The sequence below is a fragment of the Ruminococcus sp. RTP21484sp1_RTP21277st1_D2_RTP21277_210401 genome, assembly GCF_040924225.1.
In the GTDB taxonomy this organism is placed as follows: Bacteria; Bacillota; Clostridia; order Lachnospirales; family Lachnospiraceae; genus Blautia_A; species Blautia_A faecis.
Map to the genome: position 1 here is coordinate 1 of NZ_JBCOMJ010000035.1, position 57,305 is coordinate 57,305.

The following is a 57,305-nucleotide window of genomic DNA, read 5'->3' on the forward strand; positions in this document are numbered from 1 at the left end:
TCAATATAACAAGCCCCAGCAAAAAGCCGGGGCTAATACTTCAATTATTTTAGGACATTTTCAAAAACGCTTGACACAGTAAATATTTCATCTTTTTGCGTAAAATTTTACCTTGAAAAATCCAGCAAAGAAAGGTAACTTATAGAGTAGAATACTTTCGGAACCGGTATCAGTTTTTATAGATTACTGTGCCAGATTTCTGAGAAAGAACGAAGGGAGAATATATTATGTTAAAAGGAATTCCAGAAATACTTTCACCACAGCTTTTAAAAGTTTTATGCGAGATGGGACACAGCGACCGCATCGTTATCGCGGACGGCAACTTCCCAGTAGAATCAATGGGTAAAGATGCAATTGTTGTTCGCTGCGACGGACATGGAGTTCCAGAACTTCTGGACGCTATCCTTACTGTTATCCCTCTTGATTCTTATGTAGAGAAACCAGTTACCCTGATGGAAGTTATGCCTGGCGATCCGGTAAAAACTCCAATCTGGGATACATACAAAGAGATTGTTTCCAAACATGATGAACGTGGCGCCGAGGCAGTTGGAAATATCGAGCGTTTCGCATTTTATGAGGAAGCAAAGAAAGCATATTGTATTATCGCTACAGGTGAGAAAGCTGTTTACGCAAACGTTATGCTTCAGAAAGGTGTTGTTATCAACAAATAATTTTTTATTTCAGCTAAAAAGCTCCGTCGGATTCCCGGCGGAGCTTTTATTATTCCTGTTTATTATGATTCACTATTTTTTCCTTTTTTCTTAAGGAGCCAGATTACCACTGCGATACCAATGATAATAACTACAACCAGAATCCAGATAGCAGAACTCATTCCTTTATCTGTGCTCTCCACATTTTCGCTGGACGCTTCCTGTTCTGCACTTTCTGAAGGAGCAACTGTTACTGCTGCCTCTTCTGTAGGCGCCATAGTCTCACTTAGCTCCGGGATAGGCGTACTTGTCTCAGTCGGCTCCGGGGCAGGCGTGCTCGTCTCAGTCGGCTCCGGGGTAGGCGTACTTGTCTCAGTTGGCTCCGGGGCAGGCGTACTTGTCTCAGTCGGTTCTGAAGCTGCAGTTGCTTTCTTAGTAGGTTCTGGTACAGGAGTACTCGTCTCGGTTGGCTTCGGAGTAGGAGTACTTGTCTTCTCAGGCTTCGAGGTAGGAGTGCCTGTTGGCTCTGCCTCCGCATCACCGATATCTTTGCCTTCGGTACCTGCTTTTCCAACTTCAGAAGTATTCTCTCCAGCCTGAACAGATTGGGAACCGTCTTCCGCTTCTTTCTCAGTTTCAGGAACAAGTTCTACTGTACTCTCTTCCGTATTGGTGGCTTCTGCAATATTTACCCAGCCAGAAACATCACCAGCCTCTGTGTGTCCCCAGATACCATCTTTACCAGTATCTACTTCTGTATCAATATATAACTTCTCACCATTCGCTATATTACATCCTCCGGAAACTGTGCCGTACTTTTTTCCAGGTCCTTTATACAGGCAAACGGAACCGTCTTCCTTAGCATTGACTGTAATACTGTAATTCGCATCCTTGCTTCCGTATAAAACAAGCTCTGATGCCACTGCCTCGGCAAGAGTAGCCGGCTTCAGATAATTCTCTTCCAGGAAACCAAACATGCCATGAAGCTGAGCATATACCCATACCTTTCCAGCTTCATCTGTGGTCTCTCCTTCTACATGGATCGCAGTTCCATTAGGAATCAGCTCATCATTCAGCTTCGGGCTGGAAGCATCTGCCTCTGAATACATGTCAACACCGCCATCAGGCGATTCTACAATCATATAGTAATCTGTTTTATAATCAACCTGCTGTGTCTTTCCTGCATCTGCAAAAACTCCCACAGTCATGCAAAAAGTAAGAAGCACAGCCAGCAACATTCCCAGCTTTTTCTTCATATATATCCTCTTTTCCCTCTTGTATACATTTTTCGTTACTGTTTACTGATAACATTCCGCGAGGTATTTTGTGAACGGAATGAGCAGTAACCATTTTTCTGCTTTTCATTGTAACACACCAGGAAAAACTTGCAACCATTTTTCTCATATTTTCCCATTATTTTACAGCAACAGTTACTATTCACCGGAAATGTTCCGCGAGGTGTTTTTATAAACAATTTCACAGAAAAATCGGGAATCCGGGCGTGAAATCATGCGAATGTATGTCCGATAAAGAGCCCCAGACAATAAAAGAGCGAGACAAAAGTCCCGCTCTCTCAGCTTTCCTTCATTGTCCTGGGGGAGTGAAAGAAAGCAGTTAAATTATAAAAAGCTAATTATTTATAAAGAGGTCCATAGTTCTTGCAAGCTCTGAAATCTGCACCCTCTTTATCCATTCCAAATGCATTCCAAGCAGCCGGACGATAGATATCTTTCTCCGGAACGTTATGCATGGATACCGGGATACGAAGCATAGAGCACATTGTGATCAGGTCAGCTCCGATATGTCCGTAGGAGATAGCACCGTGGTTAGCTCCCCAGTTGTTCATTACATCATAAGCTGTCTTGAACGGTCCCTCTTTGCCATCGCATCTTGGAGCAAACCATGTACATGGCCATGTGTAGTCTGTACGTTTCCAAAGTTTGTCAGATACTTCTGCTGGAAGAGCAACTGTCCATCCTTCAGCAATCTGCAGAACCGGTCCAAGTCCTTTAACAAGGTTCAAACGGATCATTGTTGCAGGCATCTGAGCTTTTGTTTCATAACGGCTGGAGTATCCGCCTCCACGGAAGTATCCGTTGTCAGCCATACACCATTCAGTGTTTTCCATGATAGCTTTCTGGTCTTCTTCTGTGATATCCCACCACTGTTTCATAACAGCATTGCCGTTTTCATCTTTAGCTTCGCCGTTAGCGTCAAGGCAAGCAGCACCGGAGTTGATCAGGTGAAGGAATCCGCCAGCTTCTTTAGCTACGCCTTCAAGGTCATATCCTGTAGCTTTCTTAACAGCCTCTGGGCTCCAGTATGTACGAACATCAGCGAAGATCTGAGCTCTGTTTGTAAGAAGTTTCATGAACATCATTCCAAGTCCGTTGAGAACGTCATTCTCTGTAGCGAGGATGTATGGCTCACGAGCTCCGTTCCAGTCGAAGGATGTGTTCAGCATAGCTTCTGCAAAGTCACCGTTTGGATAGAAATCTGTCCACTGTCTCTGTCCCTGGAAACCAGCTGCCAGAGCGTTGTGTCCGATTGCTTCCTCGGAGAATGCAGGATCAAGGTTATCGCAGCCGTTCATCAGCTCTTTGATGATAACTGCCATTTTAACTACGAACTCAAACTGCTCTTCTTTCTTCTCTGGGGAGAACTGCAGTTCTTCAGGGTTCTTGTCCCAACCAATCTTACAGGTCTCTTTCGCCCATTTGAGAGCTTTCTCAAATTCTGCGTGATCGTAGATGCCTTCTGTCATACGACGGATGATTTCTACCTCATCAACGGATTCAACACGCATTCCAAGATAGGATTCGATGAAATCGGAATCAATGATAGATCCGCCGATACCCATTGTAACGGAACCGATCTGCAGATAGGATTTGCCTCTCATGGAAGCAGCTGCAACTGCTGCACGTCCGAATCTGAGTAATTTCTCTTCAACGTCTGCCGGGATAGATGTGTCATCAGCTTCCTGAACATCATGTCCATAGATACCGAATGCCGGAAGACCTTTCTGTGCATGTGTAGCAAGAACGGATGCAAGGTAAACTGCTCCTGGTCTTTCTGTTCCGTTGAAGCCCCATACAGCTTTGATTGTCTGAGGATCCATATCCATTGTCTCTGCGCCATAGCACCAGCACGGTGTAACAGTAAGTGTGATGTCTACACCTTCTTTACGGAATTTGTCAGCACATGCAGCACTTTCACCTACACGTCCGATTGTTGTATCAGCGATAACAACTTTAACAGGCTCACCGTTGGAATATCTCAGGTTTTCTTCAAAAAGTTTCGCAGCGGATTTAGCCATATTCATTGTCTGCTCTTCAAGAGATCCTCTGACATCGAGTGCTCCTCTACGTCCGTCGATTGTTGGTCTGATACCGATAACCGGATAGCTGCCTACTAATCTGCTCTTTGCCATGATTCATTACCTCCATAATAAATATATTCTTTTTTAAGAGGTTTCACTAAAAAACCTCCCTGTTTCCTATAGTTCATAGTATACAATTGCCAAACCGTAATTACTTGTGATATAATGGCAAAAAATAGTACAATATTCACTTTTTTGATCATTTTGTAAAAAATCCATCAAATTAACTTAAGGAGGAATTTATTTTGCAGGATCTGGACCATAATGAAGACCGTTTAAGGGGAACATATGATTTTCCTTTTGAATTTCATCATATTGATCAGGCTCATCCGCGCTATGTAATGTCCTATCACTGGCATGTAGAATATGAAATCATTCGTATTCTTGAGGGCTCTCTCACTGTCACTTTAGACGAAAAAAGTTTCATTGCAACAGCTGGAGACATCATTTTTGTACATAGTGGAATTCTTCACAGTGGAATTCCTGATAATTGTCTTTATCAGTGCATTGTTTTCGACGGAAATGTTTTCCTCAAAAATAATTCTGTTTGTGCAGGATATATGCAGAAGATTATTCATCAGGAAATTCTGATCTATCATCATTTTACACCAAAGCATATAGAAATCTGCAATACAATAAACAGTCTTTTTGATTCTCTTTGGAAAAGAGAACCTGGCTACGAGCTCACTGTAATTGGACAATTTTACCACTTTTTCGGCATTATTTTTAGTAATCATTACTATCTTGAAAGTATAACACGCGCAAGACGTGATTATAAGAGAATTTTACAGCTGAAACAGGTACTTGATTTCATTGAGCACAACTATACGGGGGCTCTGACACTAAAACAGCTTTCGGCCTCCGTATCCATGTCACCCAAATACTTTTGCCGTTTTTTCTCCGAAATGACCCATCAGACTCCCATGGATTATCTGAACAGGCAGCGCATTGAGAGAGCCTGCTATGAAATCTCCACAACCGATGATTCTATTACAGATATTGCATATCGAAATGGATTTAATGATCTGAGCTATTTTATACGTACATTTAAAAAATACAAAGGAACTACACCAGGAAAATATAAGAAAAGCTGATTAGGAGGGCGAGCATTGGCCGGATGCCCGCCCACAAAAAAAGAATTGACTTCTTTTTCTCTTATTTCTCAGATATGCTAAAGATGTGATTTTTTTCGTCGTAAGAAAAACGACAGAGAATCATTCCTGTATTTTTTACAGGCTACGTTGACGCATTTTATGCGTTTTCTTTTGCTGTTAAGACTCGAAAAAAGCCATAGCTTATTCTTGTTTTCGCTATATATGCCATTTTTCCAGAATGGTCTCTTATTCCAGGACCCTTATGTAGCAGGTTTTCAAGTAACCGGATGATGGAATTGCTGCTGATCAGGCAGATTAGCCCATGGCAGAAAACTGTCCGCACATACTGCTGCAGAACGCCGCAGAAAATCAGAAATTGTTTTTCTCTTTCGTTTCTTTTATTCTAACAAAAGCCGGTTGCCATTACAACGAAATTCGGTCGTAAAATTCTCACATAATTCGACACTTAAATGATAAATTTTATCTGTAACTGAAGTTTTCTTTTTTCTGAAACGTGCTATAATATTTTCAATTAGAAGCAACTAACATAAGTATGACGAAAGGAAGCTGTTGAATCATGGGAAGATGTTATCATTTATCAAAAACTGTTACGGAAGACCTGGCAAATGAAATCATAAAAGAACTGACAGAGCGAGGCGATGTAAAACACGCCAGAATCTCCGCTGACGGACGTTATCTTCATGTGGATACTATTGACGGAGAATTTTCCGTGGTAATGTATTCAGCAGTAAATATCTGCAGCCGTATTGCAAACTGCGAGCTGTCCTTTGTGAAATTTGATTACACAGCTTAGAGCGTGTTTGAAAACATACCGCCAGGACATTTATGGCAAATCTATTAAAAAAGGGAGATTAAATTATGCAGCAGATTACATTAAAAATAGACGGAATGATGTGTGGAATGTGTGAATCCCACATTAACGAAAGTATTCGTAATAACTTTTCTGTAAAAAAAGTCACCTCATCCCATACAAAAGGAGAGACGATTATCCTTACAGAAAATGATCTTGATGAAGCAAAACTGAAAGAGACTATTGATAAAACAGGTTATAAACTGCTTTCTGTCTCAAAAGCTCCGTACGAAAAAAAGAAAGGCTTTTTCTCTTTCCTGAAAAAATAGCCTTTCCCTGTCATAATCCTTGTACTATATTCCAACTACAATATTTCCGGTAATACGGACAATGCATATTCTGCCAGGCTGTGATCTTCCTCTCCTGTGCCTCCGCTTATACCAAGACCTCCGATAATCGTATCTCCGGATTTCAACGGCACACCGCCTCCGAAAATCACGATTTTTCCACCATCCATCTTATCTACGCCATAAAAAGTTCCGCCTGGCTGAGCCAGTTTAGATAATTCCATGGTGGACATTTTCACCGCAACAGAAGTATAAGCTTTTTTCAAAGCGACATCAAAGCTTACCAGAAATGCTCCGTCCATTACATGAACGGCAATTGGATTTCCTTCCGGACCACAAACTGCAATCACCGCTTTCTTACCGCGACGAAGGGCTTCCTGTTCGATTTTCCCGATCAGCTTCTTCGCTCCATCCAGTGTAATCTTATTCTGCATACCCATGCGGCGCAGTACTGCCTGAATTACAGCTTCGTCTACAGAATCAGAGGTACCAGATATGAGAGAATTTTCAACTTTCGTATCCACGCTCACGCTTCCTCCTGCCACTTTCTCAGTTCCACTTGCATGTAGTTCCGTATTTTCAGAAGATGCGTCAGTTTCTACAAGCTTTGACGTTCCCGTCTTCTGACCTGCTGCCTCCGCTTCTTCGTAGCGTGCAAGCACATACAGATAGTCGGCCAGACGGTTCATATATTTCTTGCTTCCTGTGTCAGAACCAAACTTTACACTTACAGCGGCAAGATCACGCTCCGCCCTTCTGGCCACAGCCCAAGTCACATCAATCTCAGCAGACAAGCGACAAGCCCCAGGTAAAGAGGACTCCTTCGGCATATGAAAAAGCCCCGTCAAACGGTCAATCTCTTCCTCTAAAAGCTCTGTCTTGTCATCATTGATCTTATACTCTCTATTATATGGATCTGCCACTCCTGCATCAATTCTGGTCAGATTTTCCTGGATCTTTTCCAGGAAACGGATGGTATCTCCATCTCTGATCATGGTTTTCAACACTCCAATATGGCAGGAAAGTTCATCTATGGTTCCCTCCAGCTGGATTCGGTCATCCGCTTTGGAAACGTTTTTCGTATGGACAAGATTGGTAGTTCCCTTGTCACCATTCTTTGTATAAATACTCATACGACTTTCTCCTGACATTTTACCCATCCGGCAAAATGGATTTTATTATGCACCAATACACTGAATATAAGACAAGGTTCGTGCAAGAGCAGGAAATAATCCACATTATCTTACGTTCACTACATTAGTTATAAACAGACTCTGGACAAATACACGCAGTTCCACCGTATCTGTCCAAAGTCTCTTATATGTTACCGGGCACAAAGTGAACAGCAACTCTTAAATTCATTAAAATGACCACAATTTCTTGTAGATCTTCACAATATCTTCCTTTTTAGGAACTCTTGGATTCGCCGTTGTGCAGGCGTCTGCAAGAGCAAGGTCTGCCATCTTGTCAATTGCACCAAAATATTCATCTGGTGAAATTGTTCCGATTTCCTGAATGGTAAGCGGAATATTCATCTCTTTTTGCATAAACTGAATCCAGTTTACAAGAGATCTTACAGACATAACTTTATTATAATTGCTAAGTCCAAGAATATGGGCAATATTTGCATATCTCTTTACAGCTGGAAGATATTCTTTTTGGCTCTTACTGTGCTTATTAATGTTCGCATTAAATTCCACAATGTGTGGAAGCAGCATAGCATTGGCACGTCCATGCGGAATATGGAAAATAGCTCCCAGCTGATGTGCCATACTATGTGTGATTCCAAGTCCTGCAGCATTAAAAGACAGTCCGGCAAGACAGGAAGCTACATGCATTTTCTGACGGGCATGCATATCGCCGCCGTCAAGGTATGCTCTTAACAGAAAGACTCCGCAGATTTCAATTGACTTTTCAGCAAGAGCAGATGAAAATTCATTGTGATTGATACTTACATAAGACTCAATTGCATGAGTCAGTACGTCCATACCTGTATCTGCTGTGATAGAGGGCGGAACGCTCTTTACCAGTTCTGCATCCAGGATTGCCTCATCAGCTGTAAGGCTGTCTGAGATCAGCGGATACTTCACATGATTATCTGTATCATTTACAACTGCAAAAGAGGTAACCTCAGATCCGGTACCACTGGTAGTAGGAATTGCAATAAGACCTACTTTGCCATAATTGTTGATCTTCAGGGCAAACTCACGGATTGCCTTGGAAGAGTCAATTGCAGAGCCGCCTCCGACAGCTACTACAACCTCCGGCTGATACTCCAGGAACTTCTTTACACCTTCTGCGATTTTCCCTACCGGTGCATCCGGTACAACATCACTGAATACTTCAAACTCCTTGCCACCGCGTCTCAACGGGTCTGTGATCAGCTCGATCATTTTCCCTTTTGCGATGAATGGATCTGTGATCACCAGAACTTTTTTGTATGGCAGTTCTGCCAGTCTATCCAGGGCATTGTCACCAAAATGGATGACTGTTTTCATTTCAAAAGTTTTCATAATTCAATGCTCCTTTATTGCAGCTTTCTTTTGTGAGCAGAAAGCTTCTATCGGACAGATTCCGGATATCTGCACTCCACGCCCTCTTCTTCAAAAAGCTTCAGCCATTTTTCAGAAGGCTTCACATCTGTCACGACGATATCAACATCCCGCAATCTTCCGGCAACGGAAAATGCGGTCTGGTCAAATTTCGTATTGTCCACAACCAGGATTTTCTTACGTCCTGAATCCAGCATTGCTCTCTTTGCTGTTCCAAAAGCTTCCTGTGATTCCATTACTCCCCAGTTCTCATCAAGAGCCTTACAGGAAAAAATAACGGTATCTACAAAATAAGAGCGAATGACTTCTTCTGTCCGGGATCCAAGGAAAGCCAGATAGCCTTCCTTCATCATCCCACCTGTGGAAATAATATTCCATCCTGACACATCTGCCAGTTCCAGAAGGATCTCCATGGAATTGGTGATCACAGTCAGACGCTCCTTCTCTTTTAAAGCCTTTGCCACAAACACTGCAGTAGTGCTAGCGTCCAGAAGCAGATGTTCCCCGTCATGCACAAGAGAGGCTACAATTTCCGCCATCTTCTGTTTCCCAACTACATTCTGATTCTTGCGCACATTAAAAGGGAGATCAATGCTCACATCTTCATTGATCACAGCTCCGCCATAACTTTTAATGGCAAGCCCTTCCTTCTCCAGCTTGTCCAGATCCCGTCGGATGGTTTCCTCAGAGACACCGTATAACTGGCTCAGTTCACTTACTACTACGCGCTTCTCATTCTGTAATTTCTCAAGGATCAGATTCCGTCTCTCTAACGCAAGCATGTTCAGGTCCCCTCCGCGTTCATTTTATTGGTCAGACCAGAATTACAGAAGGCTGTCGATCATTCTCTTATCCGGATGTGCAATAACAGAGGAATCCAGATACATGCCTTTTTCAGCAACAAGCTCTTTCGCTCTGTCGATTGATGCGGATACAGCAGAAACCTCACCAGTGATCATCATGTAAGATTTTCCACACATACCTTTTGCAATACGAAGCTCGATAAGATCTACAATTGCAGTCTTTGCAGCCTGATCTGCAGCCTCAATAATGGAAGCTGCATCATATGTTTCAAGAATTCCCAGCGCACTGATCTCCTCAACCTGAGTAGTTCCATAAATAGCCGGGAAAAGAGACTCGTGCGGATTACCCAGTACAAAACTGTCAATGCACTTGTCCTCATATGTTGTTACAGCTGTATCTACGGCAGCTTTTACCGCACTGAGATCACCGGTAATAATTGCAATATATTTACCCGGACACACGGTCTGCGCCTCAACGATTTCTACATCAGATGTCTTAACCATTGCATCTGCTGCAGTAACGCCGGTAGCTGTAGTTTTGAATTCAATCATTCCGATTGCTTTACTCATTTTCTGCACGTCCTTTCTAATTCTTTGCAACTACGATCCAGCGGTCTGTCACCTCGGTAACTTTACCGGAGATGGTTGCATGGATACCAACACTTAAGCCCTGGGCAGGAGAAGCGATCATCTGACCTCTTGTCACCTGATCTCCAACTTTTACAATTGCCTGAGCAGGTGCTCCAATATGCTGGCTAAGAAGAATTTTAACCTTTGGAATATCAACCAGTGTCTCGTCCATCGGTGCGTCTTTGTCATATTTTGTAAGACCAAGACGTGCCATCAGGCGTTCTTCCGGAACCTTGCGGTATTCTCTGGATTCCTTAACTGGTACTGGCTGTACTCCCTGAGGAGGACGAATACCTGCCTTACGAAGTCCGCCCTTCATGTCTGCAAGAAGTGTTCTTGGAGCAAGGCTCTGAGGACATGCATACATCTCACAAACGCCACAGGAGCTGCAGAAGCTTGCATTGATGTATGGATTAACATCTCTGAAATCCTGATTGGAAGCTGCACGCATGAAGCGGGCTGGATCAATCGGATGTCCCAGATTGTTACGTGGGCAAAGATCTGTACAAGTATTACACTGGCAGCAAATAGATGCTGCACGTTTTAAATCTATAGCAGAAGTCCGCATCTTCTTCTGTACGATTAAATGGTCTTTTGGCAGAACCAGAATCGCATTTGTTGTCTTCGTCACAGGGTCAGAACCTTTTCCGATTCTTCCCATCATCGGTCCACCAATAAAGTAAACCGGGTCTTTTACAGTAATTCCGCCTGCCTGGGCAACAACATCATCCATAGTACATCCAAGAGGTACTTTTACAGTTACCGGATGATTTACCTCAGCTACAACAGACACATATTTGGCTGTTACAGGCTCTTTTTTCTCTACTGCCTGGTATATATTATACAATGTCTCTACGTTAAACACAGCAACTCCCTGCTCAATAGGAAGTCCGCCAGGTCTTACAACTCTACCAGTTGCTTCGTAGATCAGTACAACCTCATCTCCCATCGGATACACTTCATCCAGAAGGTGGATGCGCATTCCCGGGAACTCTTCGATATGCTGTTTCAGAGCATTTACTGTCTGAACATAAGATTTTTTGATTCCAATAATGGCCTCAGAAGCTCCAACTGTTTCCTGAACCATATGGAAGGTTTTCATAATTTCGTAAGCGTGCTTCTCTAATAACTGTCTGTGTAATTTCAGTAAAGGTTCGCACTCTGCACAGTTCATAAGAATGGTATTTGCTTTATCTGTCAGCTTCATATATGTAGGGAATCCTGCACCACCGGCACCAACTACACCATTCTCCTGTATAATATTCTGTAATTCTTTGATATCCATGGCGTTACTCCAATCCTGCACCGTCATCAACGATACCTACAATGGCGGCATCTACCGGTGCTGTTTCTACGCCGCAGCCAATTCTTGCCGCGCTTCCTTGTGCCACCAATACATATTCTCCGATTCCTGCACCGATAATATCGATCGCAACAATCTGACTGAGGTCACCTTTCATGTGATGAACCGGTTCCACGATCATAAACTTATTGCCGATCAGCTTTTCGTTTTTTCTTGTGGAAACAACGCTTCCTACTACCTTGCCAACTATCATGTGAACCTCCAAATTTTATATCAGTTCAGCCATGCATCTGTCATTTTCAGAACCAGCATGGCTGAACACTTTATTTTAGTAATGAGGAAATGATTTCCAAAACATTACTTTATAATTGTAACTGTATTGCCTGTGGCAATTTTTGCTGCATTTGCTTCATCTGTATCAATGTGCATCTCCAGTGTAAAGCTGTCGTCTACACGGATCTTCACCTGATTGAAAATGGTTCCTCTCTCATTGTCTGCTTTAACAGATACGATATCTCCATCCTTCACACCGGCTGCCTGGGCATCCTTCGGGGACATGTGAATGTGACGCATTGCTACGATACATCCCTCTTTCAGATAAATCGCACCTTTCGGTCCGACAATTGCAATAGGAGCACTTCCCTTAACATCTCCAGACTCACGCACCGGTACTTTCATACCAAGCTTGATTGCGTCTGTAGCTGATACTTCAACCTGTGAAGCCTTGCGGACCGGTCCGAGAATACGTACATTCTCAATTGCACGGAGCTTCAGTCCAACGATAGTTACTGTCTCATTGGAGGCAAACTGTCCGCCCATCAGCTCTTTCTTCTTGGTGAGCTGATATCCTGGTCCAAATAAAGCTTCAACATGTTCCTGCGTCAGGTGGATATGTCTTGCGGAAACTCCGATGGGCACCATGAAGCCATTGCCTTTTTCTTCTTTTTTATTGAGAGCATCCAGTACCATTCTGGTAATCAGCTCAACATTATTGGTTTCCAAAAGTACACCTGCTTTCTTCCTGAAATTCGGTAATGTCTGCCGTAGCAGACATTATAAAAGTAAGGAGCATCCATGAATTCGCTCATGCAAGCACGGCTCATTCATGGCTGCTGTCTGGAACTTTTATATTATTTCAGAACTGGAAGGATTTTCTCAACATCTGTATGAGGTCTCGGAATTACGTGTGTAGCTACAAGCTCTCCAAGTCTGGATGCTGCTGCGCTTCCGCTCTCTACTGCAGATTTAACTGCTCCAACATCTCCACGAACCATAACAGTTACAAGACCGGATCCGATCTTCTCTGTTCCAACTAATGCAACGTTAGCTGCTTTGCACATCTGGTCAGCTGCCTCGATAGCTGCTGTAAGTCCTCTGGTTTCTACCATTCCTAATGCTTCCTGTGTCATGATTTTTTCCTCCTTATGAATTGCTGGTTTCTCAGCTTCTATATGTTTGGTTTCTGTAATCTCTTTGTCAGCTGCAGTGGTCTTCGGCTCTTCTGCCTTTACTTCTGCTGCTTTTGCTCTGGTTGTTCTGGCCGTTCTTCTCGGAGCGGCTGCCTTTTTAGGGGCTGTTTTTTTCGCTGTCTCTTTCTTTTCTTCGTCAGCCATTATTCATCCCCCTTTTTCTTTCTCCATCGACTTGCGCTAAGCTCCACCATTTTGACGATTTCCTCATGGGGATTGGCAATTACTGCATAGCTTGCCGGTTTCTTGATGGCATTTGTTGCTGCCGCTTCCACGGCTTCTGTAACAGCTGCCACATCGCCTTGTACAATAATGGTCACCAGTCGTCCGCCCAGCTTACGCTCCCATGACGCCAGCTCAACGTCTGCCGTTTTACACATGATGTCCAGGGCATCCATGGCCGCTACAACACCTGTGATTTCAATAAAACCATATGATTTACTCATGAGCGAACTCCTTATAGTTCATTAGATGCTTGGAAGGATTTTCTCCACATCTGTATGAGGTCTTGGGATTACGTGTGTAGCTACAAGCTCTCCAAGTCTGGATGCTGCTGCGCTTCCACTCTCAACTGCTGCCTTAACAGCTCCGACATCACCGCGAACCATAACAGTTACAAGACCGGATCCGATTTTCTCTGTACCAACCAGTGTAACCTCTGCTGCTTTTGTCATTGCATCTGCTGCCTCGATTGCAGCTGTAAGTCCTCTGGTTTCTACCATTCCTAAAGCTTCCTGTGCCATGATGAATTCCTCCTGATATATCTCGACTTTTCAAGTACGCTCCAGCGTACTTGCTGTGAGGTACCTGCCATGCTCCGCATGACTTTGTTCGTTTTTATTATAGACTTAAATTCACTGGTTAGCAATCATTAATCCTTATCCAGTGCGCTGATTTTCAGCATTTTTTGTGTACCGGGTTCCGGATTTGGTATTACGTAGTGCTGTACCACACCGGTCATACTCTCTGCTACTCTGATTCCAGCTTCCACAGCCTCTGTTACATCAGAAACGCTTCCGCGGAACTTGATGCAGACAAGGAGCGGTACCGGCAGACTGTCCGCATTTGCAGGTTTATTTTTATCAAAAACCTCCAGATGGACATTTGCTGCCTTGCAGCCGGCGTCGGCCGCCACAAATGCTGTTGCCAGTCCGAACACCTCCAAGATTCCTACAGCTTCTGCCATCTTGATTCTCCTTTATCCGGCAATTATTTATTTACAACTGCGATCTTAAGACCGGTCATTGCAAGGTTCTTCTTTAATGCTTCATTGATCTCCTCAAGCGGATACTTGTCTGTGATCAGCTCAGACATTGGAAGTCCGATTGCGTTTGCTCTCTTAAGGAAGTCAAATGTTGTAACGTAATCTCTTAAGGTGTATACCCAGGAGCCTACGATTGTGATCTCTTTGGAGCAGATGTCAAAGTGCGGGTTGATTGTAGCATCTCCACCATTGATGAAGAAACCAAGCTCGCAAAGGCCACCGCCGTTACGGATGAATTTGTAGATGTTTGCATGAGCAACAGGTGATCCTGTACACTGGAATGCAAAGTCTGCAAGATGTCCGCCAAACTGATCTTTAACAGCTTCAGAAAGTGCTTCGATTCCTTTGTGCTCCATGAAGTTTACGCTCATGGTAGCGCCCATTCTCTTGGCGAAATCAAGACGCTGCTGATTTCCATCTACAGCACAGATGTTCTCAATACCCATGGTACGAAGAACTGCAATACAGATGAGACCGATTGGTCCGCATCCCTGTACAACAACTCTGCTGTTAAAACGAAGGATACCAGTTGTTTTTGCTCTCTCAACTGCATGTACAAGAACTGCACATGGCTCGATCAGGATACGGGAATCCAGATCAAGATCACTTACGTTGAAGAATGTGCTTCCGAACTCTCCGCCTCTGATAAAGATGTAATCAGAGAACCATCCGTTAAGATGAATGTCATCATCTGGAAGAAGTCCGTATACGTCAGCTCCGCCAACGTTTTTCTTGTTCAGGTCGAACATAGTGATCTCCGGATCATCCTTGAAGATCATACAGGTAACAACTTTGTCACCGATCTTAACCGGTTTTCCAGCTGTATCAGTCTTAACATTTTTACCCATGGCAACGATCTCACCAGTTCCCTCATGTCCAAGTGCAACCGGGATCAGGTTGAATGGGTCTCTCTTGAATTCGTGAGCATCAGTACCGCAAACGCCGCATCCTTCAACTTTAACAAGGATATCATCATCGCCAAGTGCCGGAATCGGGTACTCTTTAATATCAAAATGCTCTTTTTCAGTAAGTACTGCAACATGTGCAGTTTTCGGGATTGCGCCTGCCGGTGCTGCAGCTGGTGCTGCCGGTGCTGCTGATGCAGAAGCTGCCGGTGCTGTTCCAGCCATTCCAGCAAGAACCTGTTTTACGATTTCTTCGATATTTACGTTATTCATATCCATTTTTATGTTTCCTCCTGTCAGCGAATGCAAAGGCTGTCTGCCATTACGCAGCGTCTTCTCTTGGTGAATGTGCTTGCACTTGTAAGTCCTTCACCTGTACGGCTTGCGATTGTGAATGTACAGTAACCTTCTCCGCCGAATCCAAGTGCTGCATAGGAAGGTGCATTCTTAACAAGGATTGCGGTGTCGATTGCTTTCGCATATTTGGTGATATTGTCAATGTTCTTGGAATGAATGTGTGCAGAGTGGCGGTTGCCATGCTCAAGCCATACAGCCTGCTCTACTGCATCATCAAAATCTTTTGCCCTTACAACGCCAAGGATCGGCATCATAAGCTCTGTAGCGATAAGTGGATGTTCCTTCGGTCCTTCAAATACGATGCAGCGGATATTTGCAGGAGCATTTACTCCGATCATGGAAAGTAATGTTCTTGCGTCACGTCCAACGCATTTACGGTTCAGCTTGCCGCCTGCAAGAACAACTGCTGTAAGTTTATCCTGCTCTTCTTTGGAAGCAAGGTAACAGTCATTCTCACTTACCAGATAATGCATAAGCTCATCTGTAATAGAAGCAACTGCTACGATTTCCTTCTCTGCGATACACGGAAGGTTGTTATCGAATGTACATCCGTTTACGATATCCTGAGCAGCTTTTCTTACATCTGCTGTCTCATCTACAACTGCCGGAGGATTTCCTGCGCCAGCGCCGATTCCACGTTTTCCAGAGGAAAGGACTGCTGTTACAACGCCAGGACCGCCTGTTGCTGCGATAAGCGGGATATCTTTATGTTTCATCATGATGTTGCTTGTCTCTAATGTAGGTTTCTCTACTGTAACTGCGATATTGTCCGGACCGCCTGATTCCAGGGATGCTTCGTTCAGAAGGTTAATCGCATAAATAGATGTTTTGATTGCTGCCGGATGTGGGTTAAATACAACTGTATTTCCGCCTGCCAGCATACCGATCGTATTACACAGAATGGTCTCACTTGGATTCGTACACGGAGTGATCGCTCCGATCACACCAAATGGTCCCATCTCGATCAGAGTAAGTCCTCTGTCGCCTGACCAAGCTGTAGTGCTGAGATCTTCTGTGCCTGGGGTCTTGTCTGCTACCAGATGGTGTTTCAGGATCTTATCTCCTACATTTCCCATTCCGGTCTCATCAACGCCCATACGAGCAAGGATTTCTGCATTTTCTTTTGTTTTTCTTCGAATGCAGGTAATAATTTTTTCTCTCTGGTCCAAGGACATTTTCCGAACGATCTTCTGAGAAGCTTTCGCTGCCTCAATGGCTTCGTTCATATCTTTGAAAATTCCATGTTTACCGGCCGGAGCGTCTGCAATCTGCATTTTCGCCATAACTTCCTGTACAATATCCTGTACCATGCTCTCGCTGATTGGCATGAGATTGTTCCTCCTTAACAATTGCCCGCAGCTGCCTGATTTTCTCACAGCTGCCGGCCTTTATATTTTCTGATTATTTCAGTCCTAACTGAGCCATAACCTGTTTGGTGATCTTAGCTACTAACTCTGCATCTGCATTAGCTGTATCTGCTGCCGGAGCATCGCAGTTACCGCCAACGAAATCATACTGATATCCTGGGAACTGTTTGTAGTCTTCGTTGTGACATGCACCACCGCAGTTATGGCAGTTCATGCCATCTTTGTTCTGGCAAAGGCTTGCCGGATGTTTTCCAGGCATACCGAATTTACGACGGATCTCATAAAGTTTCTTAATGTTCTCTTTATCAAATTCCTTCGGGCCTCCAAGAAGTTTGCTCTGATACAGAAGCTGTGCATAGAATTCTACGGACTCCATCTTCATGTATGCAGCGTTCAGGTCTGTGCTCCAGGTAAGAGCTCCGTGATTCTCAAGAAGAACTGCATCGAAGTATGGAAGATATTTCTCAAGGTTATCCGGAATCTCCATTGTAGAAGGTGTACCATACTCAGCGATCGGAACACATCCAAGAGCGATAACTGCCTCTGGCATGATTGGCTGTGTAAGCGGAATACCAGCAATAGCAAAAGATGTTGCATAAATTGGATGAGCATGTACAACAGATCCTACATCAGGTCTCTTCTCATATACTCTCATATGCATCTTGATCTCAGATGATGGTTTGAATCCCGGGTTAGCCTGAAGAACATTTCCTTTCGCATCTACTTTACAGATGAACTCTGGGGTCATGAAGCCTTTGGATACACCAGTAGGTGTGCAAAGGAACTCATTGTCATTCAGTTTTACAGAGATGTTTCCATCATTTGCTGCAACCATGTTGCGGTTATAGATTCTTCTTCCGATGTCGCAAATCTGTTTTTTGATTTCGTATTCGTTTACCATGCTTTTTTCCTCCTTAAGCACATTCAGGTGCGGTGGATTATGTAAGTTATAGTACCGCACCGGGTAACTTATCATGGCTAGGCATAGCTAGCCTGTTACTTTTTTGGTTATGTTGTAAGTTTACACCATTCCACATTATAAGTCAAGGTTTTTCCGTTGTTTTATGTTGTTTTATGTGGATTTTTTTCTGGATTGCTATGTTGTTTTTCGTGGTTTTGCTGGTTTTATTGTTTTTCCACATTTGACAGGTATTTTCTAATTCACAGGATCAGAGGCATCTTTTTCCCATGGCATTACATCGCCATCTTCCCTAAGATATTCCAAAATCTCCGGAATGCCCTCCTGCTGCCTGGAGTCTACATAAAAGATTTTTTTACAGCCGGCAAGCTCCAGCCAGGACGTGGCAAGTTTTACATTTGCATCCGGATTGTGGATTTTGGTAACAATTCCAATTACTTCACGGTTGGCCATACAGGTAATGCAAGGTGGAAAAAGGCAATACGGTTCCGTGGCAGATACCAGCAGCCCTACCACATCTGATTCATATGTATACAACGCCAGGGCGTGTCCCAGACCTTTCGTCTGGGCATACTCTCCTGGCGTATCTACGATCACATCAAAATTATTTACATATTGTGTTTTATGATAATGTATTTTTTCACCACGCAGGGCCTGGGTCAAAGTAGTTTTTCCAGCCTCGCTGCGACCGATCAGAACAAGTTTCTTCATATTCTGTCAAGTCCTTGTAATGGGGCATAAAGTAAAGCCCAGTTTATTTCCCACATAGTCCAGAATTGCGCTGGTAGAAGCTTCTACTTCCGACACAGTACCTGTGATGATCAGGCTTCCGCTGAAACGATCAACAAACCCCAGTTCAACGCCAGATGATTTCATCGCAATATCTGCCATAATGATAGCAGTTTCTGCCGGACTTACAGTCATGATCCCAATGGCCGCTCTTGAGTAATCCAGAGATGGATCAAGACCCAGCTTGGTGTAAAGAATCTTATCCGGATTGGCAATGATATGTGCCAGGGAAATCTGCTTGCCTGGCACAAGCTCCTGTACGATTCTCTGTTTCATTTCCGGAGACATATTATCTGTGTATCCCATTTTCTCCTCCTGAATAAAGAGTTTTATTTTCTGATTTGATTATACCTTTCTGCTTTCCAAGCGTCAACAAAAAGCAACATTTCCTGGCATGTTATATGTGGTTTTTCTTGTAGTGCAATGTTGTTTTTATTTGTTTTCTCTGTTTTTTCTTATTTATGATTGACATGTTTTTTGCCCTCTGGCATACTAAAGTTAACTGTAAATGGCTTTTCAAAACACTTTTATAGTGAAATTACCAGCTGCATATATTCACGTAATCTTGACTAGGAGATGATTTTATGTATCTTTCTGATATACACACACATTCCATTGCCAGCGGACACGGCACAACATGCACCATCAGCGACATGGCAAAGGCTGCTTCTCAAAAAGGGCTGAAGCTTCTTGGAATCACAGACCACGGACCAGCCACTCTAGCTGCCGGAACTTCTTCTTATTTCCGAAGCCTGATCTATTCGCCCAGGAAGCGTTTCGAAGTGGAATTATTATATGGAATTGAACTGAACATTCTGGATACCGATGGAAAAACAGATCTGCCACAGGAGCTTCTTGATAAGCTGGACTACGCAATCGCCAGCATGCATTATCAGAATTTCCGGCCAAAGACCAGGGAAGAAAATACTGCTGCTTTTCTGAACGTAATGAAGAATCCGGTTATAAAGATCCTGGGACACATTGATAATCCCCAGTATGACATAGATTACGACGCAGTTGTAAAGGCTGCCAGTGAAAACGGTGTTCTCCTTGAGATCAACGAAGCTTCCCTGGCGCCTTACGGATATCGGGGCGATACCCATGCCAACTGCGCGCAGATCCTGTCCTGCTGCCGGAAGTATCTGGTTCCAATCGTGCTTTCCAGTGACAGTCATGGAACAGAGCATATTGGAGACTTCACTTATGCCGCTGATTTCGTTCATAATGCTATGTTTCCAGAGGGTCTGATTCTTAACAACCAGATTCCGAAATTAAAGATGCTGTTAAGCATACGATAAAAAGGATCCAGCTTGCAGAATTCCAATGGAATTTTGCATTACGCAAAAACTCTCCGAGAAATATAAATACGTAAGCTTAACTTCGTATATATTCCGGAGAGTTTTTTATACTTATTTCTTTGATTACTCATTTTCATTTTTATGATCTGCTTCTCTTACTTTCTGCATCATCGCAGCAAGTTCCTGATATTTTCCTGTCACATAACCGTAGTTTTTCTTCTTATGAGGTAGCTGACAATTCGTACAATCTTTAAATCCCTTCTCATTATATTTGAAATTTCCGCCGCATTTGTCTCCAAGGGCATAAAGCGGGCAATAGCAGAACAGACAGTTAAAGTCCTCTGGATCAGCTCCTTTATGGCATGGAAAATACTCACATTTCTTATGACTGAAATAAGCGTATTCTTTATCTTCCCAATATTTTTTCTCCATATTTCTCTCCTTATCTCATACAGCTCAAAACAAAATATTCTTTATATTCTATTTCGTAATGCCCCAAAATCAAATGCAAAAAAAGAATCCCGCTTACAGGAATAGAATACGGCCAGAGCGTGTTTAAAAAAGGCTTTCTGTAAGATGTGCGTCACACCCTGCAGGAGATTACGGGAATAATTCTACAAACAGGCTCAGGAAAAGTGTAAAAAAAATACCGCATATGCGGCTTCTGAATCATCATTATTTAAGAGGGAGCGATGCTACTCCGGGGTAGAATATGATCCGTTCATATATACGCGGAGGGAACGGTTTCATCCGAAGTAGTATCGCCTGCCATTTAATCTGTATAATTCTTCTGAACAGGCGATCATTCCATAAAAAATGTCCACTCACAAAAGCGGACAACATCTCAAGGCTGCGGATTCCCCAAAACTGGTTGTTACACTTTCATCGGAAGTTTAACCTCGCCATACCAAGCAGGTTTCCTGGCTCCAGGATCATCACATCCTCTCTCCTTCTCATGCGTAAGCACAATGGACTATGAGATTCGCTCCTCTGTTACAGTGACCGGATCGCTCAGGTTTCTCACCTGATTCCCTCTTTCTGCCAGCTTATAGCTGTCAGCACTTAATATGTTCACTATGGAATTATACTGACATCATAGTACCACCGGTCACTGTCTTTGTCAACCCTTCGAAAGGATTTTTTGTTATTTTTTTATCAACCAGATGTTGCTAGTCACGGCGTGACCAGCAGCGTCATTTTTTCCTGAATCTTCTCCACCAGGATTTTCGCTGTTCTTTCATGAGATCTGTGCCCAGGGTGCTGCCTTGATCCAAATTCTCCTTCCTGTGTATCCGGAAGCTTCACAAATTCCACGCGCTTATCCCCTGTTTTTCTTTTATAATTCCCCACTGCTTTCTCAAGCGTTGGCAAAATCTCAGCTCCAAGCATTCCATAACACCACAGAATATAGCTTTCCGGATTACATACGCGCAGTTTCCTCAAAAAGTCTTCCACAGCCTTTCCAACCCTGTCCATATTCTTCGTGCCGCTGCCGTCGTTTGTCCCCAGATTCACTACGATTACATCAGGCTGAAACTTCTGGAAATCCCATTTTTCCATAGCACCCAGTTGTTTGTTTCTTTCTCCATTTAAAAGACCGCATACCTGCTCATAATATAGCGGGATTGCCTGCTGCTCATTGCCTTCCCAGGAACAGAAAACACCCCAGCCGCTCTGACTGATGCAATTGTACACCGCGCCCAGTTCTTTTGCCGCCATATATGCATAATTATCCACGGCATTGAAGCAAAAGGAATTCCATGTCATTTCTTCTCCTGCACCGCTGCCGCCCTCACCAGAGGTAATGCTGTCCCCTATTACTTCCAATCTGAGCTTCGGTGTTTCAAGAGGTAAGAACTCACCGTCAGTTTCAACCTCCAGCAGCTGAAGCAATGTTTTTTCATCTGTAGGAAACACAGGGGTATCACGAAGAAGCTTTACATTTCTTACCTTATCCCTTTCCATATTACGGAAAAGGCAGATTTTCTGTTCTCCCTTATTTACCATAAGCCGTTGGGACAATAGGCCGTCTACGATCACATCCACCCATGGCTCAAAAACATCATAATCGGAGCGGATTTTCACCCATATTTCTGTTGCTTTTACATTCAGTTCAATTCCGGAAGCGGTCCAAAATAGTGTTACCGGTTCCAGACTGCCATTCGTTCTTCCTAATATTCTTAAATATGGAATTTCCTTCATCTGATAATGGCTAAGCATTTTTCTCCACCTCTCATCTGGCTATACGAAATATTTATGTTACGATTTTCAGACAATACTTTTATTCTTACTATACTTCTTTTTTCTTTGCTTTTCCACATTATTTTCAGTAAAAAGCCCCTTCCGGATTTTCATCTCCGGAAAGGGCTCACAAATTCATTTATTCAGATTACACAAGACGTCTTACAGAAGTAATCGTTCTGTATGCAGCATTATCGCTGACCTTGATGCCATCTCTGGCATTGGATGCATGTACGATCTGTCCATTTCCCATATAGATTGCAACATGTCCGCCATAGCAGATCAGGTCGCCTGGCTGAGCATCTGCATAGGATACTTCATATCCGGCATTCTGCTGCTCATAAGATGTTCTTGGAAGACTTACGCCAAAGTTTGCATATACACTCTGCACAAAGCCAGAGCAGTCAGCACCACTGGTAAGGCTTGTTCCACCCCATACATATGGGTTTCCAACAAACTGTGTTGCATAGGATACAACAGAAGAGCCGGAACCTGAAGAACTGCTGGCTGATGAACTGTCAGAAGAACTATCTGAGGAACTGTCGGAGCTGTTTGCATCGGAATTGTAATCAACTGTATTGTCAGTATCAATTACATTACCATACTCATCATATTCATAATCAGAAGATCCATCAGAAGAACCACTTACAACATTTCCATCTTCATCATACTGAACCTCTTCTGAGGAATTATCTCCGTTCTGAGCTGCTTCCTGTGCTGCTGCAGCCGCTGCGGCCTCTGCCTCTGCCTGACGTCTTGCCTCTTCTTCTGCTGCAATACGTTCTGCCTCAAGCTGCTCAATTTCTGCCTGCTGCTGTTCCAGAAGGTTCGCATACTCAGTAGCCTGCTGCTGTGCGTATGCGATCTCATTCTCGCAATCAGCACTGTTCGCACGGGTTACATCCAACTGATACTGAAGGTTAGACTGCTGAGCCTCATATTCTTCCTTCATGGTCTCAAAATCAGCTTTCTCCTGCTCATACTGATCTTCTAACTTCTGAACCTCCTCAATCGTTCTAGCATATTTCTGAAGGCTCTCTCTGTCCTGCTCATACATCTGCTGTGTATACTCAGCTCTGGTAAGAAGGTCTGCAAGGTTATCTGCATTTAACATCATCTGGAACCATGCATTGTTTCCACCTTTTTCATAAAGATACTGAATACGTTTCTTCATGGCGCCGTACTGTTTATCCTTGGCATTCTGAGCCTTGGTCAGGTCACCCTGTGTTTTCTCAATTTCTGCTTCCTTGGAAGCGATATCACTCTCAAGAGTCTGAATGGAAACCATTACATTTACAAGATCAGAATTCAAAGATTCGATCTGGCTCTCAAGCTGCTGCTTCTGATCCCACAGGGCACTCATGCGTGCGTATGTAGCATCCAGCTGCTGGCTTGTCCAGGCCTGCTCTTCTCTTAAATCGCTCTCACGGTCAGCCATTACGCTTACAACCTGTGAGCCGCACATTAAAATTGCCAGTGTCAGACATACAATTCTTTTCTTCATGTTTCATCACCCTCGTTAATCTTTTTGATAATCTAAAAAGCTCAATTTGTAATATGTTTGCAACATTTCATTCAATCTTGCTACATATTAGCACACTCTCGCAAAGATTTCAACCCTAAATCGCAATAAATTTTAAAACTTTGTAACATTTCGTAATACATTTGTCTAAATAAGAGAACACAGAGCGTGTTTGTGCAACAGAGGGGGAATTCAAAGATTTCCGCTGTTACATAAAAAGAGAACCAGTATTTTCACTGATTCTCTCTTGTATATTACTTAACCATTATTTTCCAAACAGATCGTACAAAATCTGGTCTGCTGTCATATTATAATAACCATCCGGATCGGAAAGTGTATCTCCATTCCATCTCAGATAGTTTCCATTTCGGATATAGTTTCCAACGGATGGATGATAGTTGAAGATGCTGTATCCGGAATACAAGGACATATACTTCTTCGCAAGGGCTGCAGCCTCACTGGAATAGCTTCCCGTAGGTGTGGTAGTTCCGGAAATCTGGACACCTGCCTGCGGAGTGGAATGAATGATAACAACACTCTTATCACTGCACTGTCCAAGAACGATCCATGTATGACCATCATTGTATCCGATATCGCCAGGCTTCAGCTCCCATCCATTCTGTGACAGATAAGACTGATTTACGATTGATCCCCAGCCTTTCCCCTTGTAATAGCTTCCAATTTCACCTGAAACCACTGTGTATCCATATCCTACACCGGACTGTGTCTGCATTACCTGATAAGCAGACCAGCCTACAAAGCCTGAACAGTCAAATCCTTTCGCACGATTGGAAGTAGAAAGATCACGGTAATTATTGTAATCATAACTGGATGGATTCGCTGACCATTTATTATACCAGCTGGTCATGGTATCGCTGAGACCCTTTCTTGTGGAATCATTCCATCCGCCGCCCCATACGTAAAGTGCTTTTCCAACAGGTAAAAGTGCTCCTGCAAGATAATTCTTGATGGTCTTATTTCCTGTATTTCCATTCGGAGAAGGATCATCCTTCTTCTCTCCCTGACATACACCAGTACTGGAAAATGTATATGTAACACCATCAATAGTCTGTGTGCCTGTGTACATCGCGCCTGTAGTAGGATCAAAATAGTACTTTGTACCCTTGTCTGTATTCTCCACCCAGCCCGTCGCCATAGCTCCGGAGCCGCTGTAGAAATAATAGGTAACATTATTAATTGTCTTAAATCCAACTGCCATGATTCCATTGGTAGCAGTTTTCGATGTAGTGTCAAAATACCGCTTCACTCCTGATGAGCTAGTCAGCCAGCCTGTGGCCATAATTCCCGTTTTGGAAAAATAGCGGATATTTCCTTTGCTGTCCTTTACAAAACCGGTAGCTGCAACGCCTGATTTCGCGTAAAGGTAATAGGTCTTTCCGCCAAGCTTCAGCCACTTTTTCTTCATGTATCCGGTTGACGGTGCAAAGTAACGGCGCTGTCCCTTGGAATTGGAAAGCCATCCAGTTACCATAACACCTGCTTTGCTTGTGAAATAACGCTTTCTGCCCTTTTTATCTTTCACCCAGCCTTTCACCTGAACACCGGTAGATTTATTAAAATAATATTTCTTACCGTTCAGGGTAAGCCATCCTTTGACTTTCTTGCCGTTTTTATAGTAGTATGTTTTCCCTTTTACTGTACGGAATCCATTCTTCGTGGCAGCCTGTACATCTCTTGATGTACTATGGCATGTAAAACCGGCTGCCATAAGCATTACCAGCAGCAGGATACTCCAAAGTCTGAATTTTTTACATTTGTTTTGCATACTTACCTTCCTTTTTAATTAATCTGTTGCTGTCCACAGGTAATACTGCTGTCCAGCAAACACAACCCCTGTTATTATCATCTTCAAGTTTTTACAAAGTTGTTACAGCTTTATGTAGCTCATTATATTACAGTTTCCATCTATCGTCAACCCGAAAGTAAAACTCTGTAAAGTTTTCACAATATTTTCGTATTATTTTCTCTTTAAAAGCAATGTTTTCAAAGGTATTTTCCATAAAAAAAGAACAGCCCCACACAATGTGAAAGAACTGTCCTTTTATAAATTCTGTAATATTTCTGTTATAAAGTAATTATAACAGATGTTTTCTTAATTCTTCTCCGCTCAGAGCGCTTAAGTAAGCAGGTGCTACATCAAATACCGTCTTGCAGCCATTCTGTCCTTCCTGGTTCATGCGGTATGCAGCTCTTGCATATGCAATGATTACAGAAGAAGTAAATTCCGGATTGGAATCCAGTTTCAGGCTATATTCGATCACATGGCTATTCTCATCGTTCCAGCCAGTCTTGCCTGTGCGGATTACAAATCCACCGTGCGGAATTCCGCTGTGGTCACGTTTCAGTTCCTCTTCGGAAATAAAATGTACTGTGGTATCGTATTCATCAAAGTAGTTCGGCATAGTCTTGATCTCATTCTCAATCCTTGCAAGATCAGCGCCTTCTTCAGCTACTACGAAACACTCTCTGGTATGTTTCTCTCTTGTAGTAAGCTCCGGATTCTTTCCGCTTCTTACTGCTTCCAGAGCAGACTCAACTGGGATGGTGTACTGTTTGCCATCCTTTACTCCTTTGATACGGCGGATTGCATCAGAATGTCCCTGACTTACGCCTTTTCCCCAGAATGTGTAATCCTTGCCGTTTGTCAGGATTGCATTTGCATACATGCGGTTCAGAGAAAACATTCCCGGATCCCAGCCTACAGAAATAATTCCAACATGACCGCTCTCAGAAGCTGCTTTGTCCACATTTGCAAAATGTTCTGGGATTCTCTTATGGGTATCAAAGCTGTCTACCACATTGAACCACTGGGCATACTTAGGTGTCTGCTCTGGCAGGTCAGTAGCACTTCCGCCGCAAAGAATCATAACATCAATCTGGTCTTTCATCTTCTCAGCATCATCTACAGAATATACCTTCGCTGTCTCTGTCAGAATTTTAACACTTTCAGGAGCACGGCGGGTAAAAACTCCCACCAGTTCCATATCAGGATTGTGTTTGATCGCACATTCTACGCCACGTCCCAGGTTACCATATCCCAGAATACCAATACGAATACTCATTATCTGATTCCTCCTATACTACCGCACGCCAGATGCACAATCCCCACAAATGGTCAGGCAGCCCCCATCCCATACGAACGTCAGATGCTTCACGTCTGCGGTATCTATATCTATTTCACGCTTTAACAGTTTAATACGTGCGAGTTTTCTTGTCAATTGATTTTTAACAAAATCTGTCATTCAAAGATTCCGTTTCTCTGGTAACATCAAAACACCTCAAAAAAAAGAATACTGTACAATGGCATCTTTCACCACGGTACAGTATCATAAACTTCTACTTTATCAACAGCACAGCACTCCGCTTCCCGGACAGCACATTCCACATAGCGCATTCGCCAGACAAAGCTTCAGACACATATCATCTCCTGCCACCGGCATTCCTCCAAACGGTCCCTGCTGTGTCTCATACCAGCTTCCGCCGCCCTCCATCCGGTTCAGGAGCATACGGTACTGCTGATTATTCGGTTCCTGGCGCACAGCTTCACGAATATGCTCCAGCGCTTTTACATTATTCCCCATTCCCATGTTCGCCATGGAGGAAATATAATACCATTCTCCATTCTTCTGGGAAAGGGAATTCAACACATTCATAGCCTCCTGATAATGTCCGCTCTGAACAAAATTAGCTGCTGCACGTCTGCGCACACTCTCTTCATCTTCGTAAGTACTCTGGCGCTGCTGTCCTCCAAAACCGCCAAACCCTCCATATCCATAACCACCGTATCCGCCGGAAGATTCACCACTGCTTCCATACTCGCGTTCTCTCATGATCTGCTCATATGCCTGCTGTACTTCCTTAAACTTCTCTTCTGCCTGATCCTTGTTTGGATTGTTAATATTCGCATCCGGATGGTACTTCCGGCTTAACTTTCTGTATGCCTTCTTTATTTCTTCATCTGTTGCATTTCTGGAAACTCCCAGTACGCTATATGGATCCAACATGTTCTTTCTCCCGTTCTTCCCTGCGTCTCCTGCTCACTTCCTCGAAGCGGCACCACACACCGGAATATAAAATGTTCCGAAGAATATCCCCATATTTAATAATAGGAAGCTTCTCGAATTCTCTGCAGGTTTCTGCCATCATCATCATAAGGATCTGGCGTACTTCCCCTTCAAACCCTTCCATTGTATATTTTTCTGCGAAAGGATTGTAATCTTTATTTTTCACATCTTCTTCCACATCATCATATGCATCCAGAAGATAGATGAATTTGCCAAGATAAAAGCCAATTCTTCGAAGGCTTTTCTCCCACGCATCCTGCCTGTAAGCAAGAATCTCCTCCATAATATGCCCGAAAATCCCGGACATTCTGTCTATATCTGTCTCTCCCTGTTTCTCCAAAGCGGAAAGCGCATCCAGAAGTTCGACAATCCGCTTCGCCTTATCCGGATAAAGTTTTAACAGACGGTTATTTTTCCCCTCAAGAAGCCTGGCGTAACCAAGCTTCACATATTTCCTGTCATCGTTCCAGTCATCCAGACATTTATAATAAGTTAAAAGTATATTCATGTCTGCACAGTATTCTGTCATCACATTCTTTCGAACCGGCTGTTTTCTCACAGGATGAAGAATGCATCTGGTAGTACCCTTGTACGTCTTTGGCTCATAAAGGCCGGAAAGAAGCAGGATCACAAAAGTCATATCATAGCTTAATGTAATCTGGCCGGATATCCCGTATTTCTCACGCAGTTCCCTGCAGAGTCCGCAGTAAAAGGATCTGTACATGTCAAAATCCTTCATCTTAATCTCCGGCCTGTTCATTACAATATATCCAAACATATCAGCGCCTCTTTATAAATTTGGTATGACACTTGGGACATTCAATCTCCACTTTCTTAAATCCGCCTCTGGGGATACGGATTTTCTGACCGCAGCCAGGACAGCTATAAATATGATAGTCCTTGCGCTGGCTCATCATTCGCTTCTCTTTCTGGAAACGGGCTCTTAACTTATCTGTCATCTGAAGATACTTCTGATTCTCCTGATAACGTTTGGAAATATTTTTGGAAAAAATCCTGAAATAAGTATAAACAATGGCAGCCATTCCAAACAGATCCAAAAATGCGCCAATTCCACTTCTGGTCCCAGTAAATAAGGTGAGCACAATAGCAGCCAGTGCCACTCCCATAGTGAATCTTGCAAACTGATCCACTCCGTTGCGTCCCTGCATAAATCTCATAAATTTTTCTTTCAATAAAATACCTTCTTTCTTGTGAACTTATCTTCCTGGAATAAGTTTCTGTCGCTCTTTTGTTATTATATTATTTCCCTATCCCTGATTCTGTACATTCACTATTATGGTTCACAAAACAACCAGCAATCATTCCGTCTTTTCCTATCTGTCGCTGCAGACTTGAAAAATGTAAAATTTCAGATAATAAGATTCATCAGCAGACCATAAGATCGGATGATCTGGTGCCTGGGTGCGATATTCTACCTGACGGAGACGTTTATGCACATTTCTGGCAGCCTGCCCGATGGTCTGGGTAAAAAGCTGGTAATCCATAAAATGTGAACAGGAACAGGTTGCAAGGAAACCGCCGTCTTTCACCAGCTTCATGGCACGAAGATTGATCTCACGATAGCCTTTCACTGCATTCTTAACAGAGCTTCTTGACTTGGTAAATGCAGGTGGATCCAGAATCACCACGTCATATTTCTCGCCTTTCTCTTCCAGTTTCGGAAGAAGATCGAAGACGTCCTCACAGATAAATTTTACAGAATCAGAAAGTCCGTTTAAAGCTGCATTGGCTGTAGCCTGATCAACTGCAAGCTGTGAAGCATCCACACCAGTTACTTCTTTCGCTCCTGCATATCCTGCATTTAAAGCAAAAGAACCAGTATGGGTAAAACAGTCCAGAACTCTGGCATTCCTGCAAAGCTTCTGGATTGCCAGACGATTGTATTTCTGATCCAGGAAAAATCCTGTCTTCTGACCGTCTTTTACATCCACCTGATATTTTACACCATTTTCCACAATTTCAACCAAAGTAGGGAACTCTTCACCAATAAAGCCCTTATATGGCTCCATTCCCTCCTGCTTACGTACTTTCACGTCACTTCTCTCGTAAACGCCGCAGATCCGGATACCATCCTCTGCCAGAACTTTCTTCAGAAGTTCCACCAGCATCTCTTTATAACGGTCGATTCCAAGTGCAAGGGACTGTACCACCAGCACATCAGAAAACTTGTCCACAATAAAACCCGGCAGAAAATCTGCCTCTCCGAAGATCACGCGACAGCTTGAAGTATCCGTTACTTTCTTACGATACTCCCATGCATCCCGCACTCTTTTCTCAAAAAATTCCTCATCGATCACAGTATTCTCATCTCTTGAAAGAAGACGTACCACAATCCTGGAATTCGTATTGATGAATCCTCTTCCCAGAGGATATCCGTCAAAATCATGAACCAGTACAATATCTCCATTTACAAAGCTTCCCATAATAGAAGCTACTTCATTATCAAAAATCCACATTCCGCCGGATTTCAAAAGACGTCCTTCTCCCTTTTTCAGGGTTACTACTGCCAGACTCATAGCACTACTCCTTTGCTTTTGCGATTTAGGTAACATTGTAGCACACAATTTCTCAATTTGCCAGTGTTTCCAGGGGTTCTGAGAAAAAGTCATAAAAATTTCACTAATCTTAAAATTTTATAAACTGCCAGCCATTCATCTTCTTTTTTTAACAGACATCTCAGTCTCATTAACAACACAAAAAAACTCCGGACTGCCTGAACTCGCTTCCTATCGTCAGATTCTAAATCTGACTTTCAATGGCGGTACACGGTTCAGACATTCCAGAGCTTTCACTTATCTTATATTCTGACTTTTCCAGATGGTTATTTTCTTCTTATTTCGCATTCGCTGCAGTTACATATACATGAATCAGATTTGCCTTAATAAGGGCTGGACGAACTGCATTGTAAATAATCACAACCAGGATTGTAGATACAATTGCATTTACAAATGTAGCACCGGCGCTTAATTTTGCAAGGATGCTCGCTACTTCCTGGGGCTGACCAAGAATGTACTGTTTGTAGAAATAGCCAACGATGGGATCTGCGATCACATTAAAAGCAAGACCTGCAATGGAAGCGATCAGACTCCATTTGAATACGTATTTCTTGTCGTTCGTCTCATTGATCTTTGCAATCTTGTGGGCTACAAGACCTGTTATAAGACCGATGCAAAGCTTCAGGACAAAAGTCTTGGGTGCTCCTGTAATGTAAACCGGATCCATAAGGTCTGCAATAGTCATTCCAATAGAACCAGCAAGACCGCCGTACCAACCGCCAAGAAGCAGAGCTCCAAGCACGCAGAAGGTATTTCCGATGTGAAGAGAAGTAGCATCTCCACCCGGTACCGGAATCTTAATCTGCAAAAATGTAAAAGATACATAGCAAAGTGCTGCAAGAAGTGCAGTCTCTGCAAGTTTCATAATGGTAGAATTCTGTTTGTTCATAGGTTTCTCTCTCTTTCCCGGAAACCTGGTACATATTGAAAAACATTCTGCAAGATGTGCCTCACAAGTTGCAGGAATGATTTCTCAAACAAGCTCCAATGTTTCCTGTTTAATCACTGCTTTTTATACTGCAGTATCTAATTAGCACTTATCATAGCGAGATACTGGTATGTCTTCAATAGACAGTTTTGATTATTTTTAAGAGGACAGTTATTTTCTGCAAAAAAAGGTACAGTCCCCAATATCCCACTGGATATCAGTTTCTGTACCTTTTCCACCAGCAGACATGTCATCTCCTGGAGCATCAACACATACTATTCAACAGTATTCTTCCGAATTCAGGTCTGTTATTCTTCGTAGGACTCTTCATCAATAGTCTCGTCATAAGACTCATCGCCTACTTCATCTGTAGCACTTTCATCTGTTGTCACATTTTCAGAGCCGTCAGCTGAATCACTGGATTCTGAACTCTCACCATAAAGTTTCTCAAAGAACTTCATAGTATCTTTATACAGGGTATCTTTATCATCAGAAGATACTGCATCGCCAAGAACATCAATATCCTCAGAAGACTCACCATCATCGATCACATCAATGCCGAAAAGTTTCTTCATCTCTTTATCCAGCATATTCAGTTCTGGTGTAATGTATTTCTCAGTTCCATCCTCCTGATAGGAAACAGCACCATTTCCAAGGATACCAAGGTATTTCTGAAGAACTTTGATGGAAAGCTTGTTGGCTGTGTCAGAATCAAGTGTTACAGTAACTGCAGCATCATCTCCCATTACTTCGTAAAGAGCATCCTCATCACCGCTGTACTCTCCTTGACAGAAGGTCTTCGCTTTTTCAAATTTCGCTTTCGCATCATCGCCAAGGAAATCTGTATTCAGCTGGGATATATCTGTGATCTCTTCGGAAGAATCACTGCCATCACCAGTATCTGTTCCGCCAACTTCACTGATGTCACCATCAGCTGGCTCATCTGTACTTCCATCTGTGTTCTCGCCGGAATCATCAGAAGCCGGAAATTCTTCCCAGGATTCTTCACCGGATTCGTCTGCAGCTCCAGTCTCCTCAGCAAGTCCCGGATCCTCTGTAGAACTCTCGATAACATTGTCACCAAGAGCACTCTGGTCTACATTATCCACAATACTGTCCTCATCATCTGATGAATCACTGCTCTCCTCTGCCTTTCCTGTTACATTGTCATTTACACGCTCCAGAGTTTCCTGCATCTCAGAGTAATCATAGTCCTGCTGGGAAATCTGCTGAAGCAGGTTTACGATGGTATTAATCTCATCATCTGTAAGAGTTACATTGTTATTATTGGAGATATTTACGACAATATTGTAGATATCATCTGCATTCTGAACATTGTCTGCAATAACCTGCATTTTCGCCTGGTTAATAACAGTGGTAGCGTCATTCTGTCCTACAGAATCAGCAAGATTACCTGTAACTACCATCTCCTCAGTAGCAAGCTCCTTCTTGGTCTCGTCAAGCTTCTGTCCACTGGCAGTCTCATATGCCATCTGGATACCAGTCAGTGCTCCTGTACCGGATACCTCGAATGGGCATGCAGCAACAACCTCACAGTTGGTAACACCAGATGTGGAAAGGGAACTTGCAATCATATTGCAGGTAACCCAGTTCAAATTGGCGGTACGAACCTTGATGCCACCGGATGTGGTAGGCTTCACATAAGCGCAGCTCACTGTTCTTGTACCAATCTGCTCCAGCGGAACATAGGAACTTAAGTGATCCCTCTCATCCTGATTGGTAACGTAGATAATCTGTACCTGGCTGGAATCTACTTTAAAATATTTCAGCATGGTGTTCTTCTGCTCATCTGAAAGATCTGCGCCAAGTGTAACAACCTTCATAGCATCTGCCATAGCCGGTACTGTGGGAACCATGCTTCCCATAACCATTGATGCGCTGCAGAGTAGCGTAGCTAATAATTTGCCTTTCTTCATAACTTTTCCTCCAACTTTCTGTCTGGGTTATAATCTGATCTTTAATGAAAGCCTCATACTCTGTAACGGCTTCCATGCACTGCACTTCTGTCTTTGCAGTTGTTTCATTTAGTACACTTATTATAACATACTTCTTATAGTTTTTGTAATTTTAATTGTTAATTCTCTCTTTGAACCTGAAAATATGTTTTGGTAAAAAAATTATTATATCAGCAGCTTTTCCAGAGCCTGTTACCGTGCAGGCTGTAAACAGTAATCCAGAACCTCCTGCACGGTCTTAACTGGTGTAATCTCAAGCTTCTCTTTTACCTCATCGGCCACATCATCAAGATCATCCATATTCTCATATGGAATAAACACATGCTTTACGCCAGCTCTTTGGGCAGCCATCAGCTTCTCCGGCAATCCGCCAATAGGCATAACACCGCCGCGAAGGGAAACTTCTCCTGTCATTGCTATTTCTGCTGGTGCAGGCTTTCCTGTCACCAGAGAGGATAATGCAGTTACCAGCGTGATGCCTGCTGATGGGCCATCCTTGGGAACTGCTCCTGCCGGCACATGGATGTGAAGATCATTTTCCTTGAATTTATCTGCAAATTCCGGATAGAGGGACTTCACAAGAGTAATGGCAATCTGGGCGGACTCTTTCATCACATCTCCAAGCTGTCCGGTAATGATCACCTTTCCATCGCCTTTTGTAAAAGAAGTTTCGATAAAAAGGATTTCTCCACCAGCACTGGTCCAGGCAAGACCGGTTACAACTCCAGGCACTGGGTTTTCCAGAATCTTCTCATGATGAATTCCATGTCCCAAAAATTCTGCTACACGCTTCTCACTTACCGTAATGCTCTTCTGCTCACCCTTTACCAGCTTCACAGCTGCATATCTGCATAACACATCCATCTGCTTCTTCAGTCCGCGGACACCAGCCTCCGCTGTATACTCTTCAATAATGCGGCGGATTGCCTCATCTGTCACCTTCAGATTCTGGGCTTTGATTCCCATGCTCTTCATTGCTTTCGGCAAAAGATGACGTCTCGCGATCTGAAACTTCTCTACTGCAGTATATCCAGGAAACTGGATTACTTCCATACGATTGAGCAATGGCTCAGGAATGGTATCGGTGGAATTGGCTGTACACACAAAAAGCACATTGGAAAGATCATAAGGAACATTCATATAATGGTCTGTAAAGCTTCCGTTCTGCTCCGGATCCAGCACTTCCAGAAGAGCACTTGCCGGATCACCGCCGTAATCTTTGGCGAGCTTGTCCACCTCATCCAGTACCATAACCGGATTTGCAGCTCCGCTTCTCTTCATTCCTTCCATAATCCTGCCTGGCATAGCACCTATGTAGGTTCTTCTGTGTCCTCGAATTTCCGCTTCATCACGGATTCCACCAAGACTGATACGCACGTATTTACGGTGAAGCGCACGGGCAATACTCTGTCCGATACTGGTTTTTCCAGTTCCAGGCGCACCTACAAACAATAAAATGGAACCAGACTGTTTCTTATTAAGAGCCATAACAGCAAGCTGCTGGATAATTCGCTCTTTTACTTTTTTCAACCCATAATGGTCTTCATTCAGGATTTCTTCTGCCTCGTTCAAATCAATTTCAGCAGGTTCCTCTGTCTTCCAGGAAAGACTTGTAGCAAAGTCCAGATAATCATACAGCATACCATACTCATGGCTGTCTTTTCCTTCCTGCTTCATGCGGTTCAGCACCTTTTCAGCTTCTTTGCGTGCTTCCTCATTCATGCCGGATTCCTGGATTTTCTTCTGGAAACGGCGCACATCAGAAATATTCTCCGGATGCATTTCGTCCAGCTGCTGCTGAAGAAATTCGATCTGCTTCCGGATAGCGGACTCCCGGTAAACTTTCTCATTGGAGTTCTTCTGCGCAGTCTCAGCTTCCTCACTGACACGGAAAATCTCCATCAGCTCATAGACAGCCTCTTCCATCAGATGCATGCGTTCTTTCCTGGAATCCACCTCGATCATATGGTATTTTTCTTCCCAGGAAAGGCTCATGTAACCAGCCAGGGCACTGACGGCTTCCGGATAGCTTTTCCAATGGTAGATCATGCTGCGTACCCAGACGCCCCACTGAAAGCCTTTTGCAAAATCCATCAGTTCTTTCTTGATCTTATCAAATTTCTCCTTTTCTTCTTCCGGGGAGATATCCTGGATATCCGGAAGATCTACCGCTTCTGCCTGAACCATGCCGTCAGTATATTCTACATGAGTCACCTGCACTCTTTTTCTGGTAGTAATCTTGACGCTGCCTTCCTCGTCTATATTCTCAATGATTCCCATCACGCCCACTGGAAAAATATTTTCCATGGAAATTTCCTCTGGGGCTATTTCTTTCTTCTGTAAAACGAAGAGAATTTCTTCTCCGATATTCTGTTCTTTAATTCTGCCTTCCGGAAACATATCTTTTTTAAAGAAAAATGTAACTTCCGGTAAAAGAAGAAGTTCATAAACTGGTATTGTAATCATACATGTTTCCTCCTTGTATTGTTAGCACTCCTTTAATATGAGTGCCAGATTTATTCTATAGAAAATGGCGAACTCATATGAATTCGCCATCTGAATCTATGATAGTTCATTATAGCACTAAATTAAAATTTTGCAATAAGAATCGAACATTCTTTCTGGAACATGGTAGTTTTTTGAAACATTTATTTCGAAACGGGAGCTAATTTTGCATTCTGATCTGTTCCCCTTTTATGGGCGCATAGGTATAAAGCTTCTCACCTTCCAGGTCCGCCTTGTGCATATCCACAGCACTGATCTGGTGGTTGTCGTAAGTATTATAATAGTAAATTCCCTTATCCGTATTACAGCAGGAAGTATATAGCGTAATCTCATACTTGTCTTCTCCCAGCTTGCAGCAGCCCCTCTGCTGGTCTACGCTGCCAAGAATGTGGAAAAACTGGCTTACACTTTCTTCTTCTGAATCCCCGGACAGAGAATTCATTTTTACAAAGGCCACCCGCACAAATCTTGACTGGGAGGAGAGATCTCCCGGCAGTCCCATGCCACCCATTCCCCGGCTGTACTGATTCAGTTCCAGATTTTCTGAAAAAGTGTTACTGCGGTTTTCCACAGCCAGCTGCATATAATTGTTCAGATTAAACATCTGATAGTTAAAGGGCGGATTGTTTGTGAGGACACCTACTGGATTATCATATATTTTCATTCCCTCTTCCAACGACTCCAGGGTAATACATTCCTCTTTGTCCGCAATAATCCAGTGCAGCTGCGCAACTGGCAGATCAGGAAGAAATGGGGTGTCAATCAGGTTCATATTCTTAAGAAGCTGGCGTGCTTCTTTCACTGTAGCACATTTTCCCAGAATCCATGGGATCAGTTCGAACTGAGTGATATTGTCTTTCCCCTCTACAGGCTTCTTGTAGCTGGCATTTCCAACGAAATTAAGGCCGGCGATTCCAAGACCTTTCTCATTGACCGCATCATAATACAGAGGATAGTTCTCCATAACACATGCCATTCCGATCATGGCATAATGATTTTTCAGCTGACCGCCTTCTCTTAAGTCAAATACATAATTTCTAGGCGTGATCACTACCTGGTCTCCATAGGAAATCTCATAATCCAGAGTTCTTCCAAAATAGAAATCCTTTGTTTTATAGGTTGCTGCTGTACACATATTCTGTTCCTCCATTCATCAGAGACTGTTTAAAAGTCAGTTCTGTATTACTGTTCACTGGTAACGTTCTGTAATCTGCATATTCCAAAAAGTTCCCAAGGCGTTGTATTTTCCAGTCTGTCATGTTATTATTTATAAAAATTGTGCATGAACGGTTCATCATTAGTGTTATATATTGTAGCACAAACTGTGAAAATTTAAACTCTTTTTTCCCGATTTCACACTTTTTTAAGAAAGGAACTTACCATGAATAAATCTATTGCAGTCGCAGGTACCGGATATGTAGGGCTTTCTATTTCTGTACTGCTGGCTCAGCATAATCATGTTGTTGCAGTTGACATAATTCCGGAGAAGATTGCTTTGATAAACCAGAAGAAATCTCCAATCCAAGATGAATATATCGAAAAATACCTGTCGGAAAAGGAACTGGATCTTACGGCCACCTCAGACGGAGAATCCGCCTACGCAGAGGCTGATTTTGTGGTAGTGGCCACCCCCACCAACTATGACAGCAGGAAAAATCATTTCGACACTTCCGCTGTTGAAGCTGTACTAAGCCTGGTCACAAGGGTGAATCCTGCTGCCACAATTGTGATCAAATCTACGATTCCTGTAGGCTACACAGAATCTATCCGAAAGAAGCTTCACAATAACAATATTATTTTCAGCCCGGAATTTCTCCGAGAGTCCAAGGCCCTGTACGACAATCTTTACCCAAGCAGGATCATTGTCTCCTGTGATGAACACACCAGAGAAGCAGCTCATACTTTTGCAGCACTTCTTCAGGAGGGTGCTCTTAAAGAAAATATCGACACCTTGTTCATGGGATATACGGAAGCAGAAGCTGTAAAACTTTTTGCCAACACCTATCTGGCACTTCGTGTTTCCTATTTTAATGAGCTGGATACTTACGCGGAAATGAAGGGGCTGAACACCCGCGATATTATCAATGGAGTCTGTCTGGATCCCCGGATCGGAACTCATTACAATAATCCTTCCTTTGGCTACGGCGGCTACTGCCTGCCTAAGGACACCAAACAGCTTCTTGCCAATTACAACGACGTTCCTCAGAATATGATGTCCGCAATCGTGGAAAGCAACCGTACCCGAAAGGATTTTATTGCTGATCAGGTACTGCAAAAAGCCGGCTATTACAACTACAATGAGGACAACCTTTATCAGTCAAGCCTGGAAAAAGAAGTGGTTATCGGCGTCTACCGCCTCACTATGAAGAGTAATTCCGATAATTTCCGGCAAAGCAGCATTCAGGGTGTTATGAAACGGATCAAGGCAAAAGGCGCCACTGTCATCATCTATGAGCCCAATTTGGAAAACGGTTCCACATTTTTTGGCAGCAAGGTTGTAAATAATCTGGAAGAGTTTAAAGAAAAAAGCCTGTGTATTCTGGCGAACCGTTATGACAAGGTCCTGGACGATGTGAAGAAAAAGGTTTATACAAGGGATCTGTTTTCCAGGGATTAAGAAACGAAAGCGTGTCTAAAAAAGGCTTCCGCAAGATGTACATCACAATTTGTGGGAGATTTTGCCCGGATGAGGGCGCCGCAGCGGGCTGCGTAGGTCGAATTCGAGCAAAATATACCGCAATCTGCACCATACAAAAACAGGCAGGAAACATAGCGATCAAGAGAGCAATAGCTCCGTTTAATCACTGTGTTTCCTGCCTGTTGTCTATGAAATCCGTTTTTTATTCACCATACTGGCAATTGCTCTCTTTCAATTGCCGGATGACTTTATCCTGAAATAGTGATTATAAGCATCCAGCACATCCTTACGTCCTCTCACGCGAATGGGAACCCGTTCTCCATTTCGGAGTAAAAACTCCTCTTCTACATCTGTAATGTGATCCATATTTACCAGAAAGCTTTGGTGGCAACGCAAAAAACGGGGATCCTCTATCTTTTTCTCAAGATTCCCAAGTTTTTCCGCAGTTTCAAGCACCGAACCATCCAGCATATGTAAGGTTACTGTATGGCGGTCACTTTCCAGGTATAAAATTTCATCCACGAAAGGATAACGATACTGTCTTCTGCATTTCACTGAAATCCGCCTGCGAAGCTCAGACTTCAGCAGTCTGTTTAAAATTGCTGTGGTCTGCTTCTCTTCTGCAGGTTTCAGAAGATAGCCGGATGCTTCTACCTCATAACTTTCAAGCGCAAAATCAGGTGAAGCAGTCAGAAATACAATAGGCGCTTTTACTCCCAGGTCACGCAGCTTCCGTGCCGTGTCCATTCCATTCAGATCGCCCATATAAATATCAAGAAAAATCAGATCTGGCCATATATAGCCCTCTTCAATGTCTGCAAGGAGGCTCTCTCCAGATTCATATTCCTGGATCTGCGCCTCCCTGCCATTTGTCTGAAAGTACACCATCAACTGACGCTTCAGCACAAAACGCTCAACTTCCACGTCGTCACATATGGCAATTCTGTTTACCAAAGCTCTCCCAAAGCCTCCTTGTACTTGACTAGTTTATTATAACACAACGTTCCCTCTCGGGGAGAAATCTGCATAATCGTCACGTTTCAGAGCATAATCCTCAATTACCTGCACTCCCCACTTTGTGGGATCTTTCAAGGCTTGCAAAGATCCTTCACAACCTCTCCGGCAATGATCAGTCCTGCAACAGACGGCACAAATGCTACGCTTCCCGGAATATCACGACGCTCTGTACATTTGTGCTTGGCACCTGGCGGGCAGATACAGTGGGTTCTGCAGCTGATGGACATATCCTCTATCGGTCTTGTAGGGATTTCCTCGGAATAAACCACTTTCAGCTTACGGACGCCACGTTTCTTCAGTTCGCGGCGCATAACCTTGGCAAGAGGGCAGACCTTAGTCTTATAAATGTCCGCAACTTTAAACTGGCTTGCATCCAGTTTGTTTCCGGCACCCATAGAACTGATGATCGGAACCCCTTTCTCCTTCGCCTTCATGACAAGGGAGATTTTTGCAGTAACGGTATCTACTGCATCTACAATATAATCATATTCTTCAAATGGAAAATCGTCTGCATTCTCCGGCAGAAAAAAACACTTATGTGTCTCCACCTTCACGTCCGGATTGATTTCCAGCATACGCTCTTTCATAACATCCGTCTTGTATTTTCCCACTGTTTTTCGCGTTGCTATGATCTGGCGGTTCAGATTCGTAAGGCATACCTTATCGTCATCGATCAGGTCAAAAGCACCTACCCCGCTTCTCACCAACGCCTCACACACATATCCGCCAACACCGCCGATTCCAAATACTGCCACTCTGGCACCGGCAAGCTTCTTCATCCCCTCTTCTCCAAGAAGAAGCTGGGTTCTTGAAAACTGATTTAACATAAATTTTTCTCTCCTCAATGAAAGACAGGCAACAGACTTTCAAACAGACATTTCTCTTTCAATAAGAAAACTGCGGTCTGTTCTATCTTCACATAAAAAGCCTGGGAAGCTTATCCACCCAGACTTTTGTCCACATTACCTTTCGGAAATATTTTATAATGACTGTGTTTTTCTGTCAATTATTTTTTCGCCTACACATAAATAAATTACAGCGTTCCTGTTCACTCCGTTCGCAGTATCATTACAGCCATTTTTTCAAAACATCACTCAGCTTATTCATATCCAGCGGCTTTGCGATATGTCCGTTCATACCTGTATTTTTTGCCAGCTGTACATCTTCTGCAAAAGCATTGGCAGTCATGGCAACAATTGGCAGTTCTCCTTTTTCACCGGGGAGGCTTCTAATTGCTGCGGTTGCCTGATAACCATTCAGAACAGGCATTTGGATATCCATAAAAATAAGGTCATACCGGTCTTTTGGAGAAACCTCCACTTTTTCAACTGCAATTTTTCCATTTTCGGCTGTCTCAACTTCTGCCCCTGTCATCTGCAGGATTTCCACTGCAATTTCTCTGTTTAACTCATTATCCTCGACCAGCAGAATCCTTTTTCCTGTGTAATCTGCTTCTGACAGATTCTCCAGATAATTCCTTGCTGTTTTTTCTTTTTTGTCAGAAACAAACTGCCGCAGTGTAGCGGTCAGCCTGGAACGGAATAACGGTTTTGCAATAAAAGCATCTACACCTGCTGCCTTTGCATCTTCTTCAATCTCGCTGAACTCATAAGATGTCAGTACAATGATGGTAATCTCCTTCCCTATCCGTTTCCGAATCTGTCTGGCAGTTTCTATGCCATCCATATCCGGCATCTTCCAGTCCAAAATAACAGCAAAGTAATCATTTTTTAACTCATGACGTGCATAGCAGCGCTCAACGGCTTCTCTGCCGGAGAGGACCCATTCGCCTGTAATTCCAATCTCCTTCAATGTCGCAACTGTACTTTCACAGCATGTCTTATCATCATCCACAACCAGAACCGGCAAATTCATCAGATTTTCATCCTTTTCTTTCTCTTTTTCCTGAAGTTCAAGATAAATTGTTACCGTAATTTTAGTTCCCTTGTGTAAGGTGCTGTCCACTTTAATATTACCATTCATCAGATTTACAATATTTCTGCTGATTGCCATTCCCAGACCAGTTCCCTGAACTCTGGTTGTCCGATGGTCATCTGCGCGGCTGAAGGGATCAAACATGATTTTCTGGAATTCCGGCGACATACCGATTCCATTATCCTCAATCGTAAATTCATAGCATCCAAGCTCCGAAAATCCATTTGGCTTTTCCTCTATGGAAAAAGTAATATTCCCGCCATCCGGTGTATACTTGATCGCATTACTCATCAGATTCACAAATACCTGCTGAATCCTCAGACTGTCACCGCAGACATCCTCATGTTCAATATGATTAATGTGTATATCAAAATTATGTTTATGTTCATCAAGCACCGGTCGCGTAAGTGTAATAAGATTATCCACCAATTCTGACAGATTGAAATCTTCCTGTGCCAGTGTCATTTTTCCACTTTCAATACGTGCCATATCCAGCACTTCATTGATCAACCCAAGCAGATGACGGCTTGATTCTGTAATCTTGCTGAGACATTCAATAACTCTGTCCTGACTCTCAATATTTGCTCCGGCGATTGCTGTCAGACCCACAATGGCATTCATCGGTGTCCGGATATCATGGGACATATTGGAAAGGAATTCTGTTTTTGCACGATTTGCATTTTCTGCGGACCGGTAAGCCTCTTTCAGTGCCTGACGGGATTCAATCTCTGCTTTCTTCTCCTGTGTCACATCCATGGATGCCAGCAATACCTTTTCCAGCTTTCCATTCTTCCATTCCAAGGGAATATAAGAAGCGATTTTATAAGTCTTTTCATCCAGGCTGCAATACTCAAACTTATAAATATCATTTTCGCTTTTCAGATTTTCCCGGATATTTTCCGGGGCTATCAGAATATCTATAGCTTCCAACGGTTCCAGTGTCTTATACTTTTCAAGAACCTGCATCTGAAAATCATGATAGAAGCCCAGAGGTTTATATATCATCTGTCCATTCAGATTGTAGAATTCATATCTGTCATTTTCCAGATCACAGACAACAAAACGGTCAACCAGACGCACTATGCTCTGAATCAGCTGCTCCATGGAAGCATTATCCGCTGCCATCTGCAGATGCCGTGCGCTCTCTACCTTTGCCTCCGTAATATCCCGCAGAAAAATCATGGCATATTCTGAATCCTCTATCTCGCCACGTATGATCACATTACGGACCCATCGTTCTTCTCCCTTCAGAGTGATTCGGCACTCCAAAGACAATTCGGTTTCCAGACCCTTCAGTTTTTCCGCAATATAGCCACGATCATAAAAAGCAGATACTGCCTTCTTATCTGTTTCCACAACATAGGAATCCACAAAATGCCGGATCAGTTCATCCCATGTATGACTCTGTTCAAAAACAGTCATCAGGGACGGTTCAACCTTAAAGGTATCAAATGTGTTTGCTTCCAGGTTAACATAATATTCGCACAGATCTGTTTTCGTAAAGGCACGGTGGAAAGCTGCTGACTTTTGTGCCTGCATAATTTCTTTTTTTTCCGCATCAATATTAATAAAAATCCCGGCAATCCTGCTGGCAGAACCATCCAGCCGGCGTATTACTTCTGCTGATGCCCGAAACCACTGGTACTGATGATCCTTCATTCTCATACGGTACTCTACCTGGTATTTTACCTGATTCGTCTTATCCGCAATTGCCGCCTGAAGCTGCATCATTACTCTTTCTTTATCCTGTGGATGCAGAAGATCTGACCAGGATTCCAGTTTATTCGGAAAATCCAGAGTATCATGATAGCCAAGCATTTTTCGGAACTCATGGCTCCAGTTTGCATTCACAATCTCACTGTTTTCGTCACAGTCAAAATACCAGAAGCCGGAACAGATAGCCTCATTGATCAGTGCCAGATTTACATGATCCCAGTTGACCTGTACGGACATAATCCAGATCTGTCTGCCTGCTTCATCTGTCGCATCCTCTTTATAAAGCCGTACATTATTCACTGTACCGTCCGCTGTAAGGATCTGCGCTTCCCCGGCTCCGTGGATCTGCAAAAAACGGTCTCGATCCAATATACTTATATCCTTGCCGTAAAAAAAATTCTTCAATGAGCCTTTTGTCTGCTTCATAAAAGAATCGAACGTATGTCCTATACTATGTAGCAGCAGATTACTCACAGACAGAATAGACAGATTTTGGTCATAATATCCGGTCAACATACCTACCCCGCCATTATTTTCCAGTGTTTTCTGTATTGCCTGTGATAAATCCTGTGTTTGTCCAGGTACCGTCTTGTTTAAAGAATATATTTTATCCTCATAATTTTCCTTATATAACATTTTATAAAAACCCTCACTCTGTTTGATGCGTGTTTGAAAAAGGCTTTCTGCAAAATGTGGCGCGCAGATTGTAGGAATGCTTTTTCAACCACGCTCCAGAACATGCTCCGGCAAGTTCTCGTACATATTTTGGCATATAAAAAGGACACCTGACAAACATCCTGCCAGTGTCCCTGCTACATCTTTTTAAACTCACACATCCATATACATATAGTATAAAAGGTATCGGAATCGCTTCCGTTCTCACGTCTTTTCTATATATGGAAACAGCAGCAACCGGCTGACATGGTCAGACTTTCTGACTTTAGCCCCTTCTGGCTTTGCGTCCCTGCCTTTCAGCAAGTTTGCCTTTAAATAATTCCCATTTTTCATCAAAAATAAAATACCATGAAGTTTCCGATGCGTCAATAATATTTTGATAGAAAATCTGTGTTTATGAACCATTCGCAAAGTCGAAGATGTCTCGCACAATCGTTACTCTGTCTTTGTCATATTCCCCGAAGTTCTGAATCATGCAGCCACCACCAACAACTACATATAAACGCATCAGCTCCGGATTGTATTCCCGTTCTCTCAGCTTATGAAAAATTTCTCTTGTGTAATCACTGGCAGCCTTACGGATTACAGCCAAATACTTTTCTCCGATGTCTGCTGTCCCGGTACGGATCACCTGTTCAATCTATGGAATGTCCAGACGGATGTGGAATCTAAAAAAAACTTCACGCAACTGACCGCCCGATGACCACACCCTTGTTTCTGCTTCGCTGCGTACAGCTCGGAATCTCCAGCCGGGATCTGGATCTTCTTACGATTGGGATGGTGAACGACATGTACGCAGAAAGCAGCAATGATGAGTACAAAGGCTATGCGCAGATCGCTACGCAGATGGATTTTGATGCATTTTAGCAAATTTATGTGCCTTATATAATGACAGTGTATTGACATTAGACGCGCATTTGAGTATACTATACTTGAATGGAGGTGTTCTGTATGGCAACAACTAATTTAAATATTCGTACAGAGAAGGCAATCAAGGATCAGGCGGAGGAAATCTTCAATGAGCTTGGTCTGAATATGACAACTGCTGTAAATATGTTCCTGAGAACCGCTATCCGTGAGCATGGTATTCCTTTTGAATTAAAACTGGAAGTACCGAATGATACGACAGCCGCTGCCATTGAGGATGGCAGAAAAATGATGAAGGATCCTTCTGCTCCGCGTTATTCCAGTATGGATGCGCTTAAGGCAGCTCTCGACGTATGAAATACGACATTCAGTTTACCAATCAGTTTAAAAAGGATTTGAAGCTTGCCAAAAAGCAAAATAAAAATCTTGATAAGCTGTTTGAGGTAATCGATATTCTGGCGAATGGCGGTACGCTGGATGCAAAATACAGGGATCATGACCTTACAGGAAACTATAAAGGCACGCGTGAGTGTCACATCGAACCGGACTGGTTGCTCATTTATGAGATTCAGAACAACGTTTTAGTACTCATGCTTTACAGGCTTGGTACGCACTCAGAACTATTCAAAAAATAGATTTAAAAAACAGAATAGCAATTCAGAAAGCATCTATCAGAAATGGTAGGTGCTTTTCTTATGCCCAAATCCAGGAAAGGAGGTGCGCTATGGCGGGAAGTAGAATCAAGGGTATCACGGTCGAGATCGGTGGCGATACTACCAAGCTTCAGAGTGCCTTAAAGGGTGTCAATTCAGAAATCAAGAATACGCAGTCACAACTTAAGGATGTCGAAAAGCTCCTGAAATATGATGCTCTTCAGAGGGAGATCATCGAAACGGAAGAATATCTCAAAAAGCTGTAAGCGCAGGCCAATCAGTCTGCCACTGCTGTGCAGAAGATTGCTACTGCTGGTGAAAACCTGAAGTCTGCAGGCGATAAGGTTTCCTCCACCGGCGAAAAGCTCCTTCCTGCCTCTGCTGCAGTTACAGCTCTTGGCGTTGCTGCTGTAAAAACAGACTCCGATTTTGATTCTTCTATGAGCCAGGTAGCCGCCGTGTCTGGTGCAACCGGAGATGATTTCGATAAGCTCCGTGCAAAGGCTCATGAGATGGGTGCGAAAACCAAGTTCTCAGCATCCGAGGCTGCGGATGCTATGAACTACATGGCGATGGCTGGATGGAAAACCTCCGACATGCTGGATGGTATCGAAGGTATCATGAACCTTGCTGCGGCATCTGGTGAGGACCTCGCCACCACATCGGATATCGTAACCGATGCACTGACTGCATTTGGTCTGACAGCCAAAGATTCTGGGCATTTCGCAGATATCCTTGCAGCGGCAAGCTCTAACGCAAATACAAAGGCAATGGATGATTGACGACTGCGAAGCCGAAAACATCGACATGATTATCACCAAGTCCATCAGCCGATTTGCCAGAAACACGCTGGACTGCCTGAAATACATCCGCCAGCTGAAAGATAAGAACATTCCCGTCTTCTTTGAAAAGGAAGCCATCAATACAATGGATGCCAAGGGTGAGGTTCTGATTACGATTATGGCTTCCCTTGCGCAGCAGGAATCATAATCCCTCAGTCAGAATGTGAAGCTGGGACTCCAGTTTCGGTACCAGAATGGCCAGATACAGGTAAATCACAATCACTTCCTCGGCTACACCAAAGATGCAAATGGAAATCTCATCATCGATCCGGAACAGGCAGAGGTGGTAAAGCGCATCTACCGGGAATACCTGGAGGGTATTTTCTACATCCACAAACCAGAATTGTCTTAACACTGTGCTGTTTCTCTTTTCTTCCAACATATGAATCCATACATGTCATTAAGAAAAAATATCAAGAAATTTACAACCACTGGAATATACCCCGGGTCCTTAATTGATGCCAGTATCCATAAGATAATCAGCACGATGTCATTCGATGCATATCCCAAAGCATAATAGGAAGACCGTAACATAGTGAGTGATGCAGCAAAAAAACTTGTTACTACCGAAATGGTACTAAATATCAGATTCGGCGTGTTAAGTTTTTTTAGTAATATATAAAATGCAATTGTCACTGCCACATTGCAAAGAACAAGAACTCCTGCTCCTTTTCTTGTAATTTTTCGTATTTCTACTGTTCCATCACTACTGTTTCTCGCATTTTTCAGCCATGTCACAATCGACCAAACAGACATCGGAAGTGACATAAATAAGTAAGTAAACATCTCTCCCCAGTAGCGAAAACGGTATGATATTATCGCATACTGGATGCAGAAAATCGTCATCAATATCGGTGCCCATACATTTCCCTGTGCGGCAAATATCAGTGAAGTTACACCAATACAAGTTGCAGTAAGTGTCAAAGCATCTACTCTTCCTGCCATAATATTCGACATAACAACAATAGCAATAGACACGAACCAAAGTGCCCATTCTCTTTTGGTCATTCTTTTAAATGGATTATTCATTTTTCTAATTCCCTTCATACGTTGATTTGAGACAACAGGAAATTAGATATATTTTATACCTGTTGTCTCTTAAAATTGGATACCCTTTATATGCTTCTCTTGCGAAGCAATGGCACCCTTCTGCATATGAAGGATTGCATAATTACTTTCGTGAAATTGATAATATCCAAAAAACATAATTTTATCCTCTATAACGCTCTGACAAATCGCGATTCACCGAATTTTCCCTTGCCATCTAATCCACTGCCTCAAATCGTGACATCTAATCCGAGGTTACAACCTGACACACATTTTGCAGTAGATATGTTTCCATATAAAACAACCGAGCTTTTTCAGGAGTTAGGCTTCTATTCCCAACTTCCGAAAAAGCCCGGAAATACGCCGCTTTCTGGCACTTGATTTTATTTTCTTGACATCAAGACTGCCGTCTCAACATGCGTTGAGACGTCTGAACTGCTCTCTTTTTTACTCGTTGGTTTGCGAAAATATGTCCAACGTCTCATCAGTTTGTGGAAACATATCTATGGATTACAGCTTCTCCATTGTATGTTTTTGGTACAGTTAACTTCTAGAATAACCTACTTACTTCAACGTATCATTTCAATGATAAATTGTTCTGTTCCCTCTTCCAATTGCCTTACTCCACTTGGAGTAAAACCGTGTCGCAAATAAAAGCGCTGCGCTTTTGTATTCTTCTCAAGAACCCATAGTGAATTACAATTCCTACTTACGGCAAAATCTAATAATTTACCTCCGATTCCCTGATCCACGAAAAACGTATCTACATACAATTCCAAGACTTGCGTTCCCTGAATATGAATGAACCCCTTAACAAAATCATCTTCATATACATAAAATTCCTTAAGTATCTCTGGGTGCTCGATGTATTCTTTTGCCAACGGATAAACTTGTATTTCACCAAATGAAACCATATCATCGTGAAAAATTTCTCTATAGTTCATCCGCTTGGAGAATACTGATATCTCAGCAATTCTCGATGCATCTCTATCTATTGCTCGTCTTATCATGACTAATTCTCCTTTTTGTAATAAACTGAAATTCATCAGCATCTCTGCCTTCCTCTTTTATTCCGCAGGGATTATTTCGCCTCGGTTAGATACGTCCCCCATCGCTGAAACCATCTCTACCAGGCCATTCCATCAACTTCCGATTTAAACAATTCTCCACATATCTAATCCACTGTCTCAAATCGTGACATCTAATCCGGGGTTACAACCTGACACACATTTTGCAGCGGATATGTTTCCATATAAGAAAACCGAGCTTTTTCAAAAGTCTGGCTTCAAATCCAAACCTCCGAAAAAGCTCGGAATCTATGTTTTTTAATTTGTCTACGCCACGCCGGATGCGCTACGGAAGCAAAGCTTCCTACGCTTATCCGCGGCATTCGCCGCATACAGCCCATCGCATAATGGTGCCTTTGTGAGCAAGCTCCCACAGCACCTTATGCTCGGTCTTAACCATTGAAGTCTATGGGAACAAGTCGGTATAAGGCCTTTTCTACCTATACAATGCAAGGCAAGTTTACACTGCTGCCACCTGCCACTGTCTCGACCGTTGAGACAGTGAAGGCCGCTTAACTTCTACACAATCCATCCGTTCAAACCACGGATTTGCCATACACTCGCAGGGAGTTGAGTTGCCTGATTTCACCGTCTCGACCTGGTATCTGATCCTTATTTCTTTGCGCTTTCTTCCAACTCCAGCATATACCTATCAAAGTCGGACATGAATAAACTGTCCTGGATCACGCGATATTTTTCAAATTCTGTCTCAGCATGAAGCTTTGCAATTTCTGCGGACACCTTACCCGCATCCTGTAAAATGCCATAATCAAACATTTCAATGAAGCTGTTGAGCCTCTTTTCCCAGTCCTGCATCGTAAGCGGAATATGTCGTAAGGTCATGTTTTCCGCAAAATCCAGGTATGCCGTCACCATACGATTCAGCTGCTTCATTTCATCCTGACTCAGATAATTTTTAGCAACCGTGACATCGCTTTTCTTAATCTTTCCGTCAGGAGCATCTGCCCAGGTGGTTAATCCCATGTGCTCTTTTGTGTGATCCGCTCTTTCCACGATCATCTCCGCCGCCGTATGTCCATGAACGGCATAATGCATTTTATTCTGAACAGTCGCATAGAATCTTCTCGTTGTTGCAGCATTTTTATCATAGTCAATGGCTGTCGCATACAGGTCAGTGATCTTCTGATAGAATTTTCTTTCGCTGGCACGGATCTCTCGGATGCGCTCTAGCTGCTCATCGAAATACTTTTCTGTCAGATACGTTCCGCGCTTCAGCCGCTCATCATCCATGACCCAGCCTTTGATGGTGTAGTCCTTGGCGATCTGGTTTACCCATTTTCGGAACTGTACCGCACGCTCGGAATTGACCTTGAAGCCTACGGCAATGATCATCTCCAAGGAATAGTGATTTGTATTGTAACTTTTTCCATCAGGAGCAGTTATTCGAAATTTTCGAATAACTGACTCCTCCTGTAGCTCACTATCTTCGAATATCTTTTTTATATGATAATTGATTGTATTGGTACCAACATCATACAATGTGGCCATCATCTTCTGCGTCACCCATATATTCTCATCCTCGTAGCGCATCTCTATGCTGCCCTGCTGATCACCTACTGAGGCAACATAGGTTAAGTACTCCGCTGCGCTAGAGCGGATGGTTATCTCATCTTTTTTCTTTGCCAACTAAAGCGCCTCCTTCCTAACATCTATTCCACTGCCTACAAACACCCCAAATGGTCGAATTGCCGGATTGGTTGTCATCCGTTTTCATTTTCCCAAAATCATCCCCAAATGCCTGACATCTAATCCGAGGTTACAACCTGACACAGATTTCGCGGTAGATATGTTTCCATATAAAACAACCGAGCTTTTTCAAGAGTTAGGCTTCTATTCCTAACTTCCGAAAAAGCCCGGAAATACGCCGCTTTCTGGCACTTGATTTTATTTTCTTGACATCAATACTACAGTCTCATTTTGTGTATCATTGTCCAAACTTAGTGTAAACTCTTTTTCTATAATCGGCAACTTAAATTCTATGGATTTCATCCACTGACCATTCTCTTTACGTTCTTCGTAAATCTGCACATTATCCACTAACTGTGACAGGAACTCTCGTTTCTCAGCTTCGTTCATATGGGCATACAGCTTATCAAAGAAAATGAGAGCTTTGTAGATATTGTCTCCGGTAATCTTGTCTGCCAGTAGAGCGCGTTTCTTAGTTTTTGCAGTTATAAGCAATTCCTCTGCTTCCTCTATTTTATCATAAGTCTTGTACAAACGGTTCTCTAAATCTGTTTTTCTTCGCTGATAATGCTTATCCTCATAATCAAGAGAATCTATATCTGACAATATAGCATCTTTATTGTGATATAGCTGTCTTAATTGTTTTTCGTAATTTGCTATTTCCTGATCTAATACGCTTGTGTCTACTTCCATATTTATCTTGCTGCGTATTAAATCCGAAAATTTAGGATTGCTAACCAGTTTACTGATCACCTCTGCAACAGAAGCATCCAGCATTTCCTCATGCGCCTGTTTTTTATAATCACACTTATGGCCTCTGGTCATATTCCGGTGTTTACAGCCATAATAATAAAAGTCCTTATAATTGCTTCCATCCTTGCGCTTCTTAATGGCCTTGTTGCCATACATTCCGGCACCGCAGACAGGACATTTCAAAATTCCTGATAATAGATGAATCTTTTCTCTCTTGTCACGATTGACCTTTTCATACTTTTTAGCCTGTGCCGCCACCTTGACCTGCGCCTGCTCCCATACTTCTTCTGATACAAGAGCTTCGTGCAGACCATCTACTAACAGGTAATCGTCTTTCTTAACCTGCCTATACTCATTTCTTGTACCATGAACCTTTTCTGTCCGTCTTCTTCCATAAGAGATTTTGCCACTATAAACCGGATTCTGTATAATCCTTCTGATTAGAGCAGCATCAAATAACGGATTTTTACCATTCTGTCTGGCTATCTTATGGATTCCATGATTTTCAAGATACTTTGCAATTCCATTTGCACCCAAATCCGTATTTACATATTGGTCAAATATCATTCTGATGGCAACTGCTTCTTCCTCATTGACTTCCAGTTTTCCATCAATAAGTGAATATCTATACGGTGCAAAGCCGCCATTCCATTTGCCTTCCCTGGCTTTCTGCATCCTGCCTTCCATGGTCTGAACACGAATGTTCTCACGTTCAATCTCTGCCACTGCTGACAGAACAGATATCATAAGCTTCCCGGCATCTTTGGATGAATCTATTCCGTCCTCCACACAAATCAGATTCACTCCAAAATCCTGCATTACTTGTAATGTTGCAAGTACATCTGCCGCATTCCTTCCAAATCTGGAAAGTTTAAATACAAGAACATAAGATACTTCATCTTTTCCTGACTTAATATCCTCCATCATCTGATTAAATGAAACTCTTCCCTCTATTGATTTGCCGGATTTTCCTGCATCCTCATACTCACCGGCAATTTCATATTCATTATAGTCGCAGAACGCTTTCATTTTTGTTTTCTGTGCATCCAGAGAATAGCCATCTATCTGCATGGTTGTCGAGACACGGGTGTATAAATATACTTTGATTTTCTCTTTCTTCAATTTACATATCACCTCCAGGAAGTGCCGAAACTGCCGACAGATTGATACTGACTAATGTATCCATCTGCCTGATTGCCAAATTTCTAAGCAATATAAGTCTTTCTGATTGAGATTTCCCCTGCTCAATTAAAATAGCATTATAACTTTCCATATTTGCCAACACCAACAACTGATTTAAATTTGCATCATCACGCACATTCCCCTTTTTACCCGGATTATTATTTTTCCATTGCTTTGCAGTCTGACCAAATAAAGCAACATTTAAAAGATCTGCTTCACTGGCATATGTATAAGCAATCTGTTCTGGTGTTAGCTCTGGTGGAATCAAATTTTCCTTCACCGCATCTGTGTGAATACGGTAGTTCACCTTTGATAAAGCCCTGTTCAAGTTCCAGTCCAATGAAAATCGACTATTTTCATCTTGTTTTAACCTGCGGTAATCTTTCATAATATACAGTTGAAATTCCGGAGAAATCCATGTAGCAAATGCCATTGCAATATCGCTATGTGCATAAGTTCCTCCACCATATCTGCCTGCTTTTGACACTATTCCAATAGCATTGGTCTGTTCAATCCATTTGGTTGGCGTCATAACAAACCTGTTTAATCCTGCCTCACTTCTAACCGCCTCGAATTGCACACGGTTAAAATCTGGATTATGAAGTTCTTCCCAAACAGCCAAAAACTCAACTGTATTTCTGTTTCGCATCCAGTTCTGAATGACAAATCTGGGATCATTATCATTTCTATATTTTGCAATATCTGTCAACGAAATATATTCATTTTCAAAATCTTTCGTGTAAATCCCAATATCAATTCCTTTTGCGTGAATAATTTCCCTAACTATTTTATTTGCCATCTCTATTCCTCCACCATGTTCTCCATCTGTTCCAACTTCTGCAAGGCTTTCATATACGCCATCAATCTTTTATACTGCGCATCTCCAAGGCTGTGAATCTGCTTTAAAATCTTAATATCCGACCTGGTAACTTCATAATCCATATCTGCATCTTTATATTCCGGATCAATTCCTTTTCCAGTCAAAAGCTGTTCGGGAGTAATCTCCAATGCATCACATATAGACAACAGACAGTCCGCTTTGGGATTCGTCTTTTTCTTCTTCCAGTCACTGATGTTACTTGTTGCAATCCCGGTCCTTCTTGAGAGTTCCAACTGCGTTATGTTCTTCTGCTCCATCACACAAAAAATTCTTTCACTGATAATCATGATTTTTCCTCCATCAACATTCCGTACATATCCGTATTTATAAATTTGTTTATCCGTCTATACGGTTATAGTATCATGCTGCAACTTTTCTTTCAATAGAGAATTTTGTATTTCTGAACTTTGTTATATTCTTCTCTTTATATAGCTCCGTGTACAACTGTCTTATTCTTTCCCTACGAAGATAAAAATCCGGATCAGGCAAATTATCCAAGTCCATTGATTCTGCATACTTTGCTACCATCTCTCCGATAAAATTTGCCAAATCACTCCAGGCATCTCTTTCTTTTAAAACCACTTTATTCTTAACCATAATTAAAATCCTTTCTGACATTATTCATACTAACTATCATGCTATTTCACAAATTGGCAAGCAGTGCACCGGTATATACCAGGTGCATTTTTTGCTTGTTGGGGAGATGCCCCCATCCCCTTGAACTGCTGGCAAGCCGCAGAGCCACGCTGACGCTTTTTGAAAATAATTAATTTCTCTTCCTTAAATCTACATCATAAAGATGAATAACTGACTTAAGCGTTTTTCTAAGTAACTTAGTTTGCTCAGCATGCATCTCTTTTAATTCAGCAATATCCTCTCTGTAGATATTTCCGGTTTCATTTGCTTTTTTCGCATACTGATTCAGGTTATTGCTAATTCTTGAATGCAAGGACAACACCTTACTCAAATCTGGCCATCGCAAATTTATCAAATATCCATTCAAAGCCATTTTTCTGATAAAGGCGCTCATATTTTGAACTCCGGCCTCCTTCATTCGGTTATGCAGTATCTCCACCTCCTCCGGTTTAAATTTCACATAAATACCTTTCGAATATTCTTTCATTTTGCATTTCCTCCACTCTCTTCTTTTGATTTCTGGTTTCTTTTAGAAATCATTCTTCCGGGGCAAACAATGATTTCTGAAAATAAGCAACAAAAAAGCAACCGATGTTACTCGATTGCCATATTGTTACGCTTGCGAGACTATTTCTTTCCCAAAAATTTGTTAGTATTGCATAAACCGTTTTGTGAAAATTTCTGTCCAAAAACTTTCAAAAAGTGATAATTGACTTTTTGCAAATTGTTGTTCTCAGAGTTCATATAAAATTGGAAAAAGCCCAAACCACACGGGTTTGAGCTTCGTTTGTGTATTCATATTTTCTGTTTTTGGGTATAGAATCTCCGTTGTTAAATATAGAATATTTGTTTGATTTTGTCAAGAGTCACTTACAATGAACCAAGCAAAAAGATAAAAGAATTTGCTATGAACAACCACTGGCTGATAATGCCCTGATGGTTTAATTCTTATTCATTTATTATTTGCCAAAGAAGCCAACTTCCCGGATAATATTTTTCCATATCCTCATCACTATACTGTTTGTCAAGCGATTCTGCGCGCCGTTTGAAAGCATCAAACCAATCCTGTCCAGTGACGAGATCTTGGTCAATGGCGTACCCCTCTCCCCATGTAAGCATAATATTCTGACAGATTAATGCCATAATCTGCCCACGTAGTTCAGTCTGCCCTCCCTGCAAAAACTCTGAGAAGCAATACCGGAGGGTGTATTCCCCGTAGCTCAGCAGTTCCTGATATTCGGGTTCATGTGCCTGCGTGTAATCGGAGGGATTGGAGGAGGCAGTCGGAGAAGCCATGATGGTATCCAGCAATTTTTCAATCGTCGTATCCAGACTGCCCGCACTATGCAGACATGCCAGTGCCTTACTGTAATTCTGTGTCTGCAAATCTTCGATATACGCCTGATCGTTCAGCGCATCATCCGCAGCAGCACCGGGGAATTTATCCCGAATATCGTCTGTATAATAACTTCCGTCTCTCGGTTCCCAATATTCCTTCAACGTATACTCTCCCGAATCAAGGACCTCGAAAGTAATGGCAGTGGGAATAAAGCTCCCGCCAACGGATTCTAAAGTGCCGCCATAGGTACTATAGATTTCATGAAGAACCAGAAGATATACGGTTTCTTCCTCTATGTGGGTATCTTCACCAACCATCGGGGTACCGCTTATGGCCTCGTTTGCAAGCAGCACATGACTTTCTACATGGATTAGACCGTCCGTATTCTCGTCGGAGAAATGCTCCAAAATTGCTTGGTTGATCGCAGTATCAAGATCATATACTTCTACTTTATCGAAATCTGATTGCACGAAAGACGCGATAGTTTCACCAGTTTCTACTTTACAAAAAGTAATAACATCCATATTTCCGATTAGATCAAAAGCGGTAGCTGCGCAAAGATCAAAATCCTTTTTCTGTACAGGATCATTGCCGGTAAGATAAACAATGAGTTCGTAAGGCTTCGTCTGGGTCTTAAGCTCTATTGATGAATATCGGAAATCCTTTGGATAAGAGAGAAGGTGCGCAATTGAGGAGACTTTTGGAGCATCGCCAATATAGTCCGTCCTGTATTGTTCTATATCATCCAAGATTGTACTTTCTATTCTTACTTCAATATTATCTACATTCACATAAACAATTTTATCCTCATCCGTATTATTTTGCACATTCACACCAATTTTGAACCAGCCACCTTTTTCCGCATCCATTTTCACAGGCATACCAGGGATAAGATAAGCAGGCTCATCGTAGGCTGTTTCTGTTCTCACCTGTACTGGTTTTAGGAAAACTTGCGTGTCTCCAAGACCTTCATCGGCGGTTACCGTAATGTAGTTTCCCAGGGGGGATATCTCCTCATCGGCATATACAACGGTCTCCTGGCTACCGGCAGGTATGATAATTCTAAGTCTGAAACTCTCCTGCTTAGGATTCGTTAACAAACAGACCGCAAAAAACGCACATGAAACAACCGCCACTACGATTATCCCAAAAGCAGGCTTCTTCCAGTTTGCCAAGTTACGGATTCGCCCCTTGGTGTCGCCCTCACCAAAGGCAAGCGGCGTACCGGCAATGATGTGTTTACCAGTAGCAAGGCTTAATAGCGATGCTGTATAATCTGCCAGAACACAATCTCCCATTTTCTTTATCACAGCCTCGTCGCAGCTCATTTCCATATCCCTACCGGCAAGGATGAAAGCAATCCATACCAAGGGATTAAACCAATGGATACACAATACAACAAAAGCCAGAGCTTTTATAATATAATCAAATCTGCGGATATGATGCTGCTCGTGCATCAGAATATAGGACTGTTCCTGTTCTTCTACAGAGGATGGAAGATAAATCTTAGGTTTAAATAACCCCATGACAAACGGCGATGTAATATCATCTACCAGATAGATGTTTTCCCGTAATGGCGAAGCAGTGATTAGCTTTCTCCGAAGCCGTTTGTAAGATAATGCCGCATAGATACCCATTCCGATGACACCTACCATCCAAACATAGGTAGCAATTGCCATCGGTGCCTCAAGTGGGTCAGCTCTTAGTTGTTCCTCCCCTTGAGGCAAAGTATTATTAATTGCATCATCAAAACCGGGAACTGGCAGCACAATATTAGGATACTCTGTATGAACAATATCGTTCGGAACATACTCGATACGACTTGCCATTGTGCCACTTTCAGCAACAGGAGTATCAAGTAAACCGAACAGCGAAAAACTGGATTCAATAGATACAGGGCATATCAGTCGAAAAAGGACAATTCCCCAAAGTGCATATGAGATAACCTTCGGAGCCTTTTTAAGAAGAAGCCGAAGTAGCAAAACCAATACGATAACCACACTTGCAGTAAGACTCATATTTAATAGTTTGGGTAAAAATGTATAGAAGAACATAAAATCACCTCCTCAATCCGTCAATGAGTTTTTTGAGTTCTTCGACTTCTTCATCTGATAGTTTTTTTCGTGTGCCAAAAGCAGCTATAAACGCAGGAAGAGAGCCGTCAAAAGTTTCCTCGACAAACTGCTCGCTTTTCATTCCATAAAACTCTTCTCGTGATATTAGCGAAGTAACCATTTTGTCATGAAGCTGAAAAATGCCTCGTTCACACAATCTCTTTAGAACAGTATAGGAGGTGGTTGACTTCCAACTCAACTCCTCTTCTGCCATTTTAATAAGATCTCTGGAAGCCAACGGTTCATGATTCCAAATAATATCCGCAAAACGGGACTCAAGTACTCCCATTGTAGGCATATATGATTCCTCCTTCCTTTTATCTACATCATATAGATAAATATACTCTACATGATGTAGATGATATTGTCAATAGACTTCATGGAATTGTAATAAAAAAGTGTCTTCGACACTTCAACTCCCCTGCCCCTCAATCTTGAGGGGATAGGGGTTTCTTTTTTTCAACTTT

55 protein-coding genes, 3 pseudogenes and 2 riboswitches are annotated in these 57,305 nt (G+C 42.6%); of the genes and pseudogenes, 13 read left to right on the forward strand and 45 right to left on the reverse strand.

Features of this window, described 5'->3' with window-relative positions:
• Window positions 1-227 precede the first annotated feature (227 nt).
• Window positions 228-671, forward strand: a complete 444-nt coding sequence (locus AB5706_RS19020; protein ID WP_118577760.1) for an RbsD/FucU family protein — start codon at window positions 228-230, stop codon at window positions 669-671.
• A 62-nt stretch (window positions 672-733) separates the two neighbouring features.
• Here the strand turns inward: AB5706_RS19020 and AB5706_RS19025 are convergent, their stop codons facing one another.
• Window positions 734-1,906 (reverse strand): hypothetical protein, encoded by a 1,173-nt coding sequence (locus AB5706_RS19025; protein WP_368366269.1) that lies wholly within the window; start codon window positions 1,904-1,906, stop codon window positions 734-736.
• 377 nt (window positions 1,907-2,283) lie between these two features.
• The gene (locus AB5706_RS19030) at window positions 2,284-4,080 is read right to left on the reverse strand and encodes an L-fucose isomerase (protein ID WP_118577763.1); all 1,797 of its coding nucleotides are present in this window, start codon (window positions 4,078-4,080) and stop codon (window positions 2,284-2,286) included.
• A gap of 194 nt (window positions 4,081-4,274) precedes the next feature.
• Between AB5706_RS19030 and AB5706_RS19035 the strand changes: the two genes are divergently transcribed.
• From AB5706_RS19035 to AB5706_RS19045, 3 genes are all read left to right on the forward strand, one after another.
• Entirely contained in the window at window positions 4,275-5,123 is an 849-nt protein-coding gene (locus AB5706_RS19035; RefSeq protein WP_173734868.1) for a helix-turn-helix transcriptional regulator, read from the forward strand.
• 577 nt (window positions 5,124-5,700) lie between these two features.
• Window positions 5,701-5,937: a hypothetical protein gene (locus AB5706_RS19040; RefSeq protein ID WP_118577765.1), complete on the forward strand. Its 237-nt coding sequence runs from the start codon at window positions 5,701-5,703 to the stop codon at window positions 5,935-5,937.
• Window positions 5,938-6,002: 65 nt separating this feature from the next.
• The gene (locus AB5706_RS19045) at window positions 6,003-6,263 is read left to right on the forward strand and encodes a heavy-metal-associated domain-containing protein (protein WP_173734867.1); all 261 of its coding nucleotides are present in this window, start codon (window positions 6,003-6,005) and stop codon (window positions 6,261-6,263) included.
• 35 nt (window positions 6,264-6,298) lie between these two features.
• On the opposite strand, the gene AB5706_RS19050 is transcribed toward AB5706_RS19045, so the two are convergent.
• The 16 genes from AB5706_RS19050 to AB5706_RS19125 all read right to left on the reverse strand — a co-directional run bounded on the left by AB5706_RS19050 (window position 6,299) and on the right by AB5706_RS19125 (window position 18,945).
• Window positions 6,299-7,414, reverse strand: a complete 1,116-nt coding sequence (locus tag AB5706_RS19050; protein WP_173717927.1) for a cob(I)yrinic acid a,c-diamide adenosyltransferase — start codon at window positions 7,412-7,414, stop codon at window positions 6,299-6,301.
• 228 nt (window positions 7,415-7,642) lie between these two features.
• Window positions 7,643-8,794, reverse strand: coding sequence for a 1-propanol dehydrogenase PduQ (locus AB5706_RS19055; protein ID WP_187565043.1), 1,152 nt, complete (start codon window positions 8,792-8,794; stop codon window positions 7,643-7,645).
• Between the two features lie 47 nt (window positions 8,795-8,841).
• The gene (locus AB5706_RS19060; RefSeq protein WP_173716624.1) at window positions 8,842-9,615 is read right to left on the reverse strand and encodes a DeoR/GlpR family DNA-binding transcription regulator; all 774 of its coding nucleotides are present in this window, start codon (window positions 9,613-9,615) and stop codon (window positions 8,842-8,844) included.
• Between the two features lie 42 nt (window positions 9,616-9,657).
• Window positions 9,658-10,206: a BMC domain-containing protein gene (locus AB5706_RS19065; protein WP_118577770.1), complete on the reverse strand. Its 549-nt coding sequence runs from the start codon at window positions 10,204-10,206 to the stop codon at window positions 9,658-9,660.
• Between the two features lie 16 nt (window positions 10,207-10,222).
• Window positions 10,223-11,551: a 4Fe-4S dicluster domain-containing protein gene (locus AB5706_RS19070; RefSeq protein WP_368366270.1), complete on the reverse strand. Its 1,329-nt coding sequence runs from the start codon at window positions 11,549-11,551 to the stop codon at window positions 10,223-10,225.
• Window positions 11,552-11,555: 4 nt separating this feature from the next.
• Window positions 11,556-11,822 carry a EutN/CcmL family microcompartment protein gene (locus AB5706_RS19075; protein WP_117850917.1) on the reverse strand — a complete coding sequence of 89 codons (267 nt, stop codon included), beginning with the start codon at window positions 11,820-11,822 and terminating at the stop codon, window positions 11,556-11,558.
• 104 nt (window positions 11,823-11,926) lie between these two features.
• On the reverse strand, window positions 11,927-12,571 hold the full coding sequence (gene pduL, locus AB5706_RS19080) for a phosphate propanoyltransferase (RefSeq protein ID WP_117850748.1): 645 nt from the start codon (window positions 12,569-12,571) through the stop codon (window positions 11,927-11,929).
• 128 nt (window positions 12,572-12,699) lie between these two features.
• Window positions 12,700-12,978, reverse strand: a complete 279-nt coding sequence (locus AB5706_RS19085; RefSeq protein ID WP_005427721.1) for a BMC domain-containing protein — start codon at window positions 12,976-12,978, stop codon at window positions 12,700-12,702.
• A gap of 203 nt (window positions 12,979-13,181) precedes the next feature.
• Window positions 13,182-13,484, reverse strand: a complete 303-nt coding sequence (locus AB5706_RS19090) for a BMC domain-containing protein (RefSeq protein WP_118577772.1) — start codon at window positions 13,482-13,484, stop codon at window positions 13,182-13,184.
• Between the two features lie 21 nt (window positions 13,485-13,505).
• Window positions 13,506-13,781 carry a BMC domain-containing protein gene (locus AB5706_RS19095; protein WP_118577773.1) on the reverse strand — a complete coding sequence of 92 codons (276 nt, stop codon included), beginning with the start codon at window positions 13,779-13,781 and terminating at the stop codon, window positions 13,506-13,508.
• Window positions 13,782-13,909: 128 nt separating this feature from the next.
• Window positions 13,910-14,224 (reverse strand): BMC domain-containing protein, encoded by a 315-nt coding sequence (locus AB5706_RS19100; protein WP_118577774.1) that lies wholly within the window; start codon window positions 14,222-14,224, stop codon window positions 13,910-13,912.
• A gap of 23 nt (window positions 14,225-14,247) precedes the next feature.
• Complete coding sequence (locus AB5706_RS19105; RefSeq protein WP_294673323.1) at window positions 14,248-15,486, reverse strand: zinc-binding dehydrogenase; 1,239 nt, start codon at window positions 15,484-15,486, stop codon at window positions 14,248-14,250.
• A 17-nt stretch (window positions 15,487-15,503) separates the two neighbouring features.
• Window positions 15,504-16,892 (reverse strand): aldehyde dehydrogenase family protein, encoded by a 1,389-nt coding sequence (locus tag AB5706_RS19110; protein WP_148461168.1) that lies wholly within the window; start codon window positions 16,890-16,892, stop codon window positions 15,504-15,506.
• Between the two features lie 73 nt (window positions 16,893-16,965).
• The gene (locus tag AB5706_RS19115; protein ID WP_118577777.1) at window positions 16,966-17,832 is read right to left on the reverse strand and encodes a class II aldolase/adducin family protein; all 867 of its coding nucleotides are present in this window, start codon (window positions 17,830-17,832) and stop codon (window positions 16,966-16,968) included.
• A gap of 255 nt (window positions 17,833-18,087) precedes the next feature.
• A complete protein-coding gene (locus AB5706_RS19120) occupies window positions 18,088-18,561 on the reverse strand; it encodes a EutP/PduV family microcompartment system protein (RefSeq protein ID WP_148461167.1) in 474 nt (157 codons plus the stop codon).
• A gap of 6 nt (window positions 18,562-18,567) precedes the next feature.
• On the reverse strand, window positions 18,568-18,945 hold the full coding sequence (locus AB5706_RS19125) for a BMC domain-containing protein (RefSeq protein ID WP_173773174.1): 378 nt from the start codon (window positions 18,943-18,945) through the stop codon (window positions 18,568-18,570).
• A 278-nt stretch (window positions 18,946-19,223) separates the two neighbouring features.
• Here AB5706_RS19125 and AB5706_RS19130 point away from each other — a divergent pair, with 278 nt between their 5' ends.
• Window positions 19,224-19,937 carry a phosphatase gene (locus tag AB5706_RS19130; RefSeq protein WP_173773175.1) on the forward strand — a complete coding sequence of 238 codons (714 nt, stop codon included), beginning with the start codon at window positions 19,224-19,226 and terminating at the stop codon, window positions 19,935-19,937.
• A gap of 123 nt (window positions 19,938-20,060) precedes the next feature.
• Here AB5706_RS19130 and AB5706_RS19135 read toward each other — a convergent pair whose 3' ends face one another.
• The 13 genes from AB5706_RS19135 to bsh all read right to left on the reverse strand — a co-directional run bounded on the left by AB5706_RS19135 (window position 20,061) and on the right by bsh (window position 36,905).
• A complete protein-coding gene (locus tag AB5706_RS19135; protein WP_118577780.1) occupies window positions 20,061-20,369 on the reverse strand; it encodes a cysteine-rich small domain-containing protein in 309 nt (102 codons plus the stop codon).
• Window positions 20,370-20,830: 461 nt separating this feature from the next.
• Window positions 20,831-21,018, reverse strand: a riboswitch (cobalamin riboswitch).
• Between the two features lie 92 nt (window positions 21,019-21,110).
• Complete coding sequence (locus tag AB5706_RS19140) at window positions 21,111-22,157, reverse strand: GDSL-type esterase/lipase family protein (protein ID WP_368366271.1); 1,047 nt, start codon at window positions 22,155-22,157, stop codon at window positions 21,111-21,113.
• A 169-nt stretch (window positions 22,158-22,326) separates the two neighbouring features.
• Entirely contained in the window at window positions 22,327-23,682 is a 1,356-nt protein-coding gene (locus tag AB5706_RS19145; protein WP_148461165.1) for a C40 family peptidase, read from the reverse strand.
• 283 nt (window positions 23,683-23,965) lie between these two features.
• Window positions 23,966-25,486, reverse strand: a complete 1,521-nt coding sequence (locus AB5706_RS19150; protein WP_148461164.1) for an N-acetylmuramoyl-L-alanine amidase family protein — start codon at window positions 25,484-25,486, stop codon at window positions 23,966-23,968.
• A gap of 310 nt (window positions 25,487-25,796) precedes the next feature.
• Complete coding sequence (locus AB5706_RS19155; RefSeq protein WP_148461163.1) at window positions 25,797-26,783, reverse strand: diaminopimelate dehydrogenase; 987 nt, start codon at window positions 26,781-26,783, stop codon at window positions 25,797-25,799.
• Between the two features lie 282 nt (window positions 26,784-27,065).
• A complete protein-coding gene (locus AB5706_RS19160) occupies window positions 27,066-27,725 on the reverse strand; it encodes a J domain-containing protein (RefSeq protein ID WP_173773178.1) in 660 nt (219 codons plus the stop codon).
• A complete protein-coding gene (locus tag AB5706_RS19165) occupies window positions 27,709-28,563 on the reverse strand; it encodes a DUF5685 family protein (protein WP_173773179.1) in 855 nt (284 codons plus the stop codon). The genes AB5706_RS19160 and AB5706_RS19165 overlap by 17 nt, the downstream gene beginning before the upstream one ends.
• Before the next feature lies 1 nt (window position 28,564).
• Entirely contained in the window at window positions 28,565-28,978 is a 414-nt protein-coding gene (locus AB5706_RS19170) for a TFIIB-type zinc ribbon-containing protein (protein ID WP_118577786.1), read from the reverse strand.
• Between the two features lie 141 nt (window positions 28,979-29,119).
• Window positions 29,120-30,322 (reverse strand): class I SAM-dependent rRNA methyltransferase, encoded by a 1,203-nt coding sequence (locus AB5706_RS19175; RefSeq protein ID WP_148461162.1) that lies wholly within the window; start codon window positions 30,320-30,322, stop codon window positions 29,120-29,122.
• A 316-nt stretch (window positions 30,323-30,638) separates the two neighbouring features.
• Window positions 30,639-31,250 carry an ECF transporter S component gene (locus AB5706_RS19180; RefSeq protein WP_118577788.1) on the reverse strand — a complete coding sequence of 204 codons (612 nt, stop codon included), beginning with the start codon at window positions 31,248-31,250 and terminating at the stop codon, window positions 30,639-30,641.
• A 347-nt stretch (window positions 31,251-31,597) separates the two neighbouring features.
• Entirely contained in the window at window positions 31,598-33,226 is a 1,629-nt protein-coding gene (locus AB5706_RS19185) for a DUF1002 domain-containing protein (protein WP_173770700.1), read from the reverse strand.
• Between the two features lie 231 nt (window positions 33,227-33,457).
• A complete protein-coding gene (gene lon / locus AB5706_RS19190; RefSeq protein ID WP_148461159.1) occupies window positions 33,458-35,731 on the reverse strand; it encodes an endopeptidase La in 2,274 nt (757 codons plus the stop codon).
• A 199-nt stretch (window positions 35,732-35,930) separates the two neighbouring features.
• Window positions 35,931-36,905, reverse strand: coding sequence for a choloylglycine hydrolase (gene bsh, locus AB5706_RS19195; RefSeq protein ID WP_148461158.1), 975 nt, complete (start codon window positions 36,903-36,905; stop codon window positions 35,931-35,933).
• A 246-nt stretch (window positions 36,906-37,151) separates the two neighbouring features.
• Here bsh and AB5706_RS19200 point away from each other — a divergent pair, with 246 nt between their 5' ends.
• Together AB5706_RS19200 and AB5706_RS19205 are read left to right on the forward strand one after the other, a co-directional pair.
• Complete coding sequence (locus AB5706_RS19200; RefSeq protein WP_148461157.1) at window positions 37,152-38,387, forward strand: nucleotide sugar dehydrogenase; 1,236 nt, start codon at window positions 37,152-37,154, stop codon at window positions 38,385-38,387.
• An 11-nt stretch (window positions 38,388-38,398) separates the two neighbouring features.
• The gene (locus AB5706_RS19205) at window positions 38,399-38,665 is read left to right on the forward strand and encodes a DUF6783 domain-containing protein (protein ID WP_334284952.1); all 267 of its coding nucleotides are present in this window, start codon (window positions 38,399-38,401) and stop codon (window positions 38,663-38,665) included.
• Here AB5706_RS19205 and AB5706_RS19210 read toward each other — a convergent pair.
• The 3 genes from AB5706_RS19210 to AB5706_RS19220 form a co-directional block, all read right to left on the reverse strand.
• On the reverse strand, window positions 38,640-39,362 hold the full coding sequence (locus AB5706_RS19210) for a LytR/AlgR family response regulator transcription factor (RefSeq protein WP_226815623.1): 723 nt from the start codon (window positions 39,360-39,362) through the stop codon (window positions 38,640-38,642). The two genes, AB5706_RS19205 and AB5706_RS19210, sit on opposite strands and share 26 nt — an antisense overlap.
• A gap of 134 nt (window positions 39,363-39,496) precedes the next feature.
• A complete protein-coding gene (locus AB5706_RS19215) occupies window positions 39,497-40,252 on the reverse strand; it encodes a tRNA threonylcarbamoyladenosine dehydratase (protein WP_148461155.1) in 756 nt (251 codons plus the stop codon).
• A gap of 241 nt (window positions 40,253-40,493) precedes the next feature.
• Window positions 40,494-43,712: a hybrid sensor histidine kinase/response regulator gene (locus AB5706_RS19220; protein ID WP_118577792.1), complete on the reverse strand. Its 3,219-nt coding sequence runs from the start codon at window positions 43,710-43,712 to the stop codon at window positions 40,494-40,496.
• Window positions 43,713-43,767: 55 nt separating this feature from the next.
• Here AB5706_RS19220 and AB5706_RS19225 point away from each other — a divergent pair.
• Window positions 43,768-43,902, forward strand: a pseudogene (locus tag AB5706_RS19225) (DUF6783 domain-containing protein); the annotation flags it as partial.
• A gap of 78 nt (window positions 43,903-43,980) precedes the next feature.
• Window positions 43,981-44,071: riboswitch (cyclic di-GMP riboswitch) on the reverse strand.
• A gap of 74 nt (window positions 44,072-44,145) precedes the next feature.
• Here the strand turns inward: AB5706_RS19225 and AB5706_RS19230 are convergent.
• The gene (locus tag AB5706_RS19230) at window positions 44,146-44,343 is read right to left on the reverse strand and encodes a hypothetical protein (RefSeq protein WP_237963159.1); all 198 of its coding nucleotides are present in this window, start codon (window positions 44,341-44,343) and stop codon (window positions 44,146-44,148) included.
• Window positions 44,344-44,450: 107 nt separating this feature from the next.
• Here AB5706_RS19230 and AB5706_RS19235 point away from each other — a divergent pair, with 107 nt between their 5' ends.
• The 5 genes and pseudogenes from AB5706_RS19235 to AB5706_RS19255 all read left to right on the forward strand — a co-directional run.
• Window positions 44,451-44,618 carry a hypothetical protein gene (locus tag AB5706_RS19235; protein WP_173770701.1) on the forward strand — a complete coding sequence of 56 codons (168 nt, stop codon included), beginning with the start codon at window positions 44,451-44,453 and terminating at the stop codon, window positions 44,616-44,618.
• An 84-nt stretch (window positions 44,619-44,702) separates the two neighbouring features.
• Window positions 44,703-44,975: a type II toxin-antitoxin system RelB/DinJ family antitoxin gene (locus AB5706_RS19240; RefSeq protein WP_118578232.1), complete on the forward strand. Its 273-nt coding sequence runs from the start codon at window positions 44,703-44,705 to the stop codon at window positions 44,973-44,975.
• Window positions 44,972-45,253, forward strand: a complete 282-nt coding sequence (locus AB5706_RS19245) for a type II toxin-antitoxin system YafQ family toxin (protein ID WP_148461153.1) — start codon at window positions 44,972-44,974, stop codon at window positions 45,251-45,253. Before AB5706_RS19240 ends, AB5706_RS19245 begins: the two co-directional genes overlap by 4 nt.
• An 89-nt stretch (window positions 45,254-45,342) precedes the next feature.
• A pseudogene (locus AB5706_RS19250) lies at window positions 45,343-46,035 on the forward strand (phage tail tape measure protein); the annotation flags it as partial.
• Between the two features lie 10 nt (window positions 46,036-46,045).
• A pseudogene (locus AB5706_RS19255) lies at window positions 46,046-46,432 on the forward strand (recombinase family protein); the annotation flags it as partial.
• A 29-nt stretch (window positions 46,433-46,461) separates the two neighbouring features.
• Here AB5706_RS19255 and pnuC read toward each other — a convergent pair.
• The 10 genes from pnuC to AB5706_RS19305 form a co-directional block, all read right to left on the reverse strand.
• Window positions 46,462-47,142 carry a nicotinamide riboside transporter PnuC gene (gene pnuC / locus AB5706_RS19260; protein ID WP_148461152.1) on the reverse strand — a complete coding sequence of 227 codons (681 nt, stop codon included), beginning with the start codon at window positions 47,140-47,142 and terminating at the stop codon, window positions 46,462-46,464.
• A 587-nt stretch (window positions 47,143-47,729) separates the two neighbouring features.
• Window positions 47,730-48,170 carry a GNAT family N-acetyltransferase gene (locus tag AB5706_RS19265; RefSeq protein ID WP_173770956.1) on the reverse strand — a complete coding sequence of 147 codons (441 nt, stop codon included), beginning with the start codon at window positions 48,168-48,170 and terminating at the stop codon, window positions 47,730-47,732.
• Window positions 48,171-48,839: 669 nt separating this feature from the next.
• Window positions 48,840-49,874, reverse strand: a complete 1,035-nt coding sequence (locus AB5706_RS19270) for a virulence RhuM family protein (protein WP_173770957.1) — start codon at window positions 49,872-49,874, stop codon at window positions 48,840-48,842.
• A 258-nt stretch (window positions 49,875-50,132) separates the two neighbouring features.
• On the reverse strand, window positions 50,133-51,809 hold the full coding sequence (locus AB5706_RS19275; RefSeq protein ID WP_173770958.1) for a recombinase family protein: 1,677 nt from the start codon (window positions 51,807-51,809) through the stop codon (window positions 50,133-50,135).
• A 1-nt stretch (window position 51,810) separates the two neighbouring features.
• The gene (locus AB5706_RS19280) at window positions 51,811-52,668 is read right to left on the reverse strand and encodes a KilA-N domain-containing protein (RefSeq protein ID WP_118561641.1); all 858 of its coding nucleotides are present in this window, start codon (window positions 52,666-52,668) and stop codon (window positions 51,811-51,813) included.
• A 2-nt stretch (window positions 52,669-52,670) separates the two neighbouring features.
• A complete protein-coding gene (locus AB5706_RS19285; RefSeq protein ID WP_117658848.1) occupies window positions 52,671-53,036 on the reverse strand; it encodes a helix-turn-helix domain-containing protein in 366 nt (121 codons plus the stop codon).
• Between the two features lie 73 nt (window positions 53,037-53,109).
• Window positions 53,110-53,346: a hypothetical protein gene (locus AB5706_RS19290; RefSeq protein WP_173770959.1), complete on the reverse strand. Its 237-nt coding sequence runs from the start codon at window positions 53,344-53,346 to the stop codon at window positions 53,110-53,112.
• A gap of 169 nt (window positions 53,347-53,515) precedes the next feature.
• A complete protein-coding gene (locus AB5706_RS19295) occupies window positions 53,516-53,872 on the reverse strand; it encodes a plasmid mobilization protein (RefSeq protein WP_173770960.1) in 357 nt (118 codons plus the stop codon).
• A 461-nt stretch (window positions 53,873-54,333) separates the two neighbouring features.
• Window positions 54,334-56,778, reverse strand: a complete 2,445-nt coding sequence (locus AB5706_RS19300) for a M56 family metallopeptidase (RefSeq protein ID WP_173770961.1) — start codon at window positions 56,776-56,778, stop codon at window positions 54,334-54,336.
• Between the two features lie 4 nt (window positions 56,779-56,782).
• On the reverse strand, window positions 56,783-57,136 hold the full coding sequence (locus AB5706_RS19305; protein ID WP_173770962.1) for a BlaI/MecI/CopY family transcriptional regulator: 354 nt from the start codon (window positions 57,134-57,136) through the stop codon (window positions 56,783-56,785).
• Window positions 57,137-57,305 lie beyond the last annotated feature (169 nt).

Bases quoted from the DNA above. Each gene is read 5' to 3' on its own strand.
- AB5706_RS19115 (WP_118577777.1), bottom strand. From the start codon at position 17,832: ATGGTAAACGAATACGAAATCAAAAAACAGATTTGCGACATCGGAAGA.
- AB5706_RS19245 (WP_148461153.1), top strand. From the start codon at position 44,972: ATGAAATACGACATTCAGTTTACCAATCAGTTTAAAAAGGATTTGAAG.
- AB5706_RS19175 (WP_148461162.1), bottom strand. From the start codon at position 30,322: ATGAGTCTGGCAGTAGTAACCCTGAAAAAGGGAGAAGGACGTCTTTTG.
- AB5706_RS19105 (WP_294673323.1), bottom strand. From the start codon at position 15,486: ATGGATATGAATAACGTAAATATCGAAGAAATCGTAAAACAGGTTCTT.
- AB5706_RS19295 (WP_173770960.1), bottom strand. From the start codon at position 53,872: ATGAAAGAATATTCGAAAGGTATTTATGTGAAATTTAAACCGGAGGAG.
- AB5706_RS19075 (WP_117850917.1), bottom strand. From the start codon at position 11,822: ATGATAGTTGGCAAGGTAGTAGGAAGCGTTGTTTCCACAAGAAAAAAC.
- AB5706_RS19020 (WP_118577760.1), top strand. From the start codon at position 228: ATGTTAAAAGGAATTCCAGAAATACTTTCACCACAGCTTTTAAAAGTT.
- lon (WP_148461159.1), bottom strand. From the start codon at position 35,731: ATGATTACAATACCAGTTTATGAACTTCTTCTTTTACCGGAAGTTACA.
- AB5706_RS19145 (WP_148461165.1), bottom strand. From the start codon at position 23,682: ATGAAGAAAAGAATTGTATGTCTGACACTGGCAATTTTAATGTGCGGC.
- AB5706_RS19100 (WP_118577774.1), bottom strand. From the start codon at position 14,224: ATGGCAGAAGCTGTAGGAATCTTGGAGGTGTTCGGACTGGCAACAGCA.
- AB5706_RS19055 (WP_187565043.1), bottom strand. From the start codon at position 8,794: ATGAAAACTTTTGAAATGAAAACAGTCATCCATTTTGGTGACAATGCC.
- AB5706_RS19180 (WP_118577788.1), bottom strand. From the start codon at position 31,250: ATGAACAAACAGAATTCTACCATTATGAAACTTGCAGAGACTGCACTT.
- AB5706_RS19285 (WP_117658848.1), bottom strand. From the start codon at position 53,036: ATGATTATCAGTGAAAGAATTTTTTGTGTGATGGAGCAGAAGAACATA.
- AB5706_RS19290 (WP_173770959.1), bottom strand. From the start codon at position 53,346: ATGGTTAAGAATAAAGTGGTTTTAAAAGAAAGAGATGCCTGGAGTGAT.
- AB5706_RS19200 (WP_148461157.1), top strand. From the start codon at position 37,152: ATGAATAAATCTATTGCAGTCGCAGGTACCGGATATGTAGGGCTTTCT.
- AB5706_RS19065 (WP_118577770.1), bottom strand. From the start codon at position 10,206: ATGAGTAAAGCAATCGGAATGATTGAATTCAAAACTACAGCTACCGGC.
- pnuC (WP_148461152.1), bottom strand. From the start codon at position 47,142: ATGAATAATCCATTTAAAAGAATGACCAAAAGAGAATGGGCACTTTGG.
- AB5706_RS19025 (WP_368366269.1), bottom strand. From the start codon at position 1,906: ATGAAGAAAAAGCTGGGAATGTTGCTGGCTGTGCTTCTTACTTTTTGC.
- bsh (WP_148461158.1), bottom strand. From the start codon at position 36,905: ATGTGTACAGCAGCAACCTATAAAACAAAGGATTTCTATTTTGGAAGA.
- AB5706_RS19160 (WP_173773178.1), bottom strand. From the start codon at position 27,725: ATGTTGGATCCATATAGCGTACTGGGAGTTTCCAGAAATGCAACAGAT.
- AB5706_RS19110 (WP_148461168.1), bottom strand. From the start codon at position 16,892: ATGCCAATCAGCGAGAGCATGGTACAGGATATTGTACAGGAAGTTATG.
- AB5706_RS19280 (WP_118561641.1), bottom strand. From the start codon at position 52,668: ATGGCAAATAAAATAGTTAGGGAAATTATTCACGCAAAAGGAATTGAT.
- AB5706_RS19135 (WP_118577780.1), bottom strand. From the start codon at position 20,369: ATGGAGAAAAAATATTGGGAAGATAAAGAATACGCTTATTTCAGTCAT.
- AB5706_RS19085 (WP_005427721.1), bottom strand. From the start codon at position 12,978: ATGACACAGGAAGCATTAGGAATGGTAGAAACCAGAGGACTTACAGCA.
- AB5706_RS19095 (WP_118577773.1), bottom strand. From the start codon at position 13,781: ATGGCACAGGAAGCTTTAGGAATGGTAGAAACCAGAGGACTTACAGCT.
- AB5706_RS19120 (WP_148461167.1), bottom strand. From the start codon at position 18,561: ATGAAGAAACTTGTTCTGATCGGTCGCAGCGAGGCTGGAAAAACTACT.
- AB5706_RS19235 (WP_173770701.1), top strand. From the start codon at position 44,451: ATGACCACACCCTTGTTTCTGCTTCGCTGCGTACAGCTCGGAATCTCC.
- AB5706_RS19165 (WP_173773179.1), bottom strand. From the start codon at position 28,563: ATGTTTGGATATATTGTAATGAACAGGCCGGAGATTAAGATGAAGGAT.
- AB5706_RS19090 (WP_118577772.1), bottom strand. From the start codon at position 13,484: ATGAGTAAATCATATGGTTTTATTGAAATCACAGGTGTTGTAGCGGCC.
- AB5706_RS19155 (WP_148461163.1), bottom strand. From the start codon at position 26,783: ATGAGTATTCGTATTGGTATTCTGGGATATGGTAACCTGGGACGTGGC.
- AB5706_RS19220 (WP_118577792.1), bottom strand. From the start codon at position 43,712: ATGTTATATAAGGAAAATTATGAGGATAAAATATATTCTTTAAACAAG.
- AB5706_RS19125 (WP_173773174.1), bottom strand. From the start codon at position 18,945: ATGGGATACACAGATAATATGTCTCCGGAAATGAAACAGAGAATCGTA.
- AB5706_RS19150 (WP_148461164.1), bottom strand. From the start codon at position 25,486: ATGCAAAACAAATGTAAAAAATTCAGACTTTGGAGTATCCTGCTGCTG.
- AB5706_RS19130 (WP_173773175.1), top strand. From the start codon at position 19,224: ATGTATCTTTCTGATATACACACACATTCCATTGCCAGCGGACACGGC.
- AB5706_RS19240 (WP_118578232.1), top strand. From the start codon at position 44,703: ATGGCAACAACTAATTTAAATATTCGTACAGAGAAGGCAATCAAGGAT.
- AB5706_RS19185 (WP_173770700.1), bottom strand. From the start codon at position 33,226: ATGAAGAAAGGCAAATTATTAGCTACGCTACTCTGCAGCGCATCAATG.
- AB5706_RS19050 (WP_173717927.1), bottom strand. From the start codon at position 7,414: ATGAGTATTTATACAAAGAATGGTGACAAGGGAACTACCAATCTTGTC.
- AB5706_RS19305 (WP_173770962.1), bottom strand. From the start codon at position 57,136: ATGCCTACAATGGGAGTACTTGAGTCCCGTTTTGCGGATATTATTTGG.
- AB5706_RS19265 (WP_173770956.1), bottom strand. From the start codon at position 48,170: ATGATAAGACGAGCAATAGATAGAGATGCATCGAGAATTGCTGAGATA.
- AB5706_RS19070 (WP_368366270.1), bottom strand. From the start codon at position 11,551: ATGGATATCAAAGAATTACAGAATATTATACAGGAGAATGGTGTAGTT.
- AB5706_RS19040 (WP_118577765.1), top strand. From the start codon at position 5,701: ATGGGAAGATGTTATCATTTATCAAAAACTGTTACGGAAGACCTGGCA.
- AB5706_RS19060 (WP_173716624.1), bottom strand. From the start codon at position 9,615: ATGCTTGCGTTAGAGAGACGGAATCTGATCCTTGAGAAATTACAGAAT.
- AB5706_RS19140 (WP_368366271.1), bottom strand. From the start codon at position 22,157: ATGCTTAGCCATTATCAGATGAAGGAAATTCCATATTTAAGAATATTA.
- AB5706_RS19300 (WP_173770961.1), bottom strand. From the start codon at position 56,778: ATGTTCTTCTATACATTTTTACCCAAACTATTAAATATGAGTCTTACT.
- AB5706_RS19045 (WP_173734867.1), top strand. From the start codon at position 6,003: ATGCAGCAGATTACATTAAAAATAGACGGAATGATGTGTGGAATGTGT.
- AB5706_RS19030 (WP_118577763.1), bottom strand. From the start codon at position 4,080: ATGGCAAAGAGCAGATTAGTAGGCAGCTATCCGGTTATCGGTATCAGA.
- AB5706_RS19215 (WP_148461155.1), bottom strand. From the start codon at position 40,252: ATGTTAAATCAGTTTTCAAGAACCCAGCTTCTTCTTGGAGAAGAGGGG.